This window comes from Komagataeibacter saccharivorans, assembly GCF_004348195.1.
Classification (GTDB): domain Bacteria; phylum Pseudomonadota; class Alphaproteobacteria; order Acetobacterales; family Acetobacteraceae; genus Komagataeibacter; species Komagataeibacter saccharivorans.
On sequence record NZ_CP036404.1, the window covers coordinates 1,033,977 to 1,091,647 of the forward strand.

General features: G+C 58.7%; 50 protein-coding genes, 1 pseudogene and 1 riboswitch (1 of these 52 only partly in view). Of the genes and pseudogenes, 17 read left to right on the forward strand and 34 right to left on the reverse strand.

The annotated features are described in order from the left end of the window. Positions 1 to 3: 3 nt before the first annotated feature. From KSAC_RS04685 to KSAC_RS17235, 13 genes are all read right to left on the reverse strand, one after another. Positions 4 to 486, reverse strand: a complete 483-nt coding sequence (locus tag KSAC_RS04685) for a type II toxin-antitoxin system RatA family toxin (RefSeq protein ID WP_102323414.1) — start codon at positions 484 to 486, stop codon at positions 4 to 6. Further along, entirely contained in the window at positions 486 to 1,478 is a 993-nt protein-coding gene (gene lipA / locus KSAC_RS04690) for a lipoyl synthase (protein ID WP_102324172.1), read from the reverse strand. Before lipA ends, KSAC_RS04685 begins: the two co-directional genes overlap by 1 nt. A 143-nt stretch (positions 1,479 to 1,621) precedes the next feature. Then, positions 1,622 to 3,028, reverse strand: a complete 1,407-nt coding sequence (lpdA, locus tag KSAC_RS04695) for a dihydrolipoyl dehydrogenase (RefSeq protein ID WP_132304483.1) — start codon at positions 3,026 to 3,028, stop codon at positions 1,622 to 1,624. 12 nt (positions 3,029 to 3,040) lie between these two features. Beyond that, positions 3,041 to 4,297: a pyruvate dehydrogenase complex dihydrolipoamide acetyltransferase gene (locus KSAC_RS04700; RefSeq protein WP_132304485.1), complete on the reverse strand. Its 1,257-nt coding sequence runs from the start codon at positions 4,295 to 4,297 to the stop codon at positions 3,041 to 3,043. 14 nt (positions 4,298 to 4,311) lie between these two features. Then, a complete protein-coding gene (locus KSAC_RS04705) occupies positions 4,312 to 5,679 on the reverse strand; it encodes a pyruvate dehydrogenase complex E1 component subunit beta (RefSeq protein WP_132304487.1) in 1,368 nt (455 codons plus the stop codon). 6 nt (positions 5,680 to 5,685) lie between these two features. Beyond that, positions 5,686 to 6,645 carry a pyruvate dehydrogenase (acetyl-transferring) E1 component subunit alpha gene (gene pdhA, locus KSAC_RS04710; RefSeq protein ID WP_243705349.1) on the reverse strand — a complete coding sequence of 320 codons (960 nt, stop codon included), beginning with the start codon at positions 6,643 to 6,645 and terminating at the stop codon, positions 5,686 to 5,688. Positions 6,646 to 6,783: 138 nt separating this feature from the next. Beyond that, a complete protein-coding gene (moaC, locus tag KSAC_RS04715; RefSeq protein WP_132304489.1) occupies positions 6,784 to 7,275 on the reverse strand; it encodes a cyclic pyranopterin monophosphate synthase MoaC in 492 nt (163 codons plus the stop codon). Further along, positions 7,272 to 8,150: an indole-3-glycerol phosphate synthase TrpC gene (gene trpC, locus KSAC_RS04720; RefSeq protein ID WP_174234108.1), complete on the reverse strand. Its 879-nt coding sequence runs from the start codon at positions 8,148 to 8,150 to the stop codon at positions 7,272 to 7,274. The genes moaC and trpC overlap by 4 nt, the downstream gene beginning before the upstream one ends. A gap of 3 nt (positions 8,151 to 8,153) precedes the next feature. Beyond that, the gene (gene trpD, locus KSAC_RS04725) at positions 8,154 to 9,269 is read right to left on the reverse strand and encodes an anthranilate phosphoribosyltransferase (protein ID WP_165927286.1); all 1,116 of its coding nucleotides are present in this window, start codon (positions 9,267 to 9,269) and stop codon (positions 8,154 to 8,156) included. Between the two features lie 4 nt (positions 9,270 to 9,273). Then, positions 9,274 to 9,870: an anthranilate synthase component II gene (locus tag KSAC_RS04730; RefSeq protein WP_102324170.1), complete on the reverse strand. Its 597-nt coding sequence runs from the start codon at positions 9,868 to 9,870 to the stop codon at positions 9,274 to 9,276. A gap of 101 nt (positions 9,871 to 9,971) precedes the next feature. Beyond that, positions 9,972 to 11,492, reverse strand: a complete 1,521-nt coding sequence (gene trpE / locus KSAC_RS04735) for an anthranilate synthase component I (protein WP_165927339.1) — start codon at positions 11,490 to 11,492, stop codon at positions 9,972 to 9,974. Between the two features lie 50 nt (positions 11,493 to 11,542). Continuing rightward, the gene (locus KSAC_RS04740; RefSeq protein ID WP_132304495.1) at positions 11,543 to 13,477 is read right to left on the reverse strand and encodes a peptidylprolyl isomerase; all 1,935 of its coding nucleotides are present in this window, start codon (positions 13,475 to 13,477) and stop codon (positions 11,543 to 11,545) included. Positions 13,478 to 13,580: 103 nt separating this feature from the next. Further along, positions 13,581 to 13,745: a hypothetical protein gene (locus KSAC_RS17235; RefSeq protein ID WP_162900459.1), complete on the reverse strand. Its 165-nt coding sequence runs from the start codon at positions 13,743 to 13,745 to the stop codon at positions 13,581 to 13,583. Here KSAC_RS17235 and tpiA point away from each other — a divergent pair. The 4 genes from tpiA (at position 13,744) to kdsA (ending at position 17,428) form a co-directional block, all read left to right on the forward strand. After that, the gene (gene tpiA, locus KSAC_RS04745; RefSeq protein ID WP_110548025.1) at positions 13,744 to 14,487 is read left to right on the forward strand and encodes a triose-phosphate isomerase; all 744 of its coding nucleotides are present in this window, start codon (positions 13,744 to 13,746) and stop codon (positions 14,485 to 14,487) included. The genes KSAC_RS17235 and tpiA overlap by 2 nt on opposite strands. 37 nt (positions 14,488 to 14,524) lie before the next feature. After that, positions 14,525 to 14,821 carry a preprotein translocase subunit SecG gene (gene secG / locus KSAC_RS04750; RefSeq protein ID WP_102323404.1) on the forward strand — a complete coding sequence of 99 codons (297 nt, stop codon included), beginning with the start codon at positions 14,525 to 14,527 and terminating at the stop codon, positions 14,819 to 14,821. Positions 14,822 to 14,948: 127 nt separating this feature from the next. After that, positions 14,949 to 16,580 carry a CTP synthase gene (locus KSAC_RS04755; protein WP_132304497.1) on the forward strand — a complete coding sequence of 544 codons (1,632 nt, stop codon included), beginning with the start codon at positions 14,949 to 14,951 and terminating at the stop codon, positions 16,578 to 16,580. After that, positions 16,580 to 17,428, forward strand: a complete 849-nt coding sequence (gene kdsA / locus KSAC_RS04760; RefSeq protein ID WP_102324169.1) for a 3-deoxy-8-phosphooctulonate synthase — start codon at positions 16,580 to 16,582, stop codon at positions 17,426 to 17,428. The genes KSAC_RS04755 and kdsA overlap by 1 nt, the downstream gene beginning before the upstream one ends. Before the next feature lie 54 nt (positions 17,429 to 17,482). Here the strand turns inward: kdsA and KSAC_RS04765 are convergent, their stop codons facing one another. From KSAC_RS04765 to KSAC_RS04785, 5 genes are all read right to left on the reverse strand, one after another. Then, complete coding sequence (locus KSAC_RS04765) at positions 17,483 to 18,559, reverse strand: glycosyltransferase family 4 protein (protein ID WP_132304499.1); 1,077 nt, start codon at positions 18,557 to 18,559, stop codon at positions 17,483 to 17,485. A gap of 60 nt (positions 18,560 to 18,619) precedes the next feature. Further along, positions 18,620 to 19,795, reverse strand: a complete 1,176-nt coding sequence (locus KSAC_RS04770; protein ID WP_118963087.1) for a hypothetical protein — start codon at positions 19,793 to 19,795, stop codon at positions 18,620 to 18,622. A 155-nt stretch (positions 19,796 to 19,950) separates the two neighbouring features. Beyond that, positions 19,951 to 20,898, reverse strand: a complete 948-nt coding sequence (locus KSAC_RS04775; RefSeq protein ID WP_118963086.1) for a homoserine O-succinyltransferase — start codon at positions 20,896 to 20,898, stop codon at positions 19,951 to 19,953. 41 nt (positions 20,899 to 20,939) lie between these two features. Then, positions 20,940 to 21,047: riboswitch (SAM-I-IV-variant riboswitch) on the reverse strand. 158 nt (positions 21,048 to 21,205) lie between these two features. After that, complete coding sequence (locus KSAC_RS04780; RefSeq protein WP_243705316.1) at positions 21,206 to 23,350, reverse strand: putative bifunctional diguanylate cyclase/phosphodiesterase; 2,145 nt, start codon at positions 23,348 to 23,350, stop codon at positions 21,206 to 21,208. Positions 23,351 to 23,545: 195 nt separating this feature from the next. After that, positions 23,546 to 25,213 (reverse strand): OprO/OprP family phosphate-selective porin, encoded by a 1,668-nt coding sequence (locus KSAC_RS04785; protein WP_132304501.1) that lies wholly within the window; start codon positions 25,211 to 25,213, stop codon positions 23,546 to 23,548. A 632-nt stretch (positions 25,214 to 25,845) separates the two neighbouring features. Between KSAC_RS04785 and KSAC_RS04790 the strand changes: the two genes are divergently transcribed. Next, the gene (locus KSAC_RS04790; protein ID WP_243705317.1) at positions 25,846 to 26,451 is read left to right on the forward strand and encodes a hypothetical protein; all 606 of its coding nucleotides are present in this window, start codon (positions 25,846 to 25,848) and stop codon (positions 26,449 to 26,451) included. Positions 26,452 to 26,739: 288 nt separating this feature from the next. Continuing rightward, a pseudogene (locus tag KSAC_RS17770) lies at positions 26,740 to 27,441 on the forward strand (IS1595 family transposase). 333 nt (positions 27,442 to 27,774) lie between these two features. Here the strand turns inward: KSAC_RS17770 and KSAC_RS04800 are convergent. The 6 genes from KSAC_RS04800 to KSAC_RS04825 all read right to left on the reverse strand — a co-directional run bounded on the left by KSAC_RS04800 (position 27,775) and on the right by KSAC_RS04825 (position 38,059). After that, positions 27,775 to 30,822 carry a type III restriction-modification system endonuclease gene (locus KSAC_RS04800; protein WP_132304503.1) on the reverse strand — a complete coding sequence of 1,016 codons (3,048 nt, stop codon included), beginning with the start codon at positions 30,820 to 30,822 and terminating at the stop codon, positions 27,775 to 27,777. Positions 30,823 to 30,832: 10 nt separating this feature from the next. Beyond that, positions 30,833 to 32,935 (reverse strand): site-specific DNA-methyltransferase, encoded by a 2,103-nt coding sequence (locus KSAC_RS04805; RefSeq protein WP_132304505.1) that lies wholly within the window; start codon positions 32,933 to 32,935, stop codon positions 30,833 to 30,835. A 9-nt stretch (positions 32,936 to 32,944) separates the two neighbouring features. Beyond that, positions 32,945 to 33,652, reverse strand: a complete 708-nt coding sequence (locus KSAC_RS04810; RefSeq protein ID WP_132304507.1) for a DUF4391 domain-containing protein — start codon at positions 33,650 to 33,652, stop codon at positions 32,945 to 32,947. Further along, complete coding sequence (locus KSAC_RS04815; protein ID WP_132304509.1) at positions 33,649 to 36,921, reverse strand: helicase-related protein; 3,273 nt, start codon at positions 36,919 to 36,921, stop codon at positions 33,649 to 33,651. The genes KSAC_RS04810 and KSAC_RS04815 overlap by 4 nt, the downstream gene beginning before the upstream one ends. Then, the gene (locus KSAC_RS04820; protein ID WP_132304511.1) at positions 36,918 to 37,517 is read right to left on the reverse strand and encodes a recombinase family protein; all 600 of its coding nucleotides are present in this window, start codon (positions 37,515 to 37,517) and stop codon (positions 36,918 to 36,920) included. The genes KSAC_RS04815 and KSAC_RS04820 overlap by 4 nt, the downstream gene beginning before the upstream one ends. 152 nt (positions 37,518 to 37,669) lie before the next feature. Continuing rightward, positions 37,670 to 38,059: a plasmid mobilization protein gene (locus KSAC_RS04825; protein WP_132304513.1), complete on the reverse strand. Its 390-nt coding sequence runs from the start codon at positions 38,057 to 38,059 to the stop codon at positions 37,670 to 37,672. Between the two features lie 268 nt (positions 38,060 to 38,327). Between KSAC_RS04825 and KSAC_RS04830 the strand changes: the two genes are divergently transcribed. Beyond that, the gene (locus tag KSAC_RS04830; protein WP_132304515.1) at positions 38,328 to 38,684 is read left to right on the forward strand and encodes a hypothetical protein; all 357 of its coding nucleotides are present in this window, start codon (positions 38,328 to 38,330) and stop codon (positions 38,682 to 38,684) included. A gap of 320 nt (positions 38,685 to 39,004) precedes the next feature. Here the strand turns inward: KSAC_RS04830 and KSAC_RS04835 are convergent, their stop codons facing one another. Both KSAC_RS04835 and KSAC_RS04840 read right to left on the reverse strand, forming a co-directional pair. Beyond that, positions 39,005 to 39,943, reverse strand: a complete 939-nt coding sequence (locus KSAC_RS04835; RefSeq protein WP_243705318.1) for a replication initiator protein A — start codon at positions 39,941 to 39,943, stop codon at positions 39,005 to 39,007. A 168-nt stretch (positions 39,944 to 40,111) separates the two neighbouring features. Then, the gene (locus KSAC_RS04840; protein WP_132304519.1) at positions 40,112 to 40,336 is read right to left on the reverse strand and encodes a helix-turn-helix transcriptional regulator; all 225 of its coding nucleotides are present in this window, start codon (positions 40,334 to 40,336) and stop codon (positions 40,112 to 40,114) included. A gap of 107 nt (positions 40,337 to 40,443) precedes the next feature. Between KSAC_RS04840 and KSAC_RS04845 the strand changes: the two genes are divergently transcribed. Beyond that, positions 40,444 to 41,277 (forward strand): MarR family transcriptional regulator, encoded by an 834-nt coding sequence (locus tag KSAC_RS04845; protein WP_132304521.1) that lies wholly within the window; start codon positions 40,444 to 40,446, stop codon positions 41,275 to 41,277. Between the two features lie 8 nt (positions 41,278 to 41,285). Here the strand turns inward: KSAC_RS04845 and KSAC_RS04850 are convergent, their stop codons facing one another. Then, a complete protein-coding gene (locus KSAC_RS04850; protein ID WP_132304523.1) occupies positions 41,286 to 42,482 on the reverse strand; it encodes a tyrosine-type recombinase/integrase in 1,197 nt (398 codons plus the stop codon). Positions 42,483 to 42,789: 307 nt separating this feature from the next. Continuing rightward, complete coding sequence (gene guaA / locus KSAC_RS04855) at positions 42,790 to 44,391, reverse strand: glutamine-hydrolyzing GMP synthase (RefSeq protein ID WP_132306124.1); 1,602 nt, start codon at positions 44,389 to 44,391, stop codon at positions 42,790 to 42,792. Positions 44,392 to 44,568: 177 nt separating this feature from the next. Between guaA and KSAC_RS04860 the strand changes: the two genes are divergently transcribed. The 3 genes from KSAC_RS04860 to KSAC_RS04870 all read left to right on the forward strand — a co-directional run bounded on the left by KSAC_RS04860 (position 44,569) and on the right by KSAC_RS04870 (position 45,899). After that, positions 44,569 to 44,952 carry a hypothetical protein gene (locus KSAC_RS04860; RefSeq protein ID WP_102323398.1) on the forward strand — a complete coding sequence of 128 codons (384 nt, stop codon included), beginning with the start codon at positions 44,569 to 44,571 and terminating at the stop codon, positions 44,950 to 44,952. 96 nt (positions 44,953 to 45,048) lie between these two features. After that, positions 45,049 to 45,558, forward strand: coding sequence for an NUDIX hydrolase (locus KSAC_RS04865; RefSeq protein ID WP_132304525.1), 510 nt, complete (start codon positions 45,049 to 45,051; stop codon positions 45,556 to 45,558). Further along, positions 45,555 to 45,899 (forward strand): response regulator, encoded by a 345-nt coding sequence (locus tag KSAC_RS04870; RefSeq protein WP_102323396.1) that lies wholly within the window; start codon positions 45,555 to 45,557, stop codon positions 45,897 to 45,899. The genes KSAC_RS04865 and KSAC_RS04870 overlap by 4 nt, the downstream gene beginning before the upstream one ends. Positions 45,900 to 45,920: 21 nt before the next feature. Here KSAC_RS04870 and KSAC_RS04875 read toward each other — a convergent pair whose 3' ends face one another. Both KSAC_RS04875 and KSAC_RS04880 read right to left on the reverse strand, forming a co-directional pair. Beyond that, on the reverse strand, positions 45,921 to 47,381 hold the full coding sequence (locus tag KSAC_RS04875) for an ArnT family glycosyltransferase (protein WP_132304527.1): 1,461 nt from the start codon (positions 47,379 to 47,381) through the stop codon (positions 45,921 to 45,923). After that, positions 47,378 to 47,848 (reverse strand): Lrp/AsnC family transcriptional regulator, encoded by a 471-nt coding sequence (locus KSAC_RS04880; RefSeq protein WP_102323394.1) that lies wholly within the window; start codon positions 47,846 to 47,848, stop codon positions 47,378 to 47,380. The genes KSAC_RS04875 and KSAC_RS04880 overlap by 4 nt, the downstream gene beginning before the upstream one ends. Positions 47,849 to 47,988: 140 nt before the next feature. On the opposite strand from KSAC_RS04880, the gene trxB reads away from it, so the two are divergent. Together trxB and KSAC_RS04890 are read left to right on the forward strand one after the other, a co-directional pair. Next, positions 47,989 to 48,945 carry a thioredoxin-disulfide reductase gene (gene trxB, locus KSAC_RS04885; RefSeq protein ID WP_110547865.1) on the forward strand — a complete coding sequence of 319 codons (957 nt, stop codon included), beginning with the start codon at positions 47,989 to 47,991 and terminating at the stop codon, positions 48,943 to 48,945. A 107-nt stretch (positions 48,946 to 49,052) separates the two neighbouring features. Further along, positions 49,053 to 49,940, forward strand: a complete 888-nt coding sequence (locus KSAC_RS04890; protein ID WP_132304529.1) for a LysR family transcriptional regulator — start codon at positions 49,053 to 49,055, stop codon at positions 49,938 to 49,940. Positions 49,941 to 50,022: 82 nt separating this feature from the next. Here KSAC_RS04890 and ihfB read toward each other — a convergent pair whose 3' ends face one another. The 4 genes from ihfB to KSAC_RS04910 all read right to left on the reverse strand — a co-directional run bounded on the left by ihfB (position 50,023) and on the right by KSAC_RS04910 (position 52,602). Then, positions 50,023 to 50,319 carry an integration host factor subunit beta gene (ihfB, locus tag KSAC_RS04895; protein ID WP_102323391.1) on the reverse strand — a complete coding sequence of 99 codons (297 nt, stop codon included), beginning with the start codon at positions 50,317 to 50,319 and terminating at the stop codon, positions 50,023 to 50,025. Between the two features lie 26 nt (positions 50,320 to 50,345). Then, entirely contained in the window at positions 50,346 to 51,275 is a 930-nt protein-coding gene (sppA, locus tag KSAC_RS04900) for a signal peptide peptidase SppA (protein ID WP_132304531.1), read from the reverse strand. Positions 51,276 to 51,341: 66 nt separating this feature from the next. Continuing rightward, a complete protein-coding gene (locus tag KSAC_RS04905; RefSeq protein WP_132304533.1) occupies positions 51,342 to 51,800 on the reverse strand; it encodes a MucR family transcriptional regulator in 459 nt (152 codons plus the stop codon). 388 nt (positions 51,801 to 52,188) lie between these two features. Next, positions 52,189 to 52,602, reverse strand: coding sequence for an ArsR/SmtB family transcription factor (locus KSAC_RS04910; RefSeq protein ID WP_102323388.1), 414 nt, complete (start codon positions 52,600 to 52,602; stop codon positions 52,189 to 52,191). 202 nt (positions 52,603 to 52,804) lie between these two features. Between KSAC_RS04910 and KSAC_RS04915 the strand changes: the two genes are divergently transcribed. The 4 genes from KSAC_RS04915 to guaD all read left to right on the forward strand — a co-directional run. Then, positions 52,805 to 53,593, forward strand: a complete 789-nt coding sequence (locus tag KSAC_RS04915) for a sulfite exporter TauE/SafE family protein (protein WP_132304535.1) — start codon at positions 52,805 to 52,807, stop codon at positions 53,591 to 53,593. Between the two features lie 47 nt (positions 53,594 to 53,640). Then, positions 53,641 to 54,879: a UdgX family uracil-DNA binding protein gene (locus KSAC_RS04920; RefSeq protein WP_132304537.1), complete on the forward strand. Its 1,239-nt coding sequence runs from the start codon at positions 53,641 to 53,643 to the stop codon at positions 54,877 to 54,879. A gap of 108 nt (positions 54,880 to 54,987) precedes the next feature. Beyond that, positions 54,988 to 57,192: an FUSC family protein gene (locus KSAC_RS04925; protein ID WP_102323385.1), complete on the forward strand. Its 2,205-nt coding sequence runs from the start codon at positions 54,988 to 54,990 to the stop codon at positions 57,190 to 57,192. A 40-nt stretch (positions 57,193 to 57,232) separates the two neighbouring features. Next, positions 57,233 to 57,671 carry the beginning of a guanine deaminase gene (gene guaD / locus KSAC_RS04930; RefSeq protein WP_132304539.1) on the forward strand. The gene runs 896 nt beyond the window's last position, so the window shows 439 of its 1,335 coding nt (coding positions 1–439); its start codon is at positions 57,233 to 57,235; its stop codon lies off the right edge, out of view.

Genomic DNA, 57,671 nt, shown 5'->3' on the forward strand with positions numbered 1-57,671 from the left:
GGATCAGGCATTACCGGCTTTTGCCGTGCCGATCGGCGGCGGAGCCGGCGTTGCGGGCTGGCCGTAAATATCCCGCGCACGGCGGATAAAGGCCGAAACCATGAGACGCACGGCTTCATTGAAGACAACGCCGATCGCCGCCTGCAACAGGCGGGAACGGAATTCGAAATCCACAAAGAAATCAACCAGACATCCACGCGCATCGGGCGTGAACGTCCATACGTTGTTCAGATAGCGGAAAGGCCCTTTTTCGTAGCTGACCCGTATCGTGCTGGGTGCTTCAAGCAGGACGCGGCTGGTAAATGTCTCCCGAAACGGACCAAACCCTATGGTCAGGTCCGCAACCAGTTCGGTGCTGGTGCGCGTACGAACCCGCGCGTTGGTACACCACGGCAGAAACTGGGGGTATTTCCCGACGTCGGCCACCAGATCAAAAAGCTGATCGGGGGAATAGGCAATAAGCCGACGTTCGGCATGGGTGGGCATCAGTTACTCTCCATCGCGCCACGCTCTGTCCGCAGGCGGTGTTCACGTGCGGCGCGCAGTTCCGCAAAATCAGAATCCGCATGATACGATGACCGGGTCAATGGCGAGGCACTGACCTGAAGAAAGCCCTTTACGCGCGCGATCGTCGCGTAATCGGCGAATTCATCCGGCGTAACGAACCGGGCCACCGCGGCATGCTTGACCGTAGGCTGGAGATATTGCCCCAGAGTGATGAAATCAACGTCCGCAATACGCAGATCATCCATGACCTGCGTGATTTCGGTCCGTTCTTCGCCCAAGCCGAGCATCAGTCCTGACTTCGTGAAGATGGACGGGTCCATCCGCTTCACATCGTCCAGAAGGCGCAGCGACTGGTAATAGCGCGCACCAGGGCGGATCGTGGGATACAGCCGGGGCACGGTTTCCAGATTATGGTTGAACACATCGGGTCGCGCACGGACCACAACCTCCAGCGCGCCGGGCTTGCGCAGGAAATCAGGCGTCAGGATCTCGACCGTCGTATCCGGCGCGCTGGCACGCAGGGCACCAATCACCCGTGCGAAATGATGCGCGCCACCATCGGCCAGATCATCGCGGTCAACGGAAGTGATAACGACATGCCGCAGCCCCAGACGGGCCACCGCATCCGCCACGCGCTCGGGTTCATCCGAATCAAGCGCATTGGGCATGCCGGTCGTGACATTGCAGAATGCGCAGGCCCGCGTGCAGATTTCCCCCATGATCATCATGGTCGCATGACGCTGGGACCAGCATTCCCCGATATTGGGGCATGCCGCTTCCTCGCATACCGTGACAAGCTTGTTGTCACGCATGAGCTTGCGCGTTTCATGATAGGTGGGGTGATTGGGCGCGCGCACCCGTATCCAGTCGGGCTTGCGCGCGATGGGATTGTCGGGCTTGTGCGCCTTTTCTGGATGGCGAAGGGGCGTGTCCCCCTTCTTCCGGTGGTCGATCATCACACGCACAGACATGTACCAGGTCCCCGCAAACAGGCAGATAAGCACAAGTGTAACGCCAGCCCCACCGCGTCAAGCGTTCTTGCCCGCTTCCCCGCGTGACGGGATCACAACCGCACGATCAGGTACCGCGTGATCCTGCCCCGCCGCAGGCAGCGTTAGATATGCAGCGCCCCGTCATACGCCGCCAGCACGGCTTCGTGCATGGTTTCCGATATGGTGGGATGCGGGAAAACGGTTTCCTTGAGTTCGGCATCCGTCAGTTCACCCGTGCGGGCGATCACGTATCCCTGAATCATCTCGGTCACTTCCGGCCCGACCATATGGGCACCCAGCAGTTCGCCAGTTGCCTCATCGAAAATGGTCTTCACCAGCCCTTCCGGCTCGCCCATCGCAATGGCCTTGCCGTTACCAATGAAGGGGAAGCGCCCGACACGGATCTTGTGACCAGCCGCCTTTGCGCGTTCTTCCGTCATCCCGACCGACGCCACCTGCGGACGGCAGTAGGTGCAGCCGGGAATGTTCAGCGGGCTGATCGGGTGGACCGTACGGCCCGCGATCTGTTCGGCCACCATCACGCCTTCATGGCTGGCCTTGTGGGCAAGCCATGGCGGGGATGCGATATCACCGATGGCGTAAACACCCTTTTCACCCGTGCGGCAGTAGGGATCGACCTTGATGTGGGTCCGGTCGACTTCGATCGCCGTGCCCTCAAGCCCGATATTCTCGACATTGCCGACAATGCCCACAGCCGAGATCACGCGCTCCACCACAACGGACTGCGTTTTTCCCCCGGCGGTGACCTCCACCGTCACGCTGTCCCCATCCTTGCCAATCCGGCCCAGTTTCGCACCGGTCAGGATTTTCATGCCCTGCTTTTCAAGGGCCTTGCGGGCGAAGGTGCTGATTTCGGCATCTTCCACCGGCAGGATGCGGTCGGCCACTTCCACAATCGTGACCTCCGCCCCCATGTTCCGGTAAAAGGACGCGAATTCCACCCCGATTGCCCCTGACCCGATCACCAGCAGGCTGCGCGGCAGTTCGGTGGGCACCATGGCCTCGCGGTAGGACCAGACAAGCCTGCCATCAGGTTCCAGTCCGGGCAGCACACGCGCCCGCGCGCCCGTAGCCAGAATCACGTTCGGGGCGGTCAGAATGGTTTCCTCACCATCACTGGTTACGGAAACCTTGCGCAATGTGCCCTGCGTGCCTGCAAGCCGGCCGAAGCCGTTGACGACGGTCACGCCATTCTTCTTCAGCAGATGGCTGACACCGGCGGAAAGCTGCGCCGAAACCTTGCGCGAACGCTTGACCACCTTGGTAAAGTCAAAGCGCACGTTATCGGCGGCAAAGCCGAATTCATCCAGATTATGCAGCAGGTGATTGATTTCCGACGCGCGCAGCAGCGCCTTGGTCGGAATGCAGCCCCAGTTCAGACAGATGCCGCCAAGCTGCGCGGTTTCGACCACAGCAGCCTTCAGCCCAAGCTGGGCGGCGCGGATGGCCGCGACATAACCGCCGGGACCACCGCCAATAACAATGACATCAAATTGCGTGGTGCTCATTGGACCGCTTCCTCAGACCACAAGGCTCATGGGGTTTTCCACCACGGCGCGGAAGGCCGAAACCCATTCTGCCGCCAGCGCGCCATCCACCACCCGGTGATCGACCGACAGGGTAACCGTCATGACCGTAGCGATCGTAATCTGGTCGCCCTTCACCACCGCCCTGCGTTCGGCTGCGGCAATGGCCAGTATGGCGGCCTGCGGCGGGTTGATGATGGCCGAGAACGCCTTGACCCCGTACATCCCCATATTGGAGATGGAGAAGGTGCCCCCCTGAAATTCCTCCGGCTTCAGCTTGCCCGCCCGCGCGCGGGCGACAAGATCGCGCGTTTCGGTGCTGATCTGCCGCAGGCTCTTGGTATCGGCCTTACGCACGATAGGGGTAATCAGCCCATCGGGAATGGAGACGGCCACGGAAATATCCACGTCGTCATAAACCAGAACCGCATCGTCCGTGTACGATACATTGACCTTCGGCACCCGCCGCAGCGTAACGGCGACTGCCTTGATGAGCATATCATTGACGGAAATCTTGTACGCACCCGGTCCCTCCGCAGGGGATGCCGCGTTCATCTGGCTGCGCAGCGCCATGAGCGCATCAAGCTGCACATCCATTTCCACATAGAAATGCGGAATGGTGGATTTCGCTTCCGTCAGACGGCGGGCGATCACCTTGCGCATGGTAGAATGGGGCACCTTCGCGTAACCCGTGCCCGCGGCTTCCGCCACTGCGGCAGGGGATGCGGTTTTCGGTGTCGCGGCCGGGGTCTGCCCGGCCTGCTCCACATCACGGCGCACGATGCGACCGTTGGGGCCGCTTCCCTTCAGGGTGGACAGATCAACCCCTTTCTGCGCCGCGATACGGCGGGCCAGCGGGGAGGCGAAAACACGCTTTCCACTGGACGCGGCAGGGGCGGCAGACGGAACCACCGCAGGGGCCGGAGCCGCAGCCGCGGCCGGGGCGACCACAGGTGCCTGCGCTGCCGGGGGCGTGGCAGAAGCCGCCGAGATGTCCGGCACGCTTTCACCCTCGGCCACCAGAATGGCGATGGGCGTATTGACCGCGATGCCTTCCGTCCCTTCCGGGGTCAGGATACGGCCCAGCACGCCTTCATCCACGGCCTCGACTTCCATCGTGGCCTTGTCCGTCTCGATTTCGGCAATCACGTCACCGGATGCGATGGTGTCGCCTTCCGTCTTGAGCCAGCGGGCCAGCTTGCCTTCCTTCATGGTGGGCGAAAGCGCGGGCATCAGGATGTTGATGGACATCGTGCGTTTCCCCTTCACACAACCTGCCGGACGGCATTGATGATCCAGTCCGGATTGGGCAGGGCAAGCTTTTCAAGGTTGGCGGCGAACGGCATGGGCACATCGGCCCCCGCCACGCGCACCGGCGGCGCATCGAGGTAGTCGAACGCATGTTCGATCACCTGCATGGATATTTCGGCACCGATACCGGCGAACGGCCAGCCTTCTTCCACCGTGACCAGCCGGCTGGTCTTCTTCACGCTGTCCACCACCGTCCGGGTATCCAGCGGGCGGATGGTGCGCAGGTTGATGACCTCGGCCTCGATCCCCTGCTCCGCCAGCTTGGCCGCGGCTTCCAGCGCCACGCCAACCATGATGGAGAAAGCGACGATGGTTACGTCGCGTCCCTCGCGCTCGACCTTCGCCTTGCCAATGGGCAGGATGAAATCCTCATCCACCGGGCAGGAAAAACGCTGTCCGTACAGGATTTCGTTTTCAAGGAAGATGACCGGGTTCGGATCGCGGATGGCGGCGCGCAGCAGGCCCTTCGCATCGGCTGCCGACCACGGCGCCACGACCTTGAGGCCCGGCACATGGCCATACCAGCTTGCATAACACTGCGAATGCTGCGCGCCCACGCGGGCGGCGGCACCGTTAGGGCCACGGAATACGATGGGGCACGACATCTGGCCACCGGACATGTAGCGCGTCTTGGCGGCGGAATTGATGATCTGGTCAATGGCCTGCATGGCGAAGTTCATGGTCATGAACTCCACAATCGGCTTCAGCCCGGTCAGCGCGGCACCGATGGCCATGCCGGCAAAGCCCTGTTCGGTAATGGGGGTGTCAATCACCCGCTTTTCACCGAATTCGTCCAGCAGCCCCTGGGAAACCTTGTAAGCCCCCTGATACTGGGCCACTTCCTCACCGATCAGGAACACATCCCCATCACGGCGCAACTCGGCGGCCATCGCATCGCGCAGGGCTTCGCGCACGGTGATTTCGCTACATTCGCCCCAGTCCTTTTCAGGCTGGGCGCTGGCGGGCGGCGTGCTGGGGGCAGCGGGCGTCGGCCCACACGAAGCCGGGGCCGGGGCCGAGGACGTAGCTGCGGCAGGCTGCTGCGCGGGGGCGGCGCCGGGCCGGGCCTTCGCATCTTCCCCTTCCGCCAGCAGGATGGCGATGGGCGTGTTGACAGCGACGTTTTCCGTCCCTTCGGGGATCAGGATGTCGCCCATTATGCCTTCATCCACCGCTTCCACTTCCATCGTGGCCTTGTCGGTCTCGATTTCGGCAATCACGTCACCTGCGGCGACGGCTTCCCCCGGTTTGCGCAGCCAGCGGGCCATCTTCCCCTCCGTCATGGTGGGAGAGAGGGCGGGCATGAGTATTTCTGTTGCCATTTCTAATCAGCTTTCCACCAGCACGTCTGTCCACAGTTCCGAAGGATCGGGTTCAGGGCTGGTCTGGGCAAAGGATGCTGCGTCAGCCACGATCGACTTGATCTGGTCATCCATGGATTTCAGTTCGCTTTCGGCCACGCCCATATCCAGCAGTTCACGACGGGCGCGATCAATGGGATCGTGGTTCCTGCGCATTTCGTCCACTTCGGTACGCTGGCGGTATTTCGCCGGGTCCGACATGGAATGGCCGCGATAACGGTAGGTATCGACTTCCAGCAGCACCGGCCCCTTGCCCGCACGGCAATGGGCTACAGCTTCCTGTGCCGCGGCACGCACCGCACCCACATCCATGCCATCCACATGCATGCCCGGAATGCCCCACGGCTCACCATTGCGCCACAGCTCCTTCGATGCGGAAGCCCGTTCGACGCTGGTGCCCATGCCATAGTGGTTGTTTTCCAGCACGAACAGGCAGGGCAGCTTGTGGAGCGCGGCAAGGTTGAAGCTTTCGTACACCTGCCCCTGATTGGATGCGCCTTCGCCATAATAGGTGACGGAGACTTCATCCGTGCCACGATACCTGTTGGCGAACGCCAGCCCGATACCCAGCGAGACCTGTGCGCCCACGATGCCATGGCCGCCATAGAAATGCTTTTCGCTGGAGAACATGTGCATCGAACCGCCCTTGCCGTGGGAATAGCCCCCCTCACGACCGGTCAGTTCCGCCATCACGCCGCGCGGGTCCATGCCGGCTGCCAGCATCTGTCCATGATCGCGGTAGGAGGTGATGATCTTGTCCCCCTGCTTCAGCTCCATCTGGATCCCGACCACGACCGCTTCCTGACCGATATACAGGTGGCAGAAACCACCGATCAGCCCCATGCCGTACAACTGGCCGGTACGTTCCTCAAACCTTCGGATCAGCACCATCTGGTAATAGGCGTGCTTCAGGTCGGCTTCCGTCATGGTCCGGCTGTTGTGCCCACCCGACAGGCCGGGATCTGTCTCGTTACTCATCGAATGTCCTTGGTTCATGTTGCCAGCGCTGTTGCCTAGCCATGCCGCAGCACGACCGTCACGACTGCCGGGCGTAACCGCCTTTCGTCATGCACCTGTCGCACGGTTATAAGTTCCGGAAGCCCCGCCGGATTTATGGATCACGTGTATCTGACAGATTTCCATGTCCCGCTCCACGGCCTTGCACATGTCATACAGTGTAAGGGCGGCAACGGAGGCCGCAGTCAGGGCTTCCATTTCCACGCCGGTCGGCCCGGTGGTACGGACGCGCGCCGTGATCTCGACCCCCTGCCCCGCCGAATCCGGGCCCAGATCCACCGTGACGGAGGAAATGGCCAGCGGATGGCATAACGGGATCAGATCCGATGTTTTCTTCGCCGCCATGATACCCGCGATACGCGCGGTCGCCAGCACGTCCCCCTTGGGCATCTGTCCCGACAGGATCATGGCCAGCGTTTCCGGGCGCATCTTTATCAGACCATGGGCCACGGCCTCGCGCCGGGTATCGGGCTTGGCCGATACATCGACCATGACCGCATGCCCCGCCGCATCCAGATGCGACAGGCCACCCGATGTCATGCCCCGGCCCCGTCCGGCTGCGTGCCAAGCAGGGCGTGGACGGCGGCCCCCACATCTTCATGCCGCAGCAGGCTTTCCCCCACCAGAAAACCCGATGCCCCAACCGCGTTCAGCTTCATGACATCCGCATGCGTGCGGATGCCGCTTTCGGATACGATGATCCGGTCAGGCGGCACCAGCGGCGCAAGCTGGAGGGTGGTTTCGATATCGGTCTGCAGGGTCTTGAGATTGCGGTTGTTGATGCCGATCAGGGACGTATCAAGCGCCAGTGCGCGATTGAGTTCCTGTTCGTCATGCACCTCAACCAGCACATCCATGTCCAGTCCGCGCGCGATGTCCAGCAGTTCGGCCGCTTCCGCATCGGTCAGGATCGCCATGATGAGCAGGATGCAGTCCGCCCCGATCAGGCGGCTTTCATGAACCTGCCACGGATCGACGATGAAGTCCTTGCGCAGCAGCGGCAGCTTGCATGCTTCGCGCACCCGGCTCAGATCCTCCGCGCTGCCATGGAAGCATGACCCTTCGGTCAGCACCGAGATACAGGCGGCCCCCGCCTTTTCATATTCCTGCGCGATCAGCGTCGGTTCGTAGTCGGGACGCAGGATACCGGCGGAAGGCGACGCCTTCTTTATTTCCGCGATCAGCCCGATCTGGTGATCGGCGGTCTTCTGCTTCAGCGCCTGCCCGAAACCGCGTGGTGGCGTTGTCACTTCACGCGCACGGGACGTAATTTCCTTCAGCGTCATGACCTTTGACCGCTGCGCCACGTCCACCCGTGTCCGTGCACAGATACGCTCCAGAACATCGGGGATGCTGTCCACATCCGCTGGCTGGACACTACCTGTCTGGGGGGAGGTCATTGGCGTGTCGTTCATTTTCTACCCTGTTACTCTGTTAGGCTCATCCACCCGGAAACTCCGGACAGCGTCCAGCACGGCCAGAACCGCGCCACGATCGAGAACATCAGCAGCCATGGCGATGTTCCCACGCAAGGCGGCATAGTCAATCGCGCCGCCATGAATGATATTGTCGCCCCGCTGCGCCACATGCAATGCCACTGCGGCATTGAGCAGCACGGTATCGCGGTAGGCACCGCGCGCGCCCTGCGCCAGTTCCCGCATTACACGCGCATTATGCGCAGGCGTGCCACCGGCTATGGCGTCGATGGGCGCGGGCTCAAGTCCCGTCTGCTCCGGCCAGACGGTCAGGTTGTGGATCTGGCCATCTTCCAGCACGCAGGCCCGCGTGGGACCGGCAAGCGTCAGTTCGTCCACAAACCGGCTATCGCCACAGGCGCCGCTTACGGCCCATACACGATCGGACCCGGCCTCGTGCAGCGTTTTGACCATCACGTCCAGCCACTGGGGGGAAAACACACCCACAAGCTGGCGCGTAACACCCGCGGGATTACACAGCGGACCGATCAGATTGAAAATGGTGCGAAAGCCCAGCCCGCGCCTTACTGCCGCGAAGTGGCGCATGGCGGGATGGTGATTGGTGGCCGCGAGAAACGTGACACCACAGGCATCCATCATCCGACCTATCGGTGCATTGCCGACGGGCAGCGGCACGCCGAGTTCCAGCAGCACATCCGTTGCCCCGGACCGCGACGACAGCGCCCGGTTGCCATGCTTGGCCACCGGCACCCCAAGGGCCGCCAGCACGAACGCCACGGCCGTTGACACATTGAGCGTGCCCAGACCATCCCCGCCCGTACCACACACATCCAGCGCACCAGCAGGCATGCCCGGCACCGCGAGCATGCGCGCGCGCGCCGCGCGGACAGCGGCATGCAGTTCGGTTACGGTTTCCCCACGGATATGCAGCGCGGTCAGGAAGGCGGCCAGCGGTATTTCGCCCACCGCGCCATCCATGATCTGTTCAAACGCTGCCCCCGCCATGGCAGGGGAAAGGTCCCGCTGCGCAAGCAGGACCGCCAGAATATCCCTGAACTCCGCCTGCTGGCCCTGTGCCGCGTCCGTAATGCCGGACATACGGTCAGGCAGCCTTGCGCGGTGTGTTCCTGCCCCGCGCAAGCGACAGGAAATTGGCCATGATGTCGTGGCCATGTTCGGAAGCGATGCTTTCGGGATGGAACTGCACGCCAAATATCGGCAGGGTGGCGTGCCGCAGTCCCATGATGACCCCGTCGGATGACCGGGCAGTGGCCACCAGCGTATCGGGCAGGCTGTCGGGATCGATGGTCAGGCTGTGATAGCGGGTCGCGTTGAACGGGTCGGGCACACCGGCGAAGATATCCGTCCCGTCATGATAGACGGGCGAGACCTTGCCGTGCATGGGCACTGGCGCACGCACGACCTTGCCGCCGAAAACCTGCCCTATGGCCTGATGCCCCAGACAGACGCCAAATATGGGCACCTTCCCCGCGGCCTGGGCGATCAGGTCGCAGCATATCCCGGCCTCGTTCGGGGAACACGGACCGGGGGAGATGACAATGGCTTCCGGGCGGAGCGCAAGCGCGTCCGCCACGCTGATCGCATCATTGCGGTAGACGGCGCACTTTTCCCCCAGATCCCCCAGATAGTGGACGAGGTTGAAGGTAAAGCTGTCATAATTATCGATCAGAAGGAGCATGGTCGTATCATGGCTTTTCCGCTGGGCCGGGTCAAACCTTCGGGCCTGACCCGGCATGTCTCAAGACATCATATCACGTTCGCGGATGTTATAAAATCGCCTTATCCGGCGTCACCCGTAGCGAAGCGGACCGCTTCCTCGGCCGCGCGGAACAGGGCGCGGGCTTTCTGGCGGGTTTCCTCGTATTCCGCATCGGGAACACTGTCCGCCACCACGCCGCAGCCGGCCTGCACATACATCCGGCCATCCTTCACCACCGCCATGCGCAGGCCGATGCAGGTATCCATGTCACCATCAGGGCCGAAATAACCGATGCACCCCGCATAGGTCGCGCGCCGGGTCGGTTCAACCTCATCAATGATTTCCATGGCGCGGATCTTGGGCGCGCCAGTCAGCGTGCCTGCGGGAAAGCCCGACATGAGGGCGTCCAGCGCCTCCAGATCGGGACGCAGCCGCCCTTCCACGTTGGACGAGATATGCATGACATGGCTGAAGCGTTCGATCACGAACTGTTCCGTCACCTTGACCGAACCCAGTTCGCACACCTGCCCGACATCGTTGCGACCGAGATCGATCAGCATCAGGTGTTCGGCGCGCTCCTTCGGGTCGGCCAGCAGTTCGGCTTCCAGCGCCAGATCCTCTTCCGTCGTGCGCCCACGCGGCCGGGTTCCGGCCAGCGGGCGGACGGTCATGGTGCCTTCACGCAGGCGGACCAGTATCTCCGGCGATGAACCGACAAGGCTGAACCCGTCAAGGTCGAGATAGAACAGGAAGGGTGCTGGATTGATCCGGCGCAGCGCGCGGTACAGCGCGAACGGCGGCAGGCTGAACGCCGCGCTGAAACGCTGGCTCGGCACGATCTGGAACGCATCGCCCGCCGCGATGTAATCCTGCAAGCGGCGCACGATGTCGCAGAATGCCTGCCGCGTCATGTTTGATTCCGGCACGGGGGGCGCGATCTCGCCCTCGTTCCCTTCCGGCAGTTCGACGGGGGTGGACAGCGCGGCGCGGGCCTGCTGCAGCCGGGCCTGCGCATCATCCCATATCGCTTCGGACGCGACACCCGCCTGCGGCCGCAGCGGGGCGGCCAGCAGCAGTTCGTCGCGCACCGTATCGAATATCGCGAACAGGCCGGGACGGATCAGTATCCCTTCAGGCAGGTTCAGATCATCGACAGGCATATCGGGCAGGTATTCGACCTGCCGGATCATGTCGTAACCGAGATAACCGAAGACGCCACCCGTCATGGGGGGCAGTTCTTCGGGCAGGGTCATCCGGCTTTCGTGCAGCATCCGGCGCAGGGACACCAGCGGGGCGTCCGCCTCCGGCACGAATTCATGCACGCCTGCCGCCGGATCATGGCAGATACTGGCCTGACCATCGTGACAGCGCCAGATCAGGTCAGGCAGCAGGCCGATTACGGAATAGCGCCCGCGTGACGTGCCGCCTTCCACACTTTCCAGCAGGAACGCATTATGGCCGCCATTGGCCCCGCCATGGCTGCGCGCAAGATGCGACAGCCGCAGGAACGCCGCCACAGGTGTCAGCAGGTCGGCAGGCTCGACGCGCCATGTAACCGTGGCATCACCCTTGCGCAGCGCGGCGAGTGCCGCCGCACGCATGGCAGCATCCGGCTGCCGGAAGGAAGGGCGTATGCGCGATGCGTCTGCTGTCACTGTCCTGTTCCCGTGTTCTGGCTACCCGTAACCTCGGTCATGACCGCGCGGATGGCGGAATTGTTCGGCTTGGGCTTTACGATGCCCTCAAGCGCCGTGCCGTAGGTCATTTCAATATCATCGCCCATCGATTGCGCCAGCCCGGCGCGCACGCGATCATAGAGCGGCTTCTGCGTGGCGGGGTCGGGATGGTTGATCGCCGTCAGCGTTGCGATCACGTAGGAATCACCAGCCTGCGTCATCACGCTCTGTCCCGGATGGTCAAGGCGGAAGATCAGGGCCGCAACCTCACGCGGGATTTCCGGCGAAGGCTGCATGGGCGAAATCGGCTGGCTGTGTTCAACCCCCGCAATGGCCGGGCTGACATGGGCCAGACCGCCCTGCCCGGCTGCCTGCGTATAGAACGTGGTCGCCTGCTGGTCCGCCATGTGACGGCGCGCTTCAGCCTGCCATGCGGCGGCAACGCGCGGACCGGCCTCGGTCAGGCTCAGGTCATGGCCCGGCGTCACACTATCGACCGATACCGCGTACCATACGCCATCAGGCCCCTGCACCAGTTCCGGACTGGCGCCTTTCGCCTGTGAAAAGATGCGTGCCACGATTGCCTGCCGCGCAGCATCACCACCGGGTATCGGGGCCGCCGCGCCTTCATGGGTCATGCCATTCTGGTCAAGCTCGCCCGACACGGCGGCGGCACCCAGATCGGCAGGAATGGCGTCCAGACCACCACCTGCGATCGCGTCCTGCACCTTCTGCACGCGATCACCCAGCAGCGCCTGCGCGCGGCCATGCGCGATCTGGTCATGCAGGGCCTGCTTCACCTCATCAAACGGTGTCACATGCGCGGGGGTGACACCGGTTACACGGAAGACAACCCAGCCGCCTTCGCTTTTGACCGGTCCCTGCGTCGCATCGGCGGGGGCGGAGAAAATCTGCTTCGCAAGATCAGTGGAAGGAACATCGCTCTGGCGCATGCCGGGCAGTTCCACGGCGGCTGCGTCCTTGCCCGCGTTTTTCTGCACCAGCGCCCAGCTACCTGCATCCGCCCACTGCGCGCGCAGGGCTGCGGCGCGTTCCTGTGTCGGCACGGTCACGATCTGCACGTTACGGCGTTCGGGCGCGTTGAAGGTCTGGGCCTGTGCTTCATACGCCTTGTGCAGGTCGGCATCCGATATATCGATCTGGTGGCCGATCGTATCCGCCGAAAGGACGACGATGCGCGCATGCCGGTATTCCGGCGCATGGAATTCCCACGGGTGATTGGCATGATAGCGGGCAAGCTGGGCATCGGTCGGGATGGCCGTGACCTGCTGGCTGGCGAAGGGCACGCGCACGAGGTCGATGGTGCGGGTCTGGGCCTCGAAATCGAACAGGCGGCGGACCATGACATCCGGCACGCCCACGCCATCGCGAATCGGCTGCAGCAGCACGCGCGACGCCTGTTCCTGCCGCACCAGATCAACCAGCCTGCCTTCCGACATGCCCGTGCTGCGCAGGCGGGCATTGAGCAGCGCACGATCGAAATGCCCGTCACGCCCCTTGAACGCGGGAATGGAGAATATCTCGTCACGCACAACGGAATCGGGAACGATCAGGTCGTGACGGTCCGCCGCTTCCGCGATTTCAGCCTGCAGCACGAGGCGCTGGAGCACCTGCCGGGCAATTTCCTCACGCGTGCCGGGGGGGATCTGCGATGGATCGGACAGGTGCATGGACTGCGCCACCTGCGGCATCTCGGACTGGAGCGCGTTCTGGTAAGCCTGCACCAGAATGGGCCTGCCCCCCACGCGGGCGGCGACATCGGCGCGTTCCGTGCCGATACCCATCAGCACGTCGCCCACCCCCCAGCCGATGAAGGCAAGGAAAAACAGCCCCGCGATGATGCGTCCCACCCATGAATCGATAAACACGCGACACAGAAAAGAAAGCATGAAAAACCCTGCACCAGGACCAAGACATAAGGCGGACGGAAAATGGCATGCGCATGATGCGCCCCCTGCCGGGCACCCTGTTTTCCGGTCGCGCACCATACGGTCACGCCGCCGGTTTGACCAGCACTACCATGCCCGCGCATCCGTTGTGCATGTGTGCGGGTTGCAACGCCGGGGCCGCCATGGTGTAGGCTGCCGCCCATGATGGCCATGCCCGGCAGACAATGCGGATAACGCGGCGCGGGCGCGGGCCGAGGAGTGGAAGCATGAAGCAGATCATTGTCGGCAACTGGAAGATGAACGGGCTGAGCGCTGATGCCGATGCGCTGGTGGACGGTCTGGTGAAGGGGCTGGGTGAACTCCCCACGCGGGCCGATGTTGTCGTATGCCCCCCCTTCACGCAGCTTGCCCGTCTGGCCCCCACCCTGAAACGGGCCGGAATCGCCCTGGGCGCGCAGGACTGCCATCAGGACAGGGCGGGCGCGCATACGGGGGACATTTCAGCCCCGATGCTGGTGGACCTTGGGGTGGAATATGTCATCCTGGGCCATTCCGAACGCCGGGGCGAACACCACGAACTTGACGAGACGGTGCGCGAGAAGGCCGTCGCCGCCATGGAGGCGGGCCTGACCCCCATCGTGTGTGTTGGCGAAAATGACGACCAGCGATCCGCCGGGGATTCGCAGGAGACAGTGGGCTGGCAGATCCAGGGGTCCCTGCCGCAGGGTTTCAGGGGCATCGTGGCGTATGAGCCGATCTGGGCCATCGGGTCCGGCACGGCGGCGTCGCAGCAGGATATTGCCGACATGTCCGCCTTTATCCGCGCGGAACTGGTGCGCCAGTTCGGGGAAGCTGGCAAAACGATCCGAATCCTTTATGGTGGGTCCGTCAACGAACGCAATGTCACCGATATCCTGCCTGTCGAACACGTGGACGGGGCGCTGGTGGGCAATGCCAGCCTGAAGGCCGATGCCTTCGTGCCGCTTGTCCGCGCCGCCCGCGCATCGTGATTGCCGCGCGGCCAGCGGGGATCAACTGGAAAGACGCATGATCACAGTTCTTCTTTTACTGCACCTGTTTGTCACCATCGCGCTGATCGGCACCATCCTGATCCAGCGCAGCGAAGGCGGCGGGCTTGGAATCGGCGGGTCACAGGGCATGGGCTCCTTCATGTCCGGCCGGGGCACGGCCACCCTGCTTACCCGCTCCACCGCGGTGCTGGGCACGGCCTTCATGGTGCTGTCGCTGGCGCTTGCGGTCATGAACCGCGGGGCGTCCACCGGCACCGGGCATGACATCCTGTCCCAGCCCCCGGCATCCTCCAGCCCCGCCAGCACCAACTGACCGGTCCGGTCAGTCCGGGCAGGACGAATGGCCCCCGTGCACGGCGCGGGGGCTTTTTTTATTTTTTTCCCCCATTCCCCATCGTAGCCTTTGCAGCAGGCGCGCAGGCAGTGTAGGAAGGCCATCCATGACGCGGTTTGTATTCATCACCGGCGGCGTGGTGTCCTCCCTCGGCAAAGGCATCGCTTCGGCTGCCCTTGCTGCCCTGCTTCAGGCCCGTGGTTATCGGGTCCGGTTGCGCAAGCTTGACCCCTATCTGAATGTCGATCCGGGGACGATGAGTCCCTACCAGCACGGCGAGGTCTTCGTGACCGACGACGGCGCGGAAACGGATCTCGACCTTGGTCATTATGAACGCTTTACCGGTGTGCATGCCACCCGGGCGGATAATGCCACCACGGGGCAGATCTATTCCGGCGTGATCGCGCGCGAACGGCGTGGCGATTATCTGGGTGCGACCGTGCAGGTCATCCCCCACATTACCGACTCGATCAAGGAAACGATCGTGGCGGATACCGAGGACCTGGATTTTGTCCTCGTCGAGATCGGGGGCACGGTCGGCGATATCGAAAGCCTGCCCTTCCTTGAATCCATCCGGCAGTTGCGCAACGACCTTGCGACTGACCAGACGATGTTCATTCACCTGACCCTGCTGCCGTGGATCGCGGCGGCAGGCGAACTGAAAACCAAGCCGACGCAGCACTCCGTCAAGGAACTGCAGAATGTCGGCATCCAGCCGCAGATGCTGGTCTGCCGCTCGGACCGGGAAATTCCCGAAAACGAACGCCGCAAGATCGCAAGCTTCTGCAACGTCCGCCCGCAGGCCGTAATCGCCGCGCGCGATGTGGACACGATCTATGCCTGCCCCATCTCCTACCATGCGGAAGGGATGGATACCGAGGTGCTGCGCCATTTCGGCCTGCCCACCACGCCTGATCCCGACCTGTCGCGGTGGGAAAAGATTGTCGACGCCGTCCGCCACCCGGACCGCGAAGTGATCGTGACGGTGGTTGGCAAGTACACCGCCCTGCTGGACAGCTACAAATCCCTGATCGAAGCCCTGCAGCATGGCGGGATCGCCAACCGTGCCCGCGTGCGGCTGAACTGGGTCGAGGCGGAAAGCTTCGAGAAGTCGGACGACGCCGTGCAGATGCTGGCCCGCAGCGACGCGATACTGGTACCCGGCGGATTTGGCGAACGCGGGTCCGAAGGCAAGATCCGCGCCGTACGTTATGCGCGCGAAAACAACATACCCTTCCTGGGTATCTGCTTCGGCATGCAGATGGCGGTGATCGAATGCGCGCGCAACCTTGCGGGCATTGCCGATGCGTCCTCCACCGAATTCGGGCCGACGGATCAGCCGCTGGTCGGGCTCATGACCGAATGGGCGCGTGGCAATGAACTGCTGCGCCGCCGCGAAGGCGGCGAGATGGGCGGCACCATGCGTCTGGGGGCCTATCCCGCCAAACTGGCGCCGGGTTCACGTGCGGCCGATACATATGGCCGCACGGACATCCGTGAACGCCACCGTCACCGGTATGAGGTCAACGTCCATTACCGCGACAAGCTGGAAAAGACGGGCCTGCGCTTTTCGGGCATGTCGCCCGACGATATCCTGCCCGAGGTCGTGGAATATCCCGACCACCCGTGGTTCATCGCGGTGCAGTACCATCCCGAACTGCTGTCGAAGCCGTTTGACCCGCATCCGCTTTTCTCCGGCTTTATCGGGGCGGCCGTGGCCAAAGCGGCGGCGAAATGATGGCGACCAGTCATACCATATCCATCGGTTCGCTGAAGGTTGGTAACGAATCCCCCTTCGTGCTGATCGCTGGCCCCTGCCAGATCGAATCGGCAAGCCATGCGCTGGAAGTGGCTGATGCGCTGCACGGGATCACCACGCGCCTTGGTATCGGGCTGATCTACAAAAGTTCGTTCGACAAGGCCAACCGTACCAGCATCAACGGTGCGCGCGGCGTCGGCATGGCGCGCGGGCTGGATATTCTGGGGCAGGTGCGTCAGCGTTATGACGTGCCGGTCCTGACCGATGTTCACCAGCCTGACCAGTGCGCCATCGTTGCCGAAACGGTGGATGTGCTCCAGATCCCGGCCTTCCTGTGCCGCCAGACAGACCTTCTGCTGGCGGCGGGGGAAACCGGGGCTGCGATCAACATCAAGAAAGGCCAGTTCCTTGCCCCGTGGGACATGGCGAACGTAGCCGCCAAGGTCGCCTCCACCGGCAATGAACGCATCATGCTGTGCGAACGTGGCTCGTCTTTCGGCTACAACACGCTGGTCAATGACATGCGCGCCCTGCCGATCATGGCGGGGACGGGTTATCCGGTCATTTACGACGCCACCCATTCGGTGCAGCAGCCGGGGGGGCTGGGGTCGTCTTCGGGCGGACAGCGGATATTCGCGCCCATCCTTGCACGTGCCGCGCTGGCCATCGGGGTTGGTGGGGTATTTATCGAAACCCATCCCGACCCCGACCACGCACCCAGCGACGGCGCGACCATGCTGCCGCTTTCGTGCATGGAAGACCTGCTGACCTGCCTGCAGCGCTATGACCAGTTGACCAAGCTGATCCAGCCGGACGAAATTATCTAAATCGATCCGTCACCAAACGGCCGCTCCGTAACAATGCGGGGCGGCTGGCGGCGTTCAAAGCGTCTCCATACGCTGGAGAATGGCTTCCCCCGCCTGCGCAAAGGCCGCCGGACTGAAACGCTGCATGACCAGATCGCGGCCAGCCTGCCCCATCGCGGCAAGCTGTTCAGGGTGACGCAAGGCTACCGCCAGCGCATCCGCCAGTTCCTGCGGGCGCTGCGGGCGTATTTTCCATCCCGTCACGCCATCCTGTACGGAGTGGCTCATCTCACCCACATTGCTGGCCAGTACGGGCAGTCCCGTATTCATGGCTTCATGCGCGGCAATGCAGAACCCTTCCCGGCGCGATGGCTGCACATACAGATGGCATGACCGCAGGAACGCGGCAGTATCCTCGACATAGCCCATGAACTGTACGTTTTTCAGATCATGTCGGACGCAGAAGTCGCGCAGGGCCGGATAATCGGCCCCTTCCCCACCGATCATGACGCGGAATGGTGGCAGATCGCCAGCAGCCCGCAACAGGACAAGGGCGCGACAGAGTATGTCATACCCCTTGGCCGTATGCAGGCGCCCCAGCGTGCCAATCCGTATCTCCTCCCCAGTTGCCCATGGGGACGCAGGCTGAATGTCAGGGCGTGTACGAAAAATCGGCCAGCACGCCAGTTCGCTATCCGCCAGTCCCAGCCTTTTACGGGTCAGTTCGGTTACGAAATCGGAATCCCCGATCCAGAGCCGGCTACGCTTTTTCATCAGCCGTAACAGCGCGAGGTTCGCGGGTTTCAGAAACGCATTATGCTGCCAGCTTACAACGGGGATGCCCTGTCGCGCGCCCACCATCTGCCCCAGTACGGTCGCCCGCGTCAGGGATGTCCAGATATGGGTCGGCCTTACGCGCCGGACCCAGCGGTCAAGTGCATGCAGGATCCGGGGGGCAGAAGCCGTATCCGCCGCCAGCACGTCGCCTATTATGCCAGCGCTGTTCATTGCGGGCACGGCACGGCCATTGCGCCGTATCAGGGCGGCAACATGCACGTCATGCCCCCGCCCCCGGCACACATCCACAATGGCCGGAATGGGCAAGGCCGCGCCACCCCCTTCAAACGTATTGATTATGTAAGCAATGCGCATATTTCTCTCGACTGCCCCTTTCAGGCTGGAGAAGAACATACCGCATTACCCGCCCGCCCATCAGGCGGCGGGGGATTTATCCTGTGACAAAAAGTAAACGATTTCACGGGCCGCGCGCTGGGCAGCAGTTTCGGGGGGCTGAGTATGGAATGTGGCCTGAAAGGCTGCTTCCTGCCGCTGCGCATATACGCGCTGCTGTTCCTGGGCCACCGCCAGCGCATGCGGCAGGTCAGCCACCCGGTCGATCACCTGCCCCATGTTCCAGTGGGCATAGTTGGGATTGCCCTGCCACCGTGCGCCATGGCTGTTGAGCAGGATGCACGGGCGCGGCTGACAGATCCATTCGTAGATCTGGCTGCTGGCATCGCCCAGATAGATGTCCGCCGCAAGCGTGTAGGACATGTCCACTGAATACGGACTGCCGGTATCGATACGGATATGGGGCAGGTTGCGTAAATGCGGGGGGATCAGCCTGCGCAGGCGCATGCGGCGGTGTTCGACCGAAATATGCATCTTCCTGCGAAACAGCATGACATGCGGAGCGAAGATCAGGTTGTATTTATCCTGTCCCGCAAACCATTCCAGCACCTCCATCCCCATATCCCACCACGAGGACAGGACGGGATCGAAATGCGGATTGTATAAAACGGTGGGCCGGTCGTTATCAAAAAAGCGCCTGCGCGTCGCCATATCCACGGTATCGAATTTGGGATACCCCACCACCGCATGATGACCATGGCGGATCAGCCGTTTTTCCAGCATCCGGTCACGTGTCTTGGTACCGGGCAACAGGACCAGATCGAAAAACCGCGTCACGTCCCGAAAGCCGATCGAACGGTCGCCAGCCCCATGGGGAAAATAGATCAGTCTGGTATCCAGCCGGAAATGGCTTTTCAGCAGGGCCGATGTCGTCTCCGGCACCACCAGTGCGTCAAAGCCTGCAAACAGGTCCACATTCTCCCGCAGATTGGCAATCCGGCGGAAGGGCACGACAGCACGGGCGACCACATTGATCGCCTTGGACAACCGGCTTATGTCAATGCGGACATACTTGATGCGGTCCGAACACGCCCCTATTGTCCGGCGTGCGTGAGCTTCCTGCTCGATTGAGGAGGTAATGACCGTTACATCCTGCCCCAGGCGGACAAGCTCGGAAACTATCGGGGCGGTATGGGAAACCTGATGGGTGCAGTCATGATTGAACAGGAACCCGATCCTGAGATTACGTAACGTCATGCCCGGACTTGTGACGTAATTTTACAAAAAAGAACAGGTATGAATCACCTGTCCCGTGCCCGTCACGCTCCCTTTTCTTTCGGAAAATACCATCCGCCGCATGGCATGAAGGGAGCAGCCATCCCTGCCCCCACGGCGTTTTTACTGCCCCCCTTTTATGCAGGCACCTTATCGCGCACGACTGCATCCCGACCGATCGCTGATATGTCAAAGGGCGTGGTCTGGTAAATCTGGTTGATCCAGTTACCCGCCAGCAGATGGGCATGACCACGCCAGCGGTTTATGGGGCGCAGTTCGGGATCGTTGCCGGGGAAGTAATTATACGGCACGGAAACGTCGAGACCCGCCGCCCGATCCCGGAAATATTCATCCGCCAGTGAGGTGGAATCATATTCAAGATGATTGAACATATGCAGCGCATGATGATCCGGGTCATCAAGCAGGCAAAGACCCGTATCCGCACTTTCTGCCAGTATGGTCATGCCACTGTGGGCCGGAATATCGGCCCGCCTTACCTCGGTCCAGCGGGAGACGGGAATGGACAGGTCATCGGCAAACCCGACCAGATAGGGTGAGGATGGAACAAGAATGCGGTGGTCATAGACACCGAACGCCTTTTCCGCCAGCGCATGCTTGGGCATGCCATGGAAATGATGCACCGCCGCCTGCGCAGCCCAGCAGATATTGAAACATCGGTGCACATGGGTCTGGGTCCAGTCAAATATCCGCCGCAGTTCGTCCCAGTATTTCACCTGATGAAAAGGCAGCCGCTCAACCGGCGCACCTGTTATGATGAAGCCGTCAAACCGTTCATCACGCACATCTTCCCATGCCCGATAAAACGATGTCATGTGATCGGCTGGCGTATTGCGCGGCACATGGCTGTTGATGCGTACCAGCGTCAGTTCCACCTGTAACGGCGTCGCCCCGACCAGACGGGCAATCTGCGTCTCGGTACAGATCTTGTTGGGCATGAGGTTCAGCAGGCCGATACGCAGCGGGCGGATATCCTGACGCGTGGCGTCGGTCTCACCCAGTACCATAACGCCCTCAGCCTCTAGCGTGCTGCGGGCGGGAAGATCATCCGGAATTCTGATAGGCATTGCGACGTCGTTCCTCCATTCAGGCAGGGACGACATGGTGGCTTGCTCCGTTTGGTTGCCGGTTCGGCCACATCCTCCCTTTCAGGAGCGCCACCTTGCCCGGAACGGCAGGTTGGCGTTGGGCGTCGCCCCAACTCTTGATGCAGGTGCGATGCTAGGCATTTTCCGCCCCGACGGCAAGCCTTTATGGCGGGACGGAGAACTGCTCCCCTCCTCCCGTAAAAAAACGGCGGTGCCTATATGTCCCCTGCCCTTACCCGCAGGACGTTACATGACAAGGGCACGAAGTCTGGCCTCCCCCCTTACATCACACCATTTCGGCTGCGCACTGGATATGCTGGCGGATGCTGTCAGCAGGCTGCGGCCTGCCAAGCAGGAAGCCCTGCACCTGATTGCAGCCAAGCGCATTAAGCTGCGCCCACTGGTCCTGCGTTTCCACGCCTTCCGCCGTGATCGGAATATCCATGCCATGCGCCAGGTTGATAATGGCCTGTATAATACTGGATGCCCCCTTTTCCGGCAGTTCACGCACAAAGGAGCGGTCAATCTTGATTTTCTGGAACCGGAAGGAACGCAGATAACCCAGCGAGGAATACCCCGTGCCAAAATCATCCAGTACGATGCCACACCCCATCTCACCCAGCTTTTGCAGGATATCACGATTGGTCGCGCTATTCTGGACGAAGATGTTTTCCGTAATCTCGATCTCAAGACGTGCCGGCTCAAGGCCAGCCTGCTGCAACGCGCTTTCAACTATATCCACAAATCGCGGATTACGAAGCTGTATTGGCGAAACATTGACCGCCACCTTCAGGTGTTCCGGCCATGTCGCGGCCTCCCTGCACGCAGCCCGCAGGACCCATTCCCCCAGATCGTGTATCAGGCCGTTTTCCTCAGCCAGACCGATAAACTGGTCCGGGGGTATCATCCCCTGCACGGGATGCTGCCACCGCGTCAGGGCCTCACATGCACAGATCCGGTTCCCCGGCATTGTGTACAGCGGCTGGAAATGAAGGGTCAGTTCGTCATTCGCAATGGCGGCACGCAGTTCGTTACCCAGACGGGCACGGGTCTGGATCTCATCGCGCAGTTCCGCATCGAATAACTGGAAACCATTGCGCCCCAACGATTTGGCGCGATAAAGTGCTATATCTGCATATTGCAGCAATGTTTCTGATGAATCCGCGTCAAACGGATACAGCGCCGCTCCAATACTTGCGCCAATAACGATATGATGGCCGTCAATAATATAAGGCCGCCCCACGGTTTCGACGATTTCGCGCGCCCGACCCTTCAGTTCAGCCTGCGTGGGGACAGCGGGCCAGATAATGGCGAATTCGTCCCCGCCCAGACGGGCGACAAGATCTTCTTCCCGACTGCATGCCCGCAGGCGAGCCGCGACAAGTCGCAACAACGCATCACCCGTCGCATGCCCATACACGTCATTGACCGTCTTGAAGTAATCAAGATCGATACATAGCAATGTTGCATTCAGCCCTTTGCGGCAACCCGCATTCAGACGTGAACTGAACAGGGCACGATTGGCCAGACCGGTCAGCGGGTCGTAATGCGCGAACTGTTCCACCTGATGCTGGGCATTACGCTGTTCCGTCACATCATCCGCAACGCATAATTCCCATCGCGGCGCATCGCTTTCATCCGTAATCATGACCCGCCGGGTGGAAACCACCCGTCTGCGGCCCTGATTGTTGCGCAGTGTCTTTTCGGCCTCTCCCTGCTGGTCCACATCCGGACGGTTAACCAGAAAATGCCCGACTTCATCTTCACAGAATATGTTGTCTACGTTCTTTCTAAGTAATAACTCCCGCCCACATCCGATCATGTGTTCAGCCGCCCGATTGACCAGAACCGGACGTTCATGCCGGATGGAACGTACGATCAGGGCAGAGGGAATATTTTCTATGATCGTATCAATAAAAAGCTTGTCGCGTAAAATCTTCCGGTTGGCCTTGCGTAATTCTTCGGCTGAATGCTTCAGGCTCGCGGCTGATGCAATTGCATTGGAATGGGAAGCACTGATCAGATCCAGCGCCGACCCCGTACCAAGATAGCGCCCGTTTTCAGTAACTATATAACCACGCAGAAGGTCAGATGCCTGCCCACGTAATGCAAGAGCCGTAAAATCGGATGATGAAACCTGCGCATCAATAATAACGGGACTTGCATCCATCAGAAGGGCAACAGGCCGCCGACTGAAAAGCGCATGTCCAAATTTCCCCGAAACCTTGAGAAAAAAAGCCTGCCTTTCCACAAGGCCCACAGGTTCGTCTTCCGTATTTATGACGGTCACAAGCAGAAGGGCTTCATCATTACGGAACAGGGTAAACAGGCACTCACCGGGGTCATCTGGCCGTACAATCGGCCCCTTCTTGGCAATATCCCCCATTGAAAGAAAACTATTACGGGTTTTCTCTACGAAGCCCACGCTCATTATTCATTTTCCACATATATGCAGCACAGATATATTATTTCTACATTTTTTTATTATTCTATCTGCCCTCTAAACATATTTACGTATCTGAAAAATAAAGTATCCCCGCATTTCGGTACATCCATGCGGGGATACAGGTAAAACATCTTGTGAACTGGAAGGTCGTTATGACTGAATTATGAAATATGCCCCGTTTTAGAAAGCGGCCTGAATACGTCCGGCGACGGAGTTTCCGTCCCGCCCGACCAGATCGTAAAGCTGGCTGTTGCGGCTGACGATGATGTGGTTGAAGTCAAGCATGAAGCGGAAGTGACGGTTGGGATACCAGTTCAGCCCCGCCGACCAGACCGTCTGCTGCCCACCACGCACGGCGCCTGCCGTGTTCAGGCCACTGTTCAGGTCCGCCACGCTGTACCGCGCGGACAGTTCCAGCGCGCCCCAGTACCCGTGCAGCGGGTCGAACACATGGTCCACACCCGGCGCCGCGAAGGCGCCTTCCTTGATGTTGTAGCTTCGGCCCTTGCCGAACAGGGTATAGTTGGCAGCGCCGTAATAACCGGAGAAGTTCACGCTCTGCTGGTTGCCGACATTGCCGCCGGTATTGTCGCCACGGGTGACGCCGATATGGTAGTATTCACCCTTCAGCACCAGCCGCTTCCAGCGGAAGCCCAGTTCGGGACCCGCCGACCAGATGCTGCCCACATTGCCCACGGTCTGGTTCAGGAACTTCGTCGTCGTCAGGTTGACTTCCGGCCCTTCGGCAAAGGCGTAGCTGCGGCCATTGCTCTTTTCCGCAACCTTGAAGGCGCTGATGGCCGACAGGCCGACATGCACGTCAATGTCCTTGGACATGTACGGGCGACCCGCGACACGGAAGGTCGCCCCCGTCTGGCTGTCCGTCACCCCGGTACCGTTACGCGTGCCATAGCTCTGCCCGGTCAGGTAACCGGCGATCCACCAGCGCTTGTCATAATGCAGGCCACCGATGCTCATGCGCGCATCGCCTGCCGCGATGTTACGCACGATATCGGTGATGGCGGGACGTTCCATCATCTCGAACTCGTTCGAGCTTTCGGAATCTTCTTCCGTCACGCGCGGCTGGAAGTAACCCGCCGTCAGGATCGTGTTGTGGAAACCGGCATAGTTGACGTTGGCTTCATACAGCGTGGTCGACCCGTCCGCCGAACCGTTGCCGAAATCCGGCGTGATGTTGGCGATCCAGTCCTTGTAACGGAACGAGATGGGAATACGCAGGCGACGGGCGTTTTCGGTCAGGCTGGAGAAATCGCCGCGGGTTTCGCCCCGGCGCGGCGACATGCCCATGAAGCCGCCGATATCCTCATGGAAGGCTAGGCCGATGGACATGGCATACATCCCGTCCTCGGACGAGATGGTGGGACGGCCACCGGGGAAGCCGATCATCATGCCCCCCATATGCACGGCCTCTTCCTTCTCGTTCGCCGCCCGGAAAGACGCCCAGGAGGACGAGACGCCACGATCCGACGGCGGGGTGCCCAGATCGGCCTTCTGCATCACGCTGCCCAGGTTTCCGCCCATGCCGCTGTCGCCGCCGATATGGATGTCCTGCGCATAGCTGTCGGGCAGCGGCTGGCCCTTGCTGGCCGCCACGCGGCGGGCCTGGGCTGCATTGGCTGCCGGGGTATTGTGCGCTTCCGCACGGACAAGGCGCTGGCGCAGCACGCTGATCTGGCCCGACATTTCACGGCGCATTTCCTGCATCTCGTGCTGCAGGGCGAGGATCTGCGCATCCGACGCGGATGCCGCATACGCCTGGTTGATCGAGGAGAGACCCCAGATGGCAGAAGAACCCAGCAGAAGCGATACAGCAGACCGGCGAATCATATTAACCATTCCGTAATGAAGGATGGGTTCATTTAGAATGGGCGCACAATTCTGTGTGTTATGTTTCCAATACAGTTTTATGAAGGATTTATGACACGCCGCGCGTACTATATTTTATAGAATATGGAATGCGCTTTTCTTTTTATTTTCATATATCTGCTGAACTGAACGGCTTTTATGATAATAGAATCCCGGTCTGATCGGTTCGGAACCACATCATTCATGTCCTGCTGTAAGAACAGGCCATAAAGCGACATTCAGTCGCAATGTTTTTTTGAAATTAGGAAGACGTAATCTTCTGAAGATCATAATATTACTACCCCTCCCTTCCAGCGACCGGTTTCCATGAAAACCTATTTTTATTCTCCTTCATATGGGGAACTGCCACAGTTTCGGCATCCATCGTTATTCTTTCCATTCGGAAATCAACTATAAATTACAATTATTTATAACCAGAACAACGTACTGGATAACGAAGCGTCGCTGCACCGCTTATCTTCCCCTGATGGTAAGAGAGCCCTAAAGCAGCCCAGATGAAGGATGCAATCCTGCCTAACGATTTTGCGCTCTGCTGCTTTGCCTTTCCGTAATGTAATATATTCACGTCTATGTGAGAGCATTGGGGAAATCGGGTGAGCCAGACATGGGGAGATTTTCAGGCCGTCGTGCAGTTATCGGCGGGCCTGAACGTAGCCATTCTCAGCTTTGTGGATATCAGTCTGCCTGCCATCAAGGAGCGTAGGCGCATCTTTAGCAAGGCGCAGCAGGAACTTGCCATGTACCGCACGGCCCCAGCAAAGCTAATCAATGCCCAGCAGCTTGAACATGACTGTCAGGTTGAGGAAATGAATGAGAAACTGTATTTATTATGGCAGGAATCTTCCTCATTCAGCAATGAAGAAGATACCCTTATTCATTATACCGGAATACTGGGATTCATCGGAGCAGCGATCAGCCTTTTTCTATTATGGTATTCAGCAGAATATTATGATGCAACAATCACAGTAACCGGACAGGTTATTATTGCCCTATCCTTCTGCTCTCTGGTTGGCGCTTTCATAATCAATTTCATGACTGCGGCACAGGCCAGTACTTTTACCAAAAAATGCAACCATATCCGGCAGGAAATGCAGCAGACGTTAGGGGGAACAACAAAGTCGGTCGTCACTTCTTCTAACCCCACCCCACAGCCACTACAGAATGCCAACATCAAAACCACAGAGACTGTCCCGAAATGAAATGAGACCTACATTTTATCTGTTCATACAGTCCATCCGGAATTGCACGCCCACTCCAAACTTCGTTGCTGTCATGGGCAGCGACATAGGATCAAAAGCCCGTTTAAGACGCTTCAAAACTGAGGTCGTACCGTAATATATATGAACGCTGCCTCCATACTTTATTTTCTTCCATCTACTTATATTATAAATTTAACTTCTGATTTCTGAACAGAATTATGATCTTATATTATAGAATTCAATAAATAGGGTTGGCATAAGCAAGCCAATAAAGGCTTGATATGTCGTATGACAGCACGTCGCCGCATCCGGTTGGTACTTGCCGCCCAAAAATGCTTTCTGGAGTATTTCGTTGCAGGCACGTCCGCGCGCAGTCTGCGGAAATCATCGGCGTCAATCGCAATACAACGATCCTGTTCTACCGAAGCTTTGGGAAATCATTGTCGGACATAATGCTCCTGAAGAAAAGATCGAAGTCGACGAGAGCCATTTCGGCGGATACCGTAAAGACAAAAGAGCCCGGGGCGCCGCCGGAAAAGTCGCCGTCTTCGGGCTTCTCAAGCGCGGTGGTCACGTCCATGCCGTGATGATCCCCGAAGCGGGAAGCGGGAAGCGGGAAGCCCATGTCGCTCATTCGAAAGAAAATACGTCCAGATCCAATCGTTTATTCAGACGTATGGCACGCCTACCGGACGATTGATATCTCTGGGTTCCTTCATGAAAAGATCAGCCACGCCAGGCGCTTCAGCAAGGGCGAAACCATATCAACGGCATCGTGGGCTTCTGGAAACAGGCGAAGCATCACTTACGTCAATACAATGGAATACCACGAAAGACTTTCATCTCTTTCTTGCCGAATGTGAGTGGTGCTTCAACAACCGTTCGCTCAGGAAACGCCAGCAAACCCTCGCGCAATGGGCCAACATCCCGTTTTTGGAGACCTCACTTAATCTCCTTCCCCATGCCAGCCCGAACAGTAATATAAAATAGAAACTGTATTACCAGAACGGGGAACCAGAACTCTTTATCGGACCTGACCATAAAAAAATCCTCCAGGACACATACCTAAACGGCCACGAATCCTGAAGGATAATAAAAATGAAATATATTTATAATATAGACGCGTTATTTATTGAAAACAGCTTTTCCTCACTCCCACTCGATTATTAATAGATAAAATTTCCTCATACAAATCAGTAACTTAAAAATTATTCACACATAAACACCATGAAAAATACCATTTTATTTGCGATAGCCCCTCTTAAAACTCAATCTTGAGCATCCGGTCTCATAGGGTTTCTCCCTTAGTTTTCTGGGCTGACCTCAAACCTTTTCATGCCCGACGATATCCATAAGTTGCTCATAGCTAGTGACAACATCATACTTGACTCGATCATGACTAACATGACGCTCAATCTCATCAAAAAACTTCCGCGCACAAGCTATTTTGGTCTTCTCGATCTCTCGGAGCTTCATTGAGGACATTGTGCCTTTGGTTTCCGCGACGAAGTAAATGTGCTTGACATGGCCTTCCTTGAAAGCAATTGCCCAATCAGGGTTATAGTCGCCGACAGGTGTCGGGATCAGGAAACCACGCGGCAACTTGGCGTAGACTACTACCTCGCTAGCAGTATCAAGTTTTTCAACGAAATCGCGTTCGATTCCGGAGTCAGTAACGACGTAGTCATAGATATGATGTTTAAGTTTGGCTGAAGCCTTGGAGAAATCTTGGCCTGTCTGGTTTGCGGTAAAGATATCCACGTTATACCGCTCGGACAGACCGTCGTAGGCGAGCCGTTCGATGATCATTGTAGCCTTTTGTTCGGCAATGATCCGAGAAGCCTCCGCAATGAAGTGCTCGGGATTCTCCTTGAACTGGCCAAACACACTGACCTGAATCCGAGTGAGAATGTCGGCCACAGTCTTACGCGTTAGCTCTGTGTTTTCAGCGACCTTACCAAGAAGGTCGTATTTCACGAGGGAATGAATGGAGCCACCGCGTTCAGTTGTTGAGTCCGTAAGAGCGAAGCCGTCACCAGCCTTTAATTGTTCATCGGTCAGTTCGTCACCTTGGATGCCGATCTGCACAGTGTATTGAAGCGGTGTGACCCGAAGCTGGCTGTCGAGCGCGTTCACGCATTTGCCAACCAGTTCGTTGGAATCGAATTCGACGCGATAGACAGCCTTCTGGTTGATTCGCCGCCAGAGTTCCTGGAACTCTTTCTTATCGAAATTGTCGTTCAGCGGATTGATCTTGGATTTCCGACCATCATCCACCTTCGGCAACTCGGCATCGCTGAATACGCTGTCGATAATCTGGAAAATCTGATCGGCGTAAGGCTTCAGGTCGTCCGGTAACGCTGGCAGCGTTCCAGCCTCTTTGGCCTCGTGGTAGGCTGGAGTTATTTGATCTGCTTCGTCCGAATAGTCGTTTTTCAACAAATAACGATAGATCTGCTTCGCCATCGCTGGCGTGATCTCGATTGGGCCCGCATCGGTTGCAATGATTTTCCCGGTGAAATAAGCCTCGGTCGCCTTCCGGGGGCGGGATGTTAGTGTGTCGGCAATCTCTTTCTGGAGACCACCGACAAAAGCCGTGTAGCTCTCGCTGGCCACGACTGTCAGCACATTGATGTCGTGGACTACAGCGGGGTTATCCATACGGTCGCCGTGCTTATCCACTGACAGGCGCAGTCCACGGCCAACTTCCTGGCGACGCGAGATCGTGTTGTCGCTGTGTTTGAGCATACACATAACGAACACGTTGGGATTGTCCCACCCTTCTCGAAGAGCCGAGTGCGAGAAAATAAAGCGGGTCGGCTCACTGAAGGATAACAGCCGTTCCTTATCCTTCAGAATCAGATCATAGGCATCCACATCGTCGGATTGTCCTTTGCTAGCGCCAGTCTTGGTGATTGCGGGATCTTTCAGATGCTTGGTTTTCTTGTCTATCGAGAAATAGCCTTTATGCGTCTTGGCCACATCGATACCCGCCAAGTACTTCCTATAATGCCGGTTATCGATCTCCAGCTCCCCTAAATATTCCGCCTTGAGAAGCTCATATTCTTCCTCAAACACGCGGGCATACTCGCCCTTCTCATCGGATCTCTTGTAGTCACGATACTTCACCACCTCGTCGATGAAGAAAAGTGACAGCACTTTGATGCCTTGGGCGAAGAGCTGATGCTCCTTATCGAGGTGCGCCCTGATTGTCTCGCGGATCTGGATGCGCCTTATGTCGCGCTCGGACACGTCTCCGGTCGCCTCGCCGCCGTGGAGCACCTGGCCATTTGTGAACTCTACCGTGTCGTTGCGGGCGTCAATCTGCGAGATGACGAAGCCATCCCGATACTGGTCCAGCTCACCGGACTCGGTAAAAAGGTCGTCCCGAAACTCTAGCCGCCTGAGCTGCCGCTTGATCTCGCCGGACTTCAGCTTGACCTCGATCTCGATACGCGCGATCGGTGCCTTCTTCGAGATGTCGATGCCTTCGAGATAGAGATAGGGATTCGTGCCGGCGAGACCGCGTGTCTGGATACCCCGCACGGCGATCTTCTTCACCAGCTTCTGGTTATAAGCGTCGAGCGCATCGAGCCGATGAACGCGATTGTGCTCGGTCCGGTGCGTCGCCGAGTAGCGGAGGATCATCAGCGGCTTGAATTTGGGAAGCGCCTCCATCGTGGCGGCGCCTTCCATCTTCTGCGGCTCATCGAGGATCAAGATCGGCCGGTTGCTGGCGATCACATCAATAGGCTTGCGCGACTGGAAATCGTCCAGCTCGTCGTAGATGCGCCGATTATCGGCGCCTCGGGCGTTGAACGCCTGGATGTTGATCACCATGACGTTGATGCCAGCGTCCGACGAAAAGCTCTCCAACTCGTGTAGCCGCCTGGAGTTGTAAATGAAGAAGCGCGCCTTCTTGCCATAACTCTCGGTAAAATGGTCGGCGGTGATCTGCAGCGATTTATGGACGCCTTCCCGGATGGCAATCGACGGCACCATGATGATGAACTTCGACCAGCCGTAGCGCTTGTTCATCTCGAAGATCGTCTTGATGTAGCAATAGGTCTTGCCGGTCCCCGTCTCCATCTCGATGTCGAGGTTGATCCTGCACCCGGCGCTGGCAACCAGCTTGTCCGAGATTGGCAGATTTTGCCCGCGCTGGACGTCCTTGACGTTGGCCAGCACCTGAAGCTCCGTCAGCGTCAGATCGGCGTTCTTGAACCCTTCCTCGAAGGCCCTCGTCTGCGCCTTCCGGCCCGGATCGATGCGGTAGGTGATCTCATTCGACATCGGCTGCCCGGCAAAGCAGTCCACGACCGCATTCACAGCCTGTGTCTGATAGGGCTGGACTTTGAATTTCAGCTTCATGGCCGCCCCCTCAGATCGACTTGACGTCGGTGCCCGGTGAGACCTGGCGGAAGACTTGCTCGACGTTGATCTTCACCGCGTCGGAAACGAAGCCATTGTCTCGGAACACGACACGCAGCGGCTCGCGGGCAGCAAGCTCCTTCACGATTTCCTCCGTCACACCCGTCTCAAAGCAGGCAACCAGCGCATTTTCGTCCACGAAAAACACGGTCTTGCCCTGTATCGTCTCGCGTCGGATCGGCAGCGTCAGGTCTACTCCCCAATCGACGAGCACCTGGAACAGCAGGTCCTCGGGGGTACGGTCGGGCTTGATGTTATCGACGGCGGTGAGCAGATCCTTCTGATCGATCTCGTCCGGGCGATAATAGACGTCCTGCATGTTGGACGTATCGACCTTCAGGACTCGGAAGCCGACATCGCGATTCCAACCTGGATCGAAAGTCTCCGATAACACTGCTGCCCCGGCCTGTCTCACGCGTTCTTTCGACACTTCAGACAAGACCAGCGGTCGACCATTTCTCTTGATGAGCTTGATCGCGGCCTGCACCGTCTTCTTTGCAGTTCCTGTAGTCGAGGCCTCTGCCTCCTGCAAGTCTTCGGGGAGCTGCACCATGATGAAACGATGATTAGTTCCATAGGTGGCATTGGCCCGGAAGACAGCTTCGGCGGTACTAGCCGATCCAGCAAAGAAGTCCATCACGAGGGCGGAACGATCATTTGGAGTCACGTATTCGATCAGCTTTGCCAACTCATCGTGATCCTTCGGGTTGGTGAAGACCTTGGCCCCCATGAGCTTACGCAGGTATTTTACAGAGACTTGAGATTGCTTGTAGAAATACGACCCGCGAACCTGGGTGGCGAAATCTGTTTCCTCTTCGCTATCGTCATCAGTATCATTCGAGTCGACTTGGTTTCCATCCGCCTCTTCGGGGATAGGTCGAATGTGCGCCTTCCTTAACGGCGGCTGGGTATGGTCTTCGCGGAATTCGACGAGCCCGACCTTAATTTGCCTCTGCATCTCCTGGGAGGTCGAATATCTCCAGCCCGCTTCGGGGACTTCGCAGGGAAGCCCTGTCACTGGGTGGATCACATCATATCGCGGCCCATCTCCACCGGGCCAAGAGATATCGCGGTCTCGCCACGGACCGTTTTCATCGACCCGCTTGTACCGCGCCCACCTCTTTGCAGGATGGCCCTTCGGCAGGTCGGAGTACCATTGGGAAAGGTCAGCCTCGATCGCCTTGAAGTTATCACCATGAACTTCGCGCAACCTGACAAATTCGGCCCAGATATCGCGCGCACCGGGCTTCTCTTCCCGCCAAATTTCTTGCTTCTCGCGTAGCTGCGTCACATTCTTAGCGAAAACCATCATGTATTCGTGACCAACGGAAAAGAACTTTGCATCGTTCTTTCGGCCTTTCTCCCAGACCAGTTGAGCCACGAAATTTGTCTCGCCGAAGACCTGATCCATCAACTTACGGAGCGCGGCCTGTTCGTAATCGTCGATGCTGACGAGGATAATCCCATCATCCTTCAAGAGCCTCTTCGCGACCGTCAGACGCGCATAGATCATCGACATCCAGTCCGAGTGATATCGACCGCGCGTATCCGGGTTCGCCACCAGACGCCCGCCTTCGGCAGTTTTCTCCCCCGCGTCGATTTCGAACTGCTCTTTGCCTGCGGTGAAGTTGTCCCGGTAGATGAAGTCCTTCCCAGTATTATAGGGAGGGTCGATGTAGATCAGCTTCACCTGACCGAGATAGGTTTCCTGTAGCAGTTTCAGGGTCTCAAGGTTGTCGCCCTCGATGAAGAGGTTCTTCGTCGTGTCGAAGTCAACGCTTTCGTCCTGTGCAGGTCGCAAGGTTTTTGAGATGGGAGAGTTCGCAGTGATCAAAGCCTGACGTTTTCCGGGCCAATCCAACCGGTACCGCTCTTGTGGCCCTTCGACGATGCGGTCGCTCAGCTCTTGGCGGAGCTGATCGAAGTCTACGGCTAGACGCAGGTGACCCGTAGCCTCGTCGCGCGCCTCGGTCACGCAGCCGGGGAACAGGTCGCGGATCTTCGCGATGTTCTCCTGGCTCAGGTCAGGGCTGTGCATCTTCAGCTTGTTCATCGTCTTTCCTTACTCATTCCTCGCGGCGATGACGGGAGCTGCACCGGATAGGCGCTCCAGTTCCTGCCGTGCGGCGCGCAGCTCGGCATTGATCGCCACGCGCTTGTTGAACTGCTTCTCGCGGGCCAGGCGGGCCTTGATCCGGTCCACCTCTCGCGTTTTGGCCCGGATCGCCTCCATCCGCGTCACGCGCGTCTGGATATCCTCTACGATATGCTCTGCCTCGGCGACGGCCTTTGGCATCAGCGCCGTGAGGAGGTCGTCGTAGAGGCTACCAAGGTTGAGCGCGACCGGCAGCGGCCGGCGCGCCGCGTCGTCAGGCGCCCAATCGGTCGAGAAATAACCGCTGACAACCCACTTGGCGGAATCGGCATCGCTTGGCCGCTTGAAGGCGGCCACGGCCTGCCGCTTGCCCGACCAGCTGAGCTCGAACATCAGCGGGAACGGGATCGCCCGGTCGATCGCCCGCAGCACCTCTTCGTCGAGCTTGCCGGTGCGCAGGCTGATGCCGAAAACCTGGATCTCGCTGACGGCCTTCGACGCCGCGAGGTTTGTGGTCTCCGGCGCCAGCTTGTACTTCCAGACGATCTGATCGACCTGGGTGACGAACAGGTCCCGGAGCGCCGTGCCGACGCCGGCATGCTCATAGATGCGGGTTTTGGGGACAACGCGGCCGAAGGCGGCGGCCTTGGGATAGTCGAAGAAGGCTGCCGTCATGCGGCCTCCTCCTCGATCACAAGGAAAGCGATCAGTTCGAAATCATCGAGCCCTACGATGGCGTGGACCAGCGCCGTGGTCCGCCCGCCGCTGAACAGGCTGTCGATGTCTTTCTCTTCCTTCACCTCGATCATCGAGCGGATCGCCGCACTCAGCAGCGCGGAGCAATGCTCCATCTTGCGACCGTCCTCTGTCCGCTCGTTGAACAGCTGGCAGACCACCCGGATCGGTTCCGCCTGACCCTTGCAACTCGTGCGGATCAGGTCGAGCAAGCGTTTCACCTCGGTGTGGTCGATGATGACCCCACCGTCGTGACCGACATAGACCAGGTAATAGGGATGCAGCCGGTTCTGCTGGTTGATGTTCACGCTGTCGTGAATGTTCTTCAGCGCGAAGATCACACCGGGCTTCAGCCCGAGCACCGGCTGCGCCGGCACCACCGCATGCATGCCGTTGGGCAGATGCTCGAGGTCGCCGTGCTCCTTGATGTAGTTCAGAAGGTCCATACGGAAATCGTTGAGGCCGAGGTCCGTGATGGAGATCCCGGTCCGCACGTCCTCCAGCTCAATCACCTCTTCCTGGAGCCGCTTGAGTTGCTCCTTGCGGTAGGCGATGTCGCTACTCTTGGCGGTCAGCACATTGTCGTCGCCGGTCGCCGTGACATCGGCAATCATCATACGGTTTTCGACACGCTCCTTGAGGTTGATGTACTCGTCGAGCGAGATGTCAGGCCAGTAGTTGACGAGCTGAATTTGCGAGTTCGGCGATCCGATACGGTCGATACGTCCGAAGCGCTGAATAATCCGCACCGGGTTCCAATGGATGTCGTAGTTGATCAGATAGTCACAGTCCTGAAGGTTCTGGCCTTCCGAGATGCAGTCCGTGCCGATCAGAATGTCGATCTCGCTGGTCTCGTGCGGAAGTACCAGATGCTTCTCCTTCGAGCGCGGGGAGAACAGCGTCAGGACCGACTGGAAATCGTAGCTTTTCTTCAGCGTGGTCTTCGACGCGTCGGAACCTGTCACCAGACCGGAATTAAGCCCGTGAGATTTCAAGAAGGACAGCTTCAGGTTGGCATAAAGGTATTTCGCCGTGTCAGCGAAGGCAGTGAAGATAAGTACCTTGCGATTGCCGGAGTTTAGCGGCTCATCCACCTTGCGGGTGATGATGTCCTTGAGGTGCTGAAGCTTGGCGTCGTCGTCGGGACCGACCTTGTCCATCGACGCAATCAGATCGCCGATCAGGGTGAGGTCGGCCTCCAGATCATGCTTCCACGACGGCAGATCCATGTCCGCAAGGTTGATTTTGATCTTCCTGCCAACCGTGAAATCATCGAGCCCGTTCAGCTCATCGTCATCCGTATCGAAGCCGGGATCACCGAGATGGTCGGTGACAGTCGCCGAACCGCCGGTCCGTTCGAAGGTCGAGATCGCATCGAGCGTCTGGGAAATATTCCGGCTAAGCGCGCGCAAGGTGAGCCGGAACGCTTCAACGGAGCTTTCCAGCCGCTTGAGCAGGTTGGTGGTCATAAGAGCCTGAAGGCTCCGCTCGCGATCAGCCTGACGCAGCTTGCCGCGTCCGCCCTCGACTTGGGTGTCGTAGATCTCTTCGTATTTGCGCAGCCGGCTCGGCAGGATGTAGCTGATCGGGGCGTAGACAGCGAGCTTGAGCACCGACAGGTGACTGAAGATGTCATTGAGCCCGAGAACGTCGGGCCGATAGGTGATCGGGCATTGATAGGACAGCGGCTTTCGGCGTTGCGGGAACTTGCCGATGTCCTTCGTGTCGTAGAACGTTTCGATATGCTTGCGTGACCGGGCGATCGTCACCGCGTCGAGCAATTCGAAGAAATCAAAGTCGAGCGCCTTGAGGATGGCAGCAGCCGTTCTATCCTGCGGCGGAAGCTCGGACCAAGCATTGAACGCCTTCTGAGCGCGCCGAAATATCTCCTCGACCCCAGTCTTGGTCTTGAGGTGCCGGCTCAGATTTTCAGACTCGCCTTCGTAGGCAAGGGCAAGCTGATTGCGCAGGTCATTGAACCGATTATTCACTGGCGTCGCCGAGAGCATCAGCACCTTGGTCTTCACGCCTGAGCGGATGACTTTGTTCATCAGCTTCTGGTAGCGCGTCTCCCGATCTTTGAAGACATCGTTATTCCGGAAATTATGTGACTCGTCGATGACGACGAGATCGTAGTTGCCCCAATTCACCCTGTTGAGGGGGATACCGAACGACTCCCCCGAGGTGCGGGAAAGATCGGTGTGGCACAGGACGTCGTAGTTGAAGCGGTCCTTGGAGAAAATGTTGGTTGTCAGATTGGTGTTGTAGTTCTGCCAGTTGTCCGCGAGCTTCTTTGGGCAAAGCACCAGAACCGAGCGATTGCGCAACTCATAGTATTTGATCACAGCGAGCGCGGTGAAGGTTTTTCCAAGGCCGACGCTGTCTGCCAGAATACAGCCGTTGTGCATCTCCAGCTTGTTAATGATGCCGGTCGCCGCGTCGCGCTGGTAGTTGAACAGCTTGTTCCAGACGAGACTGTCTTTATAGCCGGTCAGATCGTTTGGCAGCGCGTCCTGATCGACCTCTTCGAGAAAGTCCTGAAAGATGTTGTAAAGGATGTGGAAGTATATCCGCTCCGGTGAATTCTCCTGATAGACGGACTCGATGTGATCGCAGATAGCGGCCGTTACATCGCTAACCTTCTCCTCGTCGTTCCATATCTGATTGAAGAGCTGAAGGTAGACTTGGGTATGGGCCGTATCGCCGATACGGGTCACGAGGTTCGAGACGGCGTCACCCTTTTGGTAGCCCAGGTCGACGGCTGTGAAGCCGCTGATCGGCATGTAGGCGACGTCACCGGCTTCCGATCCCGCATGGATGAACTGCTGCATGGGCGCCTTGGTCGTGTTCGACTTGAAGCGCGCCTTCTTTCGAATCCACTCGGCGCATTCGCGGGCAACCGCGCGCTGCGTTAGCTTGTTGCGCAACTGAATCTCGAAATCGGTTCCGTAAAGCCCCCGCTCGCGCACTGTCTTGGGGATGAAGAACTCTCGCCGCTCCTTGCGCAGACGATCGGTCATTTCCATTGGCACAAATGTCGGCGCGGTGAAGATGAACTGGAAGCTTTCGACCCTCGACAGCTCCGATTTGAGAGCCTCGAAGGCGTAGATCGAGAAGCACGACGCCGCAATCTTCAACCGCGAGCGGCGCCCTACTGTCGCCTTCAAATCGTCACCGAGGAGTAGCGAGGTGTTATCGACAAGTTTCATTGCGCTTTATCCGTGTCGATCGCGGAACTGCTCCGAGGGGCAATAACTCCAACGTGCTTGTAAAGCGTAGTGCGGGACACACCATAGCGTCGGGCTACGTCGGCAACCTGGATGGCTGGATCACGAAGGAGTGCCTTAATCTCTCGCACCTGCTTCTCTCCCAGCTTCGGTTTGCGACCACCCGCGCGCCCTCTAGCGCGCGCTGCCGCCAAGCCGGCATGAGTCCGCTCGCGGATTAAGTTGCGTTCGAACTCCGCAAGGGCCGCAAAAACATGGAAGACAAGTTTGCCTGCCGCACTGCCCGTTTCGATTTTCTCAGTCACGCTTTCGAAGCTGATGCCGCCACGTTCGAGATCGGCTACGATTTGCACCAGGTCGTGGAGGCTGCGACCCAGCCGATCTAGGCGCCATACCACGAGCGTATCCCCAGCCCGCAGCGCCTTGCGACACTGCTCAAGCTCGGGCCTTATAGCGCTCTTGCCGCTCGCGGCTTCTTCGTAGATGACGCGGCAACCAGCGAGCTGAAGCGCGTCGCGCTGCAGATCAAGGTGTTGGTCTTCCGTGGAGACCCGAGCATATCCGATACGCTGATTCATTAACAGAACCGAGACATTGAAAACTTAACGGGTATATTAACCCGCTGAGCCCTTTGGGGCTAGCCTGCGGCATCTCTTTTCCACATGTCCAAGAAATGACCGTTTTCTGGACACTCTTGCATTGTTCTCATGACTCCATTCCAAACGAGCCATCAGTTACCAGTCGCTTTCTCAATGGCTACAATAAGGTTGGAAAGCTCGCCTTGCTTAGCCAAAATCGTATCGAGCGCGGCTCTCACTTCGCTCTCTGGAACGGCTTGGGCGGGCGCGTCCACAAGCCACAATTTCAAGAGACCGCCCAGCCGCCCGAAGTCACCCCGCAACCGTCCAACCGCATAGAGGACTTCAAGGTCAATCTTGCTTGGCGGTTCGTATCCAAGAGCCAACTTCCGAAGCAGGGCAGAAACAGGAAGCCGCACCTTCCGTGCAGTATTCTGAATGGCCTTCCTCTCGTCCTCTGTAACGCTTACCCAAATAGGTTTCTTTGAGCGCGGACCGATGTGCTTCTGCCGCCTTTTCTTGGCGTCATTTTCTCCTGACATATTCCCCTGCCCTCTTGATTCCGCGTTGAGCCGAAGGCGAATAAGCACGTCGCCCCCTATGGGGCGACCTATCTTGCTTTCAGAGATTATGCAATTTTGTGCAATTATATGCAAAAATAACCAGATAATAGGGAATTGCTTATTTTCGCGTATAATTGCATTTAATTGCCTATATTAGCTTATTTTCGCTTCATGATAGCCTCAGGCCGATGCGTTTAAACACATCGCCGGAAGAGAGGCCTCCTTTTGGAAAGGAAAAGACGTTTCAATGACGCCAAGCAAAAAAGGTATGGCGCGGGTCAGATTTATCGCCCTGAAGGACGTCATCACCAAAGAGTTGGAACAAGGCTACAACAGAACGGATATCTTCCAAAAGCATCATGATGCTCTGCTAATGAGCTACAGCCAGTTCACTCGACATATCCAGAAGTTCATCGTGCAGCCCTCTGTGGCGCGTTCAACCAATGTTCAGCCGATACCTAACCTTGTCGCAACTCCTCGCTCGACAGTTGAAGAACAACCCTCTCCCAAACGTCATTCCTTCACAGCTCGTCCCGTCCACTTTGATCCGGATCCAGATCCCGATAAAATCAAACACTGGCTCAGCCCTGCGCCGAAAGATTGAGCGTTTTTCTGCTTCGGTGCACGTACGAGAAGCCTCATGGACATTCGGGAGGCCAATGTCGCATCCGCACAGAAACCCTCATCCCATTTTGGAAGCTTCAGGCAGTTACTGCTCGACGTGTTATCCACACCCAAGAGGGTTTTAAGAGTTTTATATAGTTTTAAAGTTTTAGACGCGAAAAACTCATTTTTATTCAATTATATCAAATTATTATAAGTTTGTCCGGTGTGTGATAGACGGCATCTGGTGTGTAATAGACGGTAAACGGTGTGCGATAGACGGTGATCAGTGTGTAATAGACGGCCTATCCACAGGTCTGATCACTTATCGCCCCCCCCAAAAACCGTCCTATCGACTACTCCATTGGCACCAGTCAAAAGTTCATCGAAAGCTGCTTTTCGATGAATCATCATCAGTTGAGGCCCCCTCTGTCCCACCTCTTCTCGCAAGACGTAATCAGGCAGGTCATTGACCGCGATAATCTTCCGGAGGATACGGCTGAACTCTTTTAATGAACTGACGCTACCGCTGCGTTCGTAAATCGTCTGGAAGCTCCATCTTGCCTGCCCCTTACCGGCAGCTTGACGTGCCAATCGGTAGACAAAACGTCCAATACCCGTGGAAATCAGAAAATAGGCAGGATCGACTGTCAGGACGTCCGGCCGCTTACCATCAGTAACTTCCTTGTAAATCCATTTCGGAACTTCAATCTCGACACAGGCTACTCTCCCAGTGTCAGTACGCGATATAACGGCATACGAACTGATTAGCCCCTCAGATTCAACTGTGCGCAACACACGCCCATCGAAACGCGACGTTTCTCGCACACTCTTTATGATCGTTCCCTGAAGACGGTCGAGCGCCGCCTCAACCTCAGCAAACTGTCGCGAACCATTGCTCTTGCGACAAAACCTAAGAATGTCGCCGATCCGAGGCCGAAACACACGCCCCGGCTTCTTTCCCTTGCCGTCTCGATAGCGATTCATTGCTTCCGTCAGGTAAGAAACAAGCATTAAAACAATATCATAATCCCAAACCGACGCCATTCCGTCAGGGCCAGCTTTGACCTCCACGTAGCCATTCGGCAAATTATAATGGATCATCCCGCCTGCCCGCTTCTTGCCTTTAGATACGCGAAACAAAGCCACGTCCATCAGGCTGCGGCTATCTCTGGTGCCAACATCGACCAAGGATGGCACCAAAAAATCGAATTGCGCATCAGCCCCTTCTGAAGACCGCCTACCATCAGTGGAAAGCAATGATGCCGTTTCGCGAGAACGGTTGCCCTGGCACGGTTGTCCAGTATGTCGATATGCCCCTCGTCGTTGAGACTGATCTTCATGGGTGACGCAATTGGCTGTCGGTTTTTTATCCACGAGATCAGGGGACTCAGCGCTCACCTGCATCAATCGCTACAGTTTGGATTGTCATGCCGGCCCAGGACGAGAGGCTACGATGCCAGATACCTTGCGTGCCTCGATCCACTCCTCAATTTCAGCCAGGTCCCAAGCGACGTTTCGACTGGTAAGAGCAATACGGCGAGGAAAATCTCCTCTCTGCTCCATGTTGAAAATAGTGCGCTCGGCCAACGGTATCATTGCATGAAGCTTTTTCCGGTCGATAAGCGTTTTGCTTTTTACTTTTCCCTCCATGGTCACTTTCCTTTGATATCGTGCAGATGCTTGACGATACCGGCCAGTACCCGCAGGAACCTGAAAAATAGTTAGAATCTAGTTGTCATTCAGGATATAGTGGGACGATGAAAAAGAGCATGAAGATGCAGGACGCTTTTGATCCGTATCTTGAACGTATGGTCTCACAGTCTGAAACTTCCTCAGGTCGCATCAAAGCAAAGCTCAGTGACAGTTATGCATGGTGCTTCTGCGAACTCTGCGAAAAACCTACTGAATATTCAGCAATTTTAGAGGCACCAAAGGTCGTTAAACGCCTCCAAAGAAGAAATGCCAAAGTTGTATCGCGGAGAGAGACTATATATGCCGCAGCTCAGGAAAGAGCTGATGCATTAGTCTTACGTTATGAGCAGGCATGCGAAGGCAAATTTGGCCCCTATGAGGCTGCCCGCATGTTGATGCACTACTGCGATATTCCTGAAATGCAGGGAGATCGATCTGTAGATGGCTTTCGAGAACAAATTGAAAGAAAAATGCTATTTGCAGAATGGGCTCGGCATGGTGAACCCGTTTGGGCCACTAGACTACCGGGGCAGACGGACGGAGATGCAAAACCCAGCAAGCTCTATTGCGAAACACATAATCCAAGACGCAGCGATGATGCCCGTCGCGCTTACCAGCGAGATAGACGCTTCATATTAGAGTATCATGATTTCATTAAGAAAATCTGGAGCCAAGTCATTAACGCCGGTTCTCACCCAACATGGGATATTGAAAGCCATGCTCACGTCAGGAGAGAAGCTCGCCGCCAACTTCAGGCCCTTAAATCGCCCACCAGCATGATCGGCGATTTTCTAACTCCAGGGACTATGAATCAGGCTGAAATAGCGCGTCACCTTGGCGTATCTCGCCAAGCAGTTTCAGCAGCTATCAGACGACGCGCCAAGAAATCAGTCGAATAGCGCCAATGTCACCGCTGCCTGAGTGTCCATTCATCAATCATGTTAGCCCAATCCTGTAACATTGCTGTTCGCTGCTCGCGGTATTCCGCTTTGTTATAAACTGCTCTTACCCCTTTCTGTTCATGGGCAAGGCACTTTTCGATCCAGTCAGTATTATAACCTGCCTCGTGCAGCAGAGTGCTTGCCGTCCTGCGCAAATCATGAGGACCAAATTTTGCGAGCGGCTTTCCTTCTTTCTGAGCGAGCCTGTAGGTCAGCGTGAGTACCTGATTGAGCGTGGCACTACTCATCGGCTGATCGGTGTCGTAGCGGGACGGCAATATATAATCTGAGCCCCCGGAAAACGTCTTCAGGGCAATGAAAATATCGAGCGCCTGTCGAGACAGAAACACCAAATGGGGGTTGCGCCGCTTCATCCGCTCTTTGGGGATCGTCCAAATCGCCTGACTAAAATTGACCTCGCTCCACGTTGCGTTGGTCAGTTCGCTCTTTCGGACCATCGTCAGCAAAAGCAGCTTGGCTGCGGCCCGGATCGAGGGGGTCGTACCAATGCGCTCGATGAACTGATACATCAGGCCGATCTCTTCAGGCGTCAGAGCGCGATCCCTTGGCTCAAATTTTGCTATGCTGGTCGGACGAACCAGTTCAGCCGGATTTTCGACCTTCTGCCCTCGTTCGATAGCCCACCGGTAGACCTGGAACATCACCTCTCTTGCGTGGACCGCAGTCGCCGGAGCGCCACGTTCGACGATGGCGTCAGTCAGCGCCCGCAGGTCTTCATGGGTAATCTCCACAAGCTTCTGACTGGCGAATTTAGGCTTCAGCTCACGCTCGTAGACGGATTTACGCATGTCACGAGTTGAGTCCGCCATCTGATATCCGCGCAGCCACTTCTCGGCCCACGCTCCGAACGTCTCCACGCCCTTGATACGCGCCTTTTCGCGAGCTTTTTCTTTCGCAGGTGACTTACCTGCTGCAATCAGCTTTTTAGCCTCTCCTAATTGCTCACGGGCTTCGGCCAGAGTGATGCCTCCAACGCCGTACCGCCCAAAAGTCAAAGTCTCCTGCCTACCGTGGATCGCATAGTTATATCGGAACGAGATGCTGCCAGCAGGCGTCACCGCGACGTACAACCCATCGCGGTCATTCACCTTGTAAAGCTTATCCGTCGGCTTGAGGTTGCGCAGTTTGGTATCGGTAAGCATCGGTTCATGGCACTCCAAACAGCGATACCATGATCAAAAACCACCGAAATAACAGGATAAAATCATTATTATTCATGTAGTTGTTAAATTTCGATACCATGACACTCGTAGAATGCCCAACATGGTATCACCAAAAATCATGGCATCAGCTTCAGTCAGTGCCACGCACTATGCCATAGAAAATAACTGCTTGGCGATACCTTTCAGTGCCAGACGATGCCGGACCAAAAAAACAAAAAAGCCCGCATTTCTGCGGGCTTTAAGGCACTTTCATGCCGGGTGATGCTACCCTATGCCAGACGCGGGATCATTCCCACTCAATCGTTCCCGGCGGTTTGGATGTGATGTCATAGGTTACGCGGTTCACGCCGCGGACTTCGTTGACAATACGCCCGGCCACGCGGTTCAGGAAGGACATGTCGAAGGGATAGATATCCGCCGTCATGCCATCGGTGCTGGTAACCGCGCGCAGGGCGCAGGCGTAATCATAGGTGCGTCCGTCGCCCATAACGCCCACCGTGCGCACGGGCAGCAGGACCGCGAATGCCTGCCAGATGGCGTCGTACAGTCCGGCCGTGCGGATTTCCTCAAGGAAGATCGAGTCAACACGACGCAGCAGGGCCAGCTTTTCACGCGTGATCGCACCGGGGATACGAATGGCCAGCCCCGGACCAGGGAACGGATGCCGCCCTACAATGGCTTCGGGAATGTCCATCTCACGGCCGAGTTCGCGCACTTCGTCCTTGAACAGTTCACGCAACGGTTCGACAAGCTGCATTTTCATCCGGTCCGGCAGGCCACCCACATTGTGGTGCGACTTGATGGTAACGGACGGGCCGCCGGTAAAGCTGACACTCTCGATCACATCCGGATACAGCGTGCCCTGCGCCAGGAAATCGGCACCGCCAAGTTTCGCGGCTTCTTCCTCGAACACTTCGATAAACAGGCGACCAATCGTCTTGCGCTTGATTTCGGGGTCGCTCACCCCTTCCAGCGCATTCAGGAACAGGTCGGACGCATCACGGTGGATCAGATGGATGTTGAAGCGGTCGCGGAATGTGCGGATGACTTCATCTGCCTCTCCTGCGCGCAGGATGCCGGGGTCAACGAAGATACACGTCAACTGGTCGCCGATGGCCTGATGGATCAGCACGGCCGCGACGGAGGAATCAACCCCGCCCGAAAGACCGCAGATCACACGCCCCTTGCCCACCTGCTGGCGGATACGGGCAATTTCCATGTCCCGGAAACCCGCCATGGTCCATGTGCCACGGCAGCCCGCCACATCATGCGTGAAATTGCGCAGCAGGGCCGCGCCATGGGGCGTGTGCACGACCTCCGGATGGAACTGCACGCCATACATACGGCGGCCCTCATCGGCGATGATGGCGAACGGCGCGCCTTCGCTGACCGCAACGGCCTGGAAACCCGGCGGCAGCTTGGTTACGCGGTCGCCATGGCTCATCCACACCTGCTCACGACCACCGCGCGCCCAGGTTCCGCGGAACAGGGCACAGTCCTTGATGATATCGATATGCGCGCGACCGAATTCGCGGTGTTCGGATGTCTCCACCGTGCCACCAAGCTGGCGGCACAGCGCCTGCTGGCCATAACAGATACCCAGCACCGGTACGTTCAGGGCAAACACCACGTCAGGAATGGTGGGCGCGCCCTCGTCCAGAACGCTGGCCGGGCTGCCGGACAGGATGATCCCCTTGGGTGCGAAAGCGCGAATCCGCTCCGCCGTGCTGGAATACGGCCAGATCTCGCAATACACGCCGCTTTCACGCACGCGCCGGGCAATAAGCTGTGTAACCTGACTGCCAAAATCCAGGATCAGAATACGGTCTTCGTGCAGGGCCTCATCAAGCCCTGCCGGAGGGGTGGCTGTATTCACGGTGTCGTTCATCATGTGTCTTTCGGTCGCGGCATTATCGATAAACTAGGCTTCCAGCATGAGCGGGTGACATATTGCAAGGCTGGGATGGCCTTTCCGATCCAGATAGCACACTATGGGCGCTCAGGCAGGCAGTCTTTCAGTCCTGCTGTCCCTGCCGGTTCCCGAACCGAATCATATGGTTGTCCCATGACCGCACGTCCCGTTTTCCTGCTGGCGATTATCTGCTTCGCAGGCTTTCTTTCCTCCGCCGCCACAGCCGATGCGCTGCATGACCCGACCGGGCTGTGGACGGGCAGGCTGGTCACGGATCAGGGGACATGTGACGAGACACGCGATACCTCCACCTTTCAGGTGGGCACGAAGCGCATCACTTTTACCCCGTCTGACGGATCAATCGTGCTGCGTGGCGTGCCGGAAAAGGGCAATGCCCATTACCATGCGGAAGCACTGGTCCAGCAGCCTTCTGGCGCGCCCTTCCCCATGGTGTTCGAGGCCCACCCGGAAGGAAAGACCATTGTCGGCACCTACGGCACCCCACGGTGCCGCGCACATATCGTGCTGAAACGCTAATCCGCGCCGCCTGCGCGGGCCACCGATCACGCAATCGGGAACACACTGGTCCGATACAGGCATGGATGCGGGCGGGCGATCCTATATATTCCCTATATGTCTGATAACATGACACTTGCTGGTGCTGTCCTGTCGATCGTCGTGCGTGACGGGCGCATGCTGCTTGTATGCAGGCGCAATCCGCCCGATCAGGGTCTGTGGGGCTTTCCGGGCGGGCGCATTGAATATGGCGAAACATATCTGCAGGCGGCGGCGCGGGAACTACGTGAGGAAACCGGCTTTCAGACCCATGCCGAAGGCACGCTGACCGCTTTCGACCTGATCGATCGGGAGGGGAGCGGGCTCATCCGTTTTCATTATCTGATCGTGGCCGTGAAATGCCACGATAACGGATGGAGCGCCATTCAGGCAGGGGATGATGCCTGTGATGTCGGCTGGTTTGATCTGGCGCAGGTTCGGGCCAACCCGGCAGCCTTCAGTCCCGGCCTGCTGGAACTGGGCACGCTGGCCCTGTCCGATCGGGGGATCGCCCCATGGCCGGTAGCCCCACAGATCCGTACGCCCGGCAAAATCCCTGAACACAAGACCGAAAGCCTGCTGTCATGACCCAGACCGCCTCTGCCCTGATTGTCGAGGACGAAGCCACCATAGCGGAACTGGTCGCCACGATGCTGGGCACGCATGGCATCAACGCCACCATAAGCCCCAGCGTGGCCGATGCCATGCGGCAGATGGAAACCGGCACCTTCGGCCTTGCGCTGGTGGATCTGACGCTACCCGATGGGGAGCCCGACGCCCTGATCGCCGCCGCACGCGCGCGGGATTGCCCCATTATCGTCATGAGCGGCGATCCGGACCGTCTGGCGGGTTATGCGCCGTTGCCGCTGCTGGAAAAGCCCTTCCGCATGAAGGCGCTGCTGGATCAGGTCAGGCTGGCCCTGCCCTGACAGGGCAGGCTTTACGACCTGTTATCCGGCGGGCGTTGGCAGGCGTGCAATCGTCTGCCGTTCCGTAGCAGACAGGTCATCACGCAGACGGACGCGATACAGATCGACCATCTCTGCCACATGTCCACGCCTTTCGCGCGCCAGCCTTGTCATCGGTTCCACTTCTATAAAATCATCACGGCTGAAAGAACGTCGTGGGTTGCAAACCATAACGCCACTGCCCGATATGTCATGGGACAGGTTGAACAGCGCCCAGCGCGGCTCCATTCCCACCACGATCCGTCCGGGCATGACCGCAGCCAGTTCCGCAGCCGTGCCGTAATCGCAGGCCGCGATGAACTCTCCCGCAGGAACCTGTGCTGCAATACGTGAAGCCAGTTCCCGCCATCCGGCCATCTGCCGCAGGGCGACATCCGTATGCGGAGATAGCGGCAGCGGGGCAAAAAGCGCCTGTATATAGACAAGTGCCCCCATCAGCAGGCCACCGCCCGCAGCCCAGCGCCACCAGCGCCACGCCACGACTGCCGACCCCACCGCCAGAACGGGATAGATCACAACCGGCCAGTTCGCCTGCACCCGGTCACCAAGGGCATGCTGCATAAAGACACAGGCGGGCAGCAACGCCATACAGGCCAGCAGGGCAGCGCCGGGCATCTGTCGCGCACGCCGGACCAGTCCGACCTGCCCCCAGATGAAAAACGCGGCGATGCCCGGGGTCATCAACCCCACCTGCCCCAACAGCAGTTCGCTGACAAACTGAACGGCCCGACCGGGGTGCCAGTCCACCGTCCGACCACCCTGCCGCACAAAACTCGCCCATCCATGTGCCGCGTTCCACCATACCACAGGCAGCACGCACAGCGCGGCCAGTGCGATACCGCCCGCAAGGCCCATCCCCTGCCTGCGCGCCCATTCCGGTTGTCTGGCCAGACGCACCACCAGCCACATAATGATGCCCGCAAGGGGCAGGATGGCAGTATATTTGCTGTCGCAGGCCAGCCCCGCCGCCACACCCGCGACCAGCCACCACCGCTGTCCGCACCCCGCCACAACGCGCCCCATGGCCCAGAGCAAAACGGACATGAAGAACACAAGTGGTCCATCCGGCGTGATCACAACCGACTGGATCGCCATGGCAAGGGTAGCCTGCAACGCAATACACGCCCGCCACGCTCCAGACTGCGTTACATCAGGCAGGAGATCACGCACCGCGCGCCATATAAAAAAGGAACTGCCCGCACCGGCCAGAACCCCGATCAGCCTGATGCCAAAGGCATTATCCCCGCCCGACAGCATGCCCAGGCGTATCCACGCCGCCACCATGGGGGGATGATCCAGATACCCCGCGGCGGGCGCAAGCGCCCATACCCGGTAATAGGCTTCGTCAGGTGAAAGTGGCAGGACAGCAGCCACAACCAGCCGTAAGGCCGCCAGCACGACAAGCGTATACAGCCACCGGCGCGGGCTGTACCCGGTGGTCACACAGGCACGCCCGGCCGGTTGAGGCTGGTACGGATGGTCTGCAGGGTCTGCACGCGCACCACATGCGGCGCTTCCGTCAGTTGCCGGGTCAGCAGGTTTTCATGCGTGGCGTCCCGCGCCATGAGGCGGACGAGAAAGTCACCACCGCCACGGATCATGTGACATTCGCGCACTTCCGGCCACGCCGAGACCTGATTTTCAAAGGCAGACAGGACAGCCTCCTTCTGGCTGTCCAGCCCGATCAGGGCGAACAGCGTGATCGACCAGCCCAGCCGGGCGGCATCCGTATCGGCATGATAGCCACGGATCACATGGTCTTCCTCAAGCCTGCGCATGCGCCGCAGGCAGGGGGGAGCGGATATGCCCACGCGCCGGGCAAGCTCCACATTCGTCATACGTCCGTCCAGCTGAAGTTCGGCCACAATACGACGATCAATCGCATCCAGATCAGCCATCCGCTCCGCCATGAAAGTTCCATTTCCCGAAAACGGGCGCCTGCCGCGCCCCTGTGCCGCAATAATGGCACACTTCCTACTCCAACCCTTGCACGGACGCCAGTGGACGACCATACCAAAGGAAATTGTGACAATAGGGTTATTCTGATCTCATGCCCCAGACCTGTTCTACCGATATGCTTGTCATTGGCGCAGGCCCCGCCGGTTATACCGCCGCCATCTACGCGGCACGCGCGAATCTCTCCCCCGTTCTCGTCGCCGGGCTGCAGCCCGGCGGCCAGCTCATGATCACCACCGACGTCGAGAACTATCCCGGCTTCGGCAAAGGGATACAGGGGCCGGAACTGATGGAGCAGATGGCCGAGCAGGCCCGCAATGTCGGCACGCGGCTTATCGATGACATCATCGTATCGTGTGACTTCAGCCGTACCGACGGGACCGGCCGCTTCTACGCCACCGGCGATTCCGGTACATTGTACGAGGCACGCAGCGTCGTCATCGCAACCGGCGCACAGGCAAAATGGCTAGGCATCCCCGGTGAGAAGGAATTCCAGGGTTCGGGCGTATCCGCCTGCGCCACCTGTGACGGCTTCTTCTATCGTGGCAAGCGCGTGGCAGTGATCGGTGGCGGCAATACAGCAGTTGAAGAAGCCCTGTACCTGACCCACCACGCCGATCATGTAACCCTGATCCATCGTCGCGACAGCCTGCGTGCGGAACGCATCCTGCAGGACCGGCTGCATGCCAACCCCAAGGTATCGGTCATCTGGAACAGTGTGGTCGAACGCATAACCGGCAGCGGCACGCCACCCGTAGTCACGGGGGCCGAACTGCGTGACATCGTGACCGGTGCCGAGCGCCATATCGACGTGGATGGCGTGTTCGTTGCCATTGGCCATGCCCCCAACACCACAATTTTCCGTGATGTGGTGGAGATTGATACGGACGGTTACATCGTTACGGCACCCGGTAGCACACGCACCTCAGTGCCGGGTGTATTTGCCGCAGGTGACGTGCAGGACAAGATATTCCGGCAGGCGGTGACCGCCGCGGGCACGGGCTGCATGGCCGCCCTTGAGGCCGAACGCTTCCTTGGCGCCATTGTGTAATGACTCCGGAAGAGTCCTTGACCTGCATCAACATTTCCTTCACCACAGCCACAGTAGTGTCATAACATTTGACGCGCCCTTATTAGATAGCAAAGCGGAGTCAACGCGTGGACTGGGATAAACTCCGGATATTTCATGCTGTAGCCGAGGCAGGTTCCTTCACCCATGCGGGCGACGTGCTTAACCTGAGCCAGTCTGCGGTATCGCGGCAGATTTCCGCCCTGGAAGAGGCATTGCAGGTTCCCCTCTTCCACCGGCATGCCCGGGGCCTTATCCTGACCGAACAGGATGAGACACTGAACCAGACGGTGCGGGAAGTCTTTTCCAAACTGGCCATGACCCAGTCCCTGCTTACCGAAAGCAAGGAAAAGGCGGCCGGACGGTTACGGGTCACCACGACAACCGGTTTCGGCACCTGCTGGCTGACGCCACGCCTGCACCGGTTCATGGAAACCAACCCGGACATTTCGATTACCCTGATACTGGAAGATAACGATCTGGATCTGGGCATGCGTGAGGCGGATGTGGCGGTGCGCATGCATCCGCCCCGCCAGCCGGACCTGATCCAGCGGCATCTGGCCGACTTCCCGCTGCCCATATACGCATCGCAGTCATACCTGAACGACCACGGCACGCCCCGCACGCTTGAGGAGCTTAATGCCCACAAGCTGGTCCTGTTCGGGGGCTATCATCCGCCGGTGCCGCACATCAACTGGCTGGCGGAAACGGGCGTTCCTTCCGATGAGCGCCGTCAGGCACGGCTGGAAGTCAACAGTCTGGCCGCCATGGCGGGCGCAATCGCGGCTGGTATCGGCATCGGGTCAATCCCGCTTTACGCGGCATCGCAGTACCCCAATCTGGTCAAGATCCTGCCGGAAGTGCCGCTACCGACCGTTGATGCCTACTTCGTCTACCCGGAAGAACTGCGCACGTCCAAGCGCGTGGCCGTATTCCGCGATTTCCTGCTGGCGGAAATCAACGCCCGCCATCACTGATACAGGCCCTTCCACCACGCTGGCGAAATACCCAGCGTGGTGCCTGCCTGCCCCTTCCCGATCAATGCACGGAACAGATTAGTCAGTCAGCACTTCCGTTGGCGTGATTGACGCGCTCGCGCAGTTCCTTGCCTGCCTTGAAAAACGGCACCACCTTTTCATCCACCGACACGGTTTCCCCCGTGCGCGGGTTACGACCCGTGCGTGCATCGCGCTTCTTGATGGTGAAGGCGCCAAAACCGCGCAGTTCAACCCGATCCCCGCGCATCAGGGCATTGCTGATTTCAGCAAAGATGACCTGAACAATACGCTCCACTTCCCGCATGGGAAGATGTGGCCGGGCAGCAGCAAGTTCGGCAATCAATTCCGATCTGGTCATCCTGTTCCCCCTTGTTATACAAGAAATTAAAGTTTCCAGATCGCAACAGCCCCGTCAAGCGTACTGCTTTCCTTAATTAAAAATTCTGCCCCCGGCAGCGCCGACAGCGCCCCCGCGAACCAGCGCCGCCATTTTACCCGCGTGGCCGCAGGACCAATATCCGTAACCGGCGCGGTATCGGGCAGATGCGTGGTTTTCAGCAGCCATCCGCGGGCATCCGCCATCGAACCAAGCTGATCCACCAGTCCCAGCGCAAGCGCCTGCTGCCCGGTATAGGGTCGGCCATCAGCCAGTTGCCGCACGCGATCGACTGGCATATGTCGCCCCTGCGCCACAACATCGACAAAAAATCCATAAAGATCCGTAATAACACCCTGCAACATCTCCCGCCCTTCGGGTGAGAGTGGCTGCACGACGGAAGGCTGCCCCTTCATCGGACCGGAAACAAGCTGATCGACATGCACCCCCACCCGATCCAGCAGGCGCGAGACATCAGGCGATTGCAAAATGACACCGATTGATCCGGTCAGGGTCGAGCGGTTCGCAAAAATACGATTGGCAGGCACCGACACCATGTAGCCTGCGGACGCCGCGACACCACCCATGGACACGACCACCGGCTTGCGACGCGCAAAAGCCGCCACGGCATCATGCAGCAGTTCCCCACCGGTTACCGCGCCACCAGGGCTGTTTACTTCCAGAACCAGTCCCTTGACCGTCGTATCATCGGCAGCTTTCTGAAGCGCTTCGATATTCTCATGCTCGTCGGCGGTGATAATGCCTTCGAGTTTCAGATGAACCAGATGCGGCGCGTGACCGGTCCAGCTACCGCCAGAGGAACGCGAAAATCCGATAAGGCAGGCCAGAACGAAAAAAGCCACAGCGCCGCCCCGCCAGAACAGTAACCGGCGGCGAAGCGATGTGGCATGCATGATCATGTCGGGGTCAGTATCCATGACACTGACCTATCATGGATACTGCGCGCGACGAAGGTGCGCAGGACACCGATGCGACAGCTACCCTTATTTCCGGCCGCGGCGGGCAGGTTTGGCAGCCGCGGCATCGACCGCTGCGGACGCTGCCGTTATCTTGCGGCCAAGCCCGATTTCACGCGCAAGGCTGGATCGGCGTTCCGCATAACTGGGTGCAACCATCGGGTATTCCGGCGGCAGGCCCCATCGTTCCCGATACTGTTCGGGCGTCATGCCATAGGCGCTGTGCAGATGACGCTTGAGCATCTTGAGCTTTTTGCCGTCTTCCAGACAGATGATGTAATCCGGGAACACCGACCGCCTGATGGGCACGGCGGGCTGGAGCTTTTCCGGCTCCTCCACAGGCTGGCCGACAGTCGCCAGCGCCTGATAGACGTTACGGATCAGGTCCGGAAGATCAGTCGCCGCGACACTGTTATTTGAAACATGTGCCGACACGACCTGTGCCGTCAGTTCCAGACATGAAAAATCCTGCTCGGTATCAGACATACGTTATTCCGCGTTTCTCTCAGTAAATAACAGTCGCACCATATTGGCGAACCATTCGTCTAAAACGATACACCATTACTCAAACAGGCACAACGCGGACACATATTCACTGTATATCCATGCGCGAAAATGGGACGATTTCATTGCCCTGAAACCCTCAATATTGATGGCAATGCCATTTTAAAATGTTTTCTTTTGTAAAAAAACCGCTCATTTTCTTACAAATTCTTTTCTACCTCCGGTTGCCAATAGCCGGATATAAGGGAGTATTTGCCTGATGCTGCAATCTGGGATGGTAATTCCTCCCATTACTCATCACAAAACCGCCGGGCCTTCATCGGGGTTCACATAAACATGCCTGCGACCGCCCTGTAGTCTGGTACAGATGTCAGGCGTCCACGCATATTCGCGCAAAACAGGCCGCCGCCACATCCTGCCCTGCATGAGAAGCAGGCATGGCCCCTGCCTGTTCACCCAGCAGGGCGCTGAGCTGATCCATGCCAAAATCCGGATCGCAGGCAGAGCAGATCAGGCGAATGCGCATTTCCTCCATACTATCCTTAATGCTGTAGATAACCTGTCGCGCTTCCTTGCGTGTTACAACGATTTCAGCCCGACGGAGTTCCGCAAGCTGCTGACTGAGGGTGGGCTGACCGATACCGGTTTCAATTTCGATCTGACCGACACTTTTCTCACCATCCAGCAGGCAGGCCAGCACCATCAGCCGCTGCGGCTGCCCCAACAGGCGCAGGCGCTGCGCCAGATTCTCCGCCACGTCACGCGTTCTGGGCAGATTGATCATATGCTTTCCCCTCAGCCACTTTCCGCCGCGATGGTACCATATCCACCGCCCTCACAACACCATCCCCGACCATTCAGCGCCCGGAACACGCCTTGCCAAAATAGATACATAATATATTAAATAGATAAACAATCATCATTCCCCTCACCCGCCGGGACAGAGCCACGCATGACACACCCCACCTTCAAAGCCGTCTCGCCCCATGCCTGACCTGTGGCAAATCCTGCCAGGCCTGTGCAGCGGCGGCACGATCGGCTTTACGCTGGGGCTGGTCGGGGGCGGCGGCTCGATCCTTGCCGTGCCGTTACTGCTTTACGTGGTGGGAATTTCCGATCCGCACCGGGCCATTGGCACCAGCGCCCTTGCCGTGACCATCAATGCGCTGTGCAGCCTGGCCAGCCACGCACGATCAGGCTGCGTACGGTGGAAATGCGCCACCCTGTTCACCTGTTGCGGCATCGTGGGCGCACTCGTCGGAGCAAGCTGCGGCAGGATCATCAACGGGCAGCACCTGCTTTTCCTGTTCGCGCTTATCATGCTGGTGGTAGGCGCCCTGATGCTGCGGGGAAACCACGACACCGGCCCGACACCATGCAGACCGGAACGGACATCCGTGCTTCCGGTCATCGTCTACGGGGGGCTGACCGGATTCTGTTCAGGCTTTTTTGGCATTGGTGGCGGTTTCCTGATCGTACCTGCCCTGCTGGCCGCTACCGCCATGCCGATGATCAATGCCATCGGCACCTCTCTGGTGGCGGTATGCGCCTTTGGCATGACCACGGCAATTACATATGCCGCCGCGGGCATGGTTGATATGCCCATGGTCGGCATTCTGGTGGCAGGCGGCATTGTCGGCAGCATGGGCGGAACCATGCTGGCGCGACATCTGGGCGACCGGCCGCAGCGGCTGCGCATGATTTTTGCCTATCTGATTTTCATTGTGGCATTCTATATGATGTGGCGCAGCGCACAGGCGATGGGCCTTGTCTGATACAGGCACGCACGCCACGCGTTCTTCACTGCCGGACCTCCTGCCCCATGCCACAATCCGTTGTCACCCTGGCGCATCCGGCTGATTTCGCGCAGTGGCGCACCGCCACCCGCATGCTGGTCAGCCACAATGTCCAGCCCGATGCGATAACGTGGCGCATCGCATCGGACGATGCGGACGGTCCACCCGATTCAGCCCCGCACACCGCGGACGCACAAAACACCCGGACCTTCAAAATTTCCCGCGACACGCTGCGACTGGCCGCCGATGTCATCCAGTCCATGCTGCCAGACCGCTTCGCCCTGGCCTACGCCCTGATCCACGCCCATGCCACAGACACGACACTCAGCACCGACGCGCTGGCCCGGATGGAGGAAGCAGCGGAAACCGTCCGGGCGGAAACCCGGCTTTTACGCCAGAACCTGTTCAGCACCATGCGCCATGAAGGCGACAGCCCGCAATGGCATGGCACGCTGGATACACAAACCCATGTTCCCGAAAGCAATGCCCGTTTCATCACCTATCAGCTATCGCTTGCGCCGTGGCGGCTTGCCCTGCCGGGGCGCGAACTGCGCTGGACGGGCAAAAACCTTATGGCGGGACCAGTGGACAACACCGTCCCCATAACCTTTGCAAGCCTGCCGCCCCCGGCCCTGCCGCTGGTAACGGATCTGGATATTGGCCGGATAACTTCGCTACGCGCCGTGGCGCTGGCGGCAAAAACCTGCCTGATATGCCCCATGGCCCGCCACGCCACCCAGACGGTGTTCGGGGAAGGCCGGACGGATGCCCGCATGATGTTCGTGGGCGAGCAGCCGGGCGACAGGGAGGATATTGCAGGCCGTCCCTTCGTCGGTCCGGCCGGGCAACTGTTTGACCGCGCCCTGCACGAAGCCGCAATCGCGCGTGATGACGCCTACGTGACCAATACGGTCAAGCACTTCAAATTCCGCCCCCGTGGCACCCGTCGCATCCATGAAAAGGCAGGGCGGGAAGAAATGGTGGCCTGCGCGCCATGGCTGGCGGCGGAGCGGCGGATCATCCGCCCGCACGTTCTGGTCATGCTTGGAGCCACGGCGGCATCCGCCCTGCTGGCGCGCGCCGTTACAATTGGTCGCGAACGCTCCCGCCCCATTTCGCTGGAGGACGGAACGACCGGCATCGTAACCGTGCACCCTTCCTATCTGCTCCGCATTCCCGATGAAGCCAGCCGTGCGCGGGAATATGCGCGCTTTGTTGATGACCTGCGTCTGGCGGCCACCCATCTCCAGCCCGCAGCGTCATAATGCCGCCACGAGGAAAGCCGATGCCAGATATGCGCTCGCGACACCATTACGTGATGCCAAGATGCGTTATGGATTGACACGCCCCCATGTCGCCGGAAGCCGTATATCGTGCCTGCAGACCTCAATTTTCTGCCCCCGTTCCTGACCCGTGTTTTCAGCGGAAAATATTTCCCCACCCTCCGCGCCCCCGGCTACGCACGGATGAGTGGCCTGAAATGGCTTTACGCCCCCACACCTGAAGCCCTTGCCTTTGCCATCCGCACCACGGTAGCGGCGCTGATGGCCCTGACCATTGCCATGTGGATGGAACTGGACGACCCGCCATGGGCGGCCATGACCGTATGGATCGTGGCACAGGGGTCGCGCGGGGAAAGCCTGTCCAAGGCGCGGTGGCGTCTGGTCGGGACCGCCATCGGGGCCATAAGCGCGGTTGTACTGGTCTGCTCGTTTCCACAGGCGCCATGGCTGTTCTTTCCCGCCATCAGCATCTGGATCGGCCTGTGCTGCATGTGCGCGACACTGGTGCGCAATTTCCGGTCCTACGCACTGGTGCTGTCGGGGTATACCTGCGCCATCATTGCGCTGGCCGCCACGCGCCAGCCTGACAACATCTTCATGATAACCATGTCGCGCACGACCTATATCGTGCTGGGAATCGCGTGCGAGACACTGGTTGCGGTCCTGTTCGCCCATAACCTTGCCGGGGCCGCGCGCAAGAACATGCGCCAGAAAATCCAGATGGCGCTGAGCAGCGCGACCGATGCCGTCGCCAACCTGCTGGCGGGGGATGACGCGGCGTTCATCCGCTCGCGCGCGCTGTTCGGCACCATTCTGGCCATCAATGACCAGATCGAGTTCAGCGAAGTCGAAATGGGACCGCACGGGCACGAAGGGGACCATGCCCGCGCGGCTCTCGCATCCGTGTCGGTCCTGCTGTCGCGCGGGCTGGGCATGATGGCGCGCATCCGGGCGCTGGGCACCACCAATGAACAGTTTACCGAAAGCTCGCTGCTCACGCGCACCTTCCTGCTGGGGGTTCCGGCGCGGCTGGAAAACGACAGCGAAATTCCCCACATACTGCACGACCTGCAGGATCTGCGCGGCGTGTGCCGCCAGCGCATCATTGATGCACTGACACACGAGATCAGCGCAGCCCAAAGCATCGAGACGACCGATGTGGATGACCTGCTGAACTGCCGCATCCTGCATAACGCACTGGACGAACTGCTGGGCGAACTGGAACAGGCGATACGGGAGTTCGATGCCAGCCAGCACGAAATCCGCGGCGATCATTTCCATTTCCGCATCGAAGCGCATCGTGACTTCAAGGAAGCCGCCTATAACGGTGTCCGCGCCGCCGTGGCGATCGGTGTCGCCGCCCTGATATGGGAAGTCACGGCATGGCCCAATGGCGTCGGGTTCATCACAATGGTAGCGGTGACATGCGGACTGTTCGCCACACGTGAAAACCCGGTGGTCGGCACCATGAACTTCCTGCGCGGCGCATGCTGGGCCGTGCTGGTTTCGGGCTTTCTGGTGCTGCTGTTCCTGCCCCGCCCGGCGGAATTCGAAATGCTGGCCGCGGTCCTCGCCCTGCCCATGATTGCCGGCGGCCTGGCCGCACGCAATCCGGCCACGGCGGGCGCTGCCGCATCCTACTGCCTGTTCCTGCCCAATCTGGTGGGGCCGGGCAATCAGACCCGACTGAACGAAATCGCCTATTTCAACGCATCCTTCGCGCTGCTGTGCAGCATCGGCTTTGCCGTGCTGATCTTCCGTGCGGTACTGCCCTTCAATAATGATGAAGAACGCTGGCGCATGCGCAACCGCACGCTGCATGACCTGCGCCATCTTGCATCGGCCCATCCCATGCCGCGCACCCAGTCGTGGATCGGGCGCAACACGGACCGTTTCTCGCGCCTGATCCGCCATGCGGGACCGGCGCCGACCCCCACCATCGAAGCCTATCTGCAGGGCACGCTGTCGGCCATGACCATCGGGCTGAACATCATCCGCCTGCGCACCGTGCAGGAACGCGGGCAGCTTCCCCCTGCCGCCGACCGGGCCATCGAACTGTTCCTGACCCGCATGTCCCAGTTCAGCGGGCGCTACGGACGCTTTGGCCGCACGGCGCGCGTGGCGCGCGGGGCCACACGTAGCCTGCGCCGACTGGAAGCCGGGGAAGGCAATATTACATCGCGTATCGAGATTACACGCGCCATTGCCTATCTGCTGGTCATTTCCTATGAACTGGGCGCAAACGCAGCCTTTCTGGATGCCTCCCAGCCCTATCGTGCCAATGACGCATCATAACGCCCTGTCATGACACATATGGCGGGAGACGGAGCCAATCATGACCCCTGCCCCCGCCAATGCCGCCCTGCGCGGTCATATTGTCACGTTTCGCGGCAATCCCTTCCTCATGCCGCCCGAAGACGCCCTGCTGGACGAACCCGACGGGCTGGTTCTGGTACAGGACGGACGCATCACGCATGCTGGCGCCCATGATGAAACGATTGCCCACCTGCCGCCGGGCATGCAGGTTACGGATTACCGGGGCTGCCTGATTTCCGCCGGTTTCGTGGATACCCATGTCCACTATCCGCAACTGCCCATGATCGCGGCCTATGGCGAACAGTTGCTGGAATGGCTTGAACGCTACACCTTCCCCACCGAACGTCACTTCTCCGATGGTGCGTATGCCGCTACGATCGCACGCGAATTCCTGCGCGGCCTGCTGACCTGCGGCACGACGACGGCTGCCGTCTACTGCACGGTTCATCCGCAATCGG

Excerpts from the sequence above, each read along its gene's own strand:
- KSAC_RS04685 (WP_102323414.1), bottom strand. The coding sequence starts at position 486 with ATGCCCACCCATGCCGAACGTCGGCTTATTGCCTATTCCCCCGATCAG.
- lipA (WP_102324172.1), bottom strand. The coding sequence starts at position 1,478 with ATGTCTGTGCGTGTGATGATCGACCACCGGAAGAAGGGGGACACGCCC.
- lpdA (WP_132304483.1), bottom strand. The coding sequence starts at position 3,028 with ATGAGCACCACGCAATTTGATGTCATTGTTATTGGCGGTGGTCCCGGC.
- KSAC_RS04700 (WP_132304485.1), bottom strand. The coding sequence starts at position 4,297 with ATGTCCATCAACATCCTGATGCCCGCGCTTTCGCCCACCATGAAGGAA.
- KSAC_RS04705 (WP_132304487.1), bottom strand. The coding sequence starts at position 5,679 with ATGGCAACAGAAATACTCATGCCCGCCCTCTCTCCCACCATGACGGAG.
- pdhA (WP_243705349.1), bottom strand. The coding sequence starts at position 6,645 with ATGACGGAAGCCGACCTGAAGCACGCCTATTACCAGATGGTGCTGATC.
- moaC (WP_132304489.1), bottom strand. The coding sequence starts at position 7,275 with ATGACATCGGGTGGCCTGTCGCATCTGGATGCGGCGGGGCATGCGGTC.
- trpC (WP_174234108.1), bottom strand. The coding sequence starts at position 8,150 with ATGAACGACACGCCAATGACCTCCCCCCAGACAGGTAGTGTCCAGCCA.
- trpD (WP_165927286.1), bottom strand. The coding sequence starts at position 9,269 with ATGTCCGGCATTACGGACGCGGCACAGGGCCAGCAGGCGGAGTTCAGG.
- KSAC_RS04730 (WP_102324170.1), bottom strand. The coding sequence starts at position 9,870 with ATGCTCCTTCTGATCGATAATTATGACAGCTTTACCTTCAACCTCGTC.
- trpE (WP_165927339.1), bottom strand. The coding sequence starts at position 11,492 with ATGCGTGCGGCGGCACTCGCCGCGCTGCGCAAGGGTGATGCCACGGTT.
- KSAC_RS04740 (WP_132304495.1), bottom strand. The coding sequence starts at position 13,477 with ATGCTTTCTTTTCTGTGTCGCGTGTTTATCGATTCATGGGTGGGACGC.
- tpiA (WP_110548025.1), top strand. The coding sequence starts at position 13,744 with ATGAAGCAGATCATTGTCGGCAACTGGAAGATGAACGGGCTGAGCGCT.
- KSAC_RS17235 (WP_162900459.1), bottom strand. The coding sequence starts at position 13,745 with ATGCTTCCACTCCTCGGCCCGCGCCCGCGCCGCGTTATCCGCATTGTC.
- secG (WP_102323404.1), top strand. The coding sequence starts at position 14,525 with ATGATCACAGTTCTTCTTTTACTGCACCTGTTTGTCACCATCGCGCTG.
- KSAC_RS04755 (WP_132304497.1), top strand. The coding sequence starts at position 14,949 with ATGACGCGGTTTGTATTCATCACCGGCGGCGTGGTGTCCTCCCTCGGC.
- kdsA (WP_102324169.1), top strand. The coding sequence starts at position 16,580 with ATGGCGACCAGTCATACCATATCCATCGGTTCGCTGAAGGTTGGTAAC.
- KSAC_RS04765 (WP_132304499.1), bottom strand. The coding sequence starts at position 18,559 with ATGCGCATTGCTTACATAATCAATACGTTTGAAGGGGGTGGCGCGGCC.
- KSAC_RS04770 (WP_118963087.1), bottom strand. The coding sequence starts at position 19,795 with ATGACGTTACGTAATCTCAGGATCGGGTTCCTGTTCAATCATGACTGC.
- KSAC_RS04775 (WP_118963086.1), bottom strand. The coding sequence starts at position 20,898 with ATGCCTATCAGAATTCCGGATGATCTTCCCGCCCGCAGCACGCTAGAG.
- KSAC_RS04780 (WP_243705316.1), bottom strand. The coding sequence starts at position 23,350 with ATGAGCGTGGGCTTCGTAGAGAAAACCCGTAATAGTTTTCTTTCAATG.
- KSAC_RS04785 (WP_132304501.1), bottom strand. The coding sequence starts at position 25,213 with ATGATTCGCCGGTCTGCTGTATCGCTTCTGCTGGGTTCTTCTGCCATC.
- KSAC_RS04800 (WP_132304503.1), bottom strand. The coding sequence starts at position 30,822 with ATGAAGCTGAAATTCAAAGTCCAGCCCTATCAGACACAGGCTGTGAAT.
- KSAC_RS04805 (WP_132304505.1), bottom strand. The coding sequence starts at position 32,935 with ATGAACAAGCTGAAGATGCACAGCCCTGACCTGAGCCAGGAGAACATC.
- KSAC_RS04810 (WP_132304507.1), bottom strand. The coding sequence starts at position 33,652 with ATGACGGCAGCCTTCTTCGACTATCCCAAGGCCGCCGCCTTCGGCCGC.
- KSAC_RS04815 (WP_132304509.1), bottom strand. The coding sequence starts at position 36,921 with ATGAAACTTGTCGATAACACCTCGCTACTCCTCGGTGACGATTTGAAG.
- KSAC_RS04820 (WP_132304511.1), bottom strand. The coding sequence starts at position 37,517 with ATGAATCAGCGTATCGGATATGCTCGGGTCTCCACGGAAGACCAACAC.
- KSAC_RS04825 (WP_132304513.1), bottom strand. The coding sequence starts at position 38,059 with ATGTCAGGAGAAAATGACGCCAAGAAAAGGCGGCAGAAGCACATCGGT.
- KSAC_RS04830 (WP_132304515.1), top strand. The coding sequence starts at position 38,328 with ATGACGCCAAGCAAAAAAGGTATGGCGCGGGTCAGATTTATCGCCCTG.
- KSAC_RS04840 (WP_132304519.1), bottom strand. The coding sequence starts at position 40,336 with ATGGAGGGAAAAGTAAAAAGCAAAACGCTTATCGACCGGAAAAAGCTT.
- KSAC_RS04845 (WP_132304521.1), top strand. The coding sequence starts at position 40,444 with ATGAAAAAGAGCATGAAGATGCAGGACGCTTTTGATCCGTATCTTGAA.
- KSAC_RS04850 (WP_132304523.1), bottom strand. The coding sequence starts at position 42,482 with ATGCTTACCGATACCAAACTGCGCAACCTCAAGCCGACGGATAAGCTT.
- guaA (WP_132306124.1), bottom strand. The coding sequence starts at position 44,391 with ATGAACGACACCGTGAATACAGCCACCCCTCCGGCAGGGCTTGATGAG.
- KSAC_RS04860 (WP_102323398.1), top strand. The coding sequence starts at position 44,569 with ATGACCGCACGTCCCGTTTTCCTGCTGGCGATTATCTGCTTCGCAGGC.
- KSAC_RS04865 (WP_132304525.1), top strand. The coding sequence starts at position 45,049 with ATGTCTGATAACATGACACTTGCTGGTGCTGTCCTGTCGATCGTCGTG.
- KSAC_RS04870 (WP_102323396.1), top strand. The coding sequence starts at position 45,555 with ATGACCCAGACCGCCTCTGCCCTGATTGTCGAGGACGAAGCCACCATA.
- KSAC_RS04880 (WP_102323394.1), bottom strand. The coding sequence starts at position 47,848 with ATGGCGGAGCGGATGGCTGATCTGGATGCGATTGATCGTCGTATTGTG.
- trxB (WP_110547865.1), top strand. The coding sequence starts at position 47,989 with ATGCCCCAGACCTGTTCTACCGATATGCTTGTCATTGGCGCAGGCCCC.
- ihfB (WP_102323391.1), bottom strand. The coding sequence starts at position 50,319 with ATGACCAGATCGGAATTGATTGCCGAACTTGCTGCTGCCCGGCCACAT.
- sppA (WP_132304531.1), bottom strand. The coding sequence starts at position 51,275 with ATGGATACTGACCCCGACATGATCATGCATGCCACATCGCTTCGCCGC.
- KSAC_RS04905 (WP_132304533.1), bottom strand. The coding sequence starts at position 51,800 with ATGTCTGATACCGAGCAGGATTTTTCATGTCTGGAACTGACGGCACAG.
- KSAC_RS04910 (WP_102323388.1), bottom strand. The coding sequence starts at position 52,602 with ATGATCAATCTGCCCAGAACGCGTGACGTGGCGGAGAATCTGGCGCAG.
- KSAC_RS04915 (WP_132304535.1), top strand. The coding sequence starts at position 52,805 with ATGCCTGACCTGTGGCAAATCCTGCCAGGCCTGTGCAGCGGCGGCACG.
- KSAC_RS04920 (WP_132304537.1), top strand. The coding sequence starts at position 53,641 with ATGCCACAATCCGTTGTCACCCTGGCGCATCCGGCTGATTTCGCGCAG.